Raw genomic sequence first — 51,897 nt, 5'->3', positions numbered from 1 at the left:
AGCGGTGCCCTGGCTGCCGGAAGCAATCGCGTCCAGCACAGGAGAGCGAGTCACGATGCCCGACTCGTATACAGCGGTCTTTTCCGGGCTGTTAACCGGCGCCAGGGAGGCGTAGTAGTCGCCGACGAAGATGTCGGTCAATTGGGTAGTTGGCATGGATTAGGTTCCTTTGGTGGCCTGGATTTTCTTGAAGAGATCGGGATTGTCACGGGCGATCGCAGCGCGTTCGGTTTCCGTGTACTCGCCCCACTTTTTCGTGGCCTTGCCACCGTTGTCGCCGGTCTGCCCGGCGCCCTGAGCCCTTGGCCACAGGTGTGTTGCTGTTTCACGCAGGGATTCCGCCCATTCGAGCGGTGACAGCGGGGTTTTCCCGTCCTTCCCGTAAACGACCTCGCCATCACGGTCGGTGGCAATTGCCTCACCGTCTTCACTGAGTTTGAAAGTGCCCCGGGCGCGCAAGATGATGTCCTCGGCGGCCTCTGGGAGCGCGCCGGCTTTGATGGCAGCGGCGCGGATTGAATCAGCCAGCACCTTGTCGCTGTACTTAGCTGCGAATTGCTCAGCCTTGTCGGCACGGGCTTTCTCGGCGGCCAGCTTGGTGTCGTAGTCGGTGCGCAAGCGCTCTGTGCGGCGGGTGATGACCTCGTCCAGCTTGCCCTCGGCGATCAGCTTGGTCTCTTCATCCTGACCAACCTTATTAAGCAGGCCTTTCACTGATGCAATGTCCAGGCCTTCGAACTGGGACTTGAAGCCGTCCAGCTCGGTCTTGGTGGTCCGGAGCGAGCCAAGCAGCTCGGTGTTTTTGTTCTTGAGTCCCATTGTGGCTGCATCCACTGCGGCGGCAATGGCGGTTTTTACTGCCGGGTCTTCAAGATCAATCTGGTTTTCGTCTGCCACTTGGTGCACCCCTTGGGTTTGGTCGGCCCGCTTTGCAGGCATAAAAAAACCCCGGCATGGCCGAGGTTGGTATGAATCTGTTTTTGGTTCAGTTGCTCAAGGTGAGCATATTCTTGTCTATGGAGGCCTTGAACTCATGCAACGTAGTGCTAACGACAAATTTCAATCCTGAAGCTTTTCCACGGCAGTATTGTTCAACGTATCTATTGATCTGCCGGTCAAACCCTGGCGTCAAATGCAGGGAAATACTATCGCCATAGGTCATCGCCGCTGGCAGCGGGTGACTCCCCAGCCAAAATTGGTGGATATGTAGGTAACTTCTCGCATGGGACGACTGTACCGAAACGCCTGTCACCTTCACCGGACGCTTTCCATCTGATGTGATCCCGAGAGCAATGAACCAACCCTCTTCTCCAGTATTGGTGATGGCCGACCGAACAGAAACCCGGAGATTTTCAACATCCTCTCTGCGTTGTTTATCAGCCAGCCAAAGAGTGGTGAGAACTGCTGCCAGTGCGCCAATGCCGGCAACCCATCCGCCAAGCATTGATAGGACAGGCACGGTCTCTGTAATGAACTTGTCGTGGTTGTTGCTGAGGCCAAAAGAGAGCCCGAGCAAAAAAACGAAGCCAATAACGGTGATGAATACTACGAGCAGAAATGCCCACCGCAGCAATTTGAACATCGGCTATTCCTTAGCGACTAAATGCAATCCTCGCATTATCAGGTAATCGGCGAACTGTGTCCTGCTCGGTGCGTACGGCGGCGGTCGCATGCGAAAGCCAGGCGTATCGCGATTGAGTCGAGTGCGACGACCATTGGACTCAATGCAATGCGTCGGCTCTTCGATCTGGAAGCCCTGTTCTGCTGCATACAGCTCGACCGCCAGCCGTACTTGGCCCCACTCAACCTCAAAGGGCACGAACGTCTCGGACAGCGTCTGATATTCGATTTTGCAATCACGCCGTGGCCAGGCCATAACCTGGTCGGGATTGGCCTTTCGCCCTTTCCACTGGCGACCATTGATGTCGGCCGCAGCGCGCAGCAGCAGTTCGACCTGTTTAGCCTCTGCTTCAGGTATCCGGAACCCGTAGTAGTCGCGGTAGAAGGTCAGCTTCTCCAGCGGCACGAAGCTATTGGCGTCTGGCCTGCCCTTCCCATCCTCAACGATGATCTGCATGTGCTATCTCAACCTGATGGAGCGCCGAGTGTAACGCCTGCTCGGGTAAACATGTCGGGCTCGACTTCTTTCAGTTGGGCGAGGGGCAGCGGTTTGAAGGACTTGTCGAGCTGCAGCTTGGCGAATTTCTCCGGCGTCAGCCCTCCATCGCGGAACAACTTGCCCCGGACCGGCCCGAGCGCATGATCCTGGAAGCTCGCCGGTTGCGTTGCTAGCCACTCGTAATAATTCAGACCTGCGTCGACCTGGGCCCCGCCGTTATCGCCCACCGAGGCGCGCGTGGCGTCCTTCGCGAACATCTCCGAAAGCCTGGTGGTCGGCACGGTAGTTGATCGGCAGTTGATGTGCGCCGGTGGCAGCGGACCTTTGCCCAGGTCGAAGCGCATCCCATCCAGGCCCTTGCACTGCTGCGAGGTCTTGCGATCGAGCGTCGACACCCAGCGATAGCCCAGCACCACGTCGCTGTTGGCCTTCAGCGTCTCCATTCGTGCCGTCGTGGCCACATGCTGGATTGCCGTCTGCACCACGGCGGCAGCATTGCGGTTGCTCACCGCCAAGACGCCGTCAGTGAAGTTCTGCGCTGCCGTACCGCGAATCGCCTGGATGATCTGGGCGTTGGTCTGGCCCTGGCCGAAGCCGAGCCGGATCGTGTTGGTGACGCGCATCGTCTCGGTCCGCGTCCAGCCGCTGACGAAGCTCTTCAGCAGCTTGCCGCCGTCGATGCCCTTCACCTGTAGCGGGTAGGAGAACACCGCAGCGCGGATCACCGTGTTGGTCGGCACCACAGCGTCGATAGAGAGCGCATTGCTCAGGCTTTTGGCCTCAAAGCTCGACTCATACAGCGCGATGTCGACCAGATCGGCCTGCACCAGGTCGCGGTAGGCCTTGTAGATCTCCAGCAGCTTGCCGTCCACACGGGCCAGGAACTGCTCAAGGCGGTCCCGGCTGTAAGTGGTCAGTTCCTTGCGGGTGAGTTGATCCCGCACCAGCTTATCGATCTGGCGTAGGTACTTCTCGAACTTCTTGACCTCGCCGGCCTTAAGCCGCTCCAGCATTACCGAGTGGCGCGTCGTCTGCTCCAGCAGTTGGCTGTCCGCCTGCACCAGGTTTGTCGTTGGCATCGTCTTTGTCCAAGTTGATGCCGGCCGACTCGCGCTCATCGCTGATCAGTTCGGCTTCGTCTTCGTATGGGCGCTCCGGCAGCTTGCCGGTGGTGAGGTACTGCCAGTAGGTGTCGGCGCTGATCGTGCCGGCCATCACGCCCTTGAGCAGTTCGGCGAGCACTTGGGCGTCGACCACCGGGGTCACGAACTCAGGATTTACCTTGAACTTGACCTGCTTGGGGTCGTAGCCCTTCCACTCGGCTGCGTACCGCAAGCCTTGCTCCACCGCCTCGGCCACCGTGATGACGATGCTGTGCAACGTGGCGTGCTGGTCGTTCTGACGCGTTTTGCGCGCCTCGCCCGACTCAGTGCCGGCCACGTCCATGACCTTGGCGCCTGCCTCAAGCGCGGCGTTCTTCTGGTCATCCATCGCTTTGCGGTTGGCTTCAATGCCGGTGCCCTTGAACTCCAGATATTCAGCCTTGCCGCTTGGGCCAAGGTCCCATGCTGCCGAAGGACCAGTCACACTCAGCTCTACAGCCTCATCCAGACCGGAAACCCACGGTTGCGGGTGACTGGTCTGATGCAGAGAGCTGAAGTAGTCAGCGCTGATCTGGTAGGACTTCAATGCGGACCGCGCCATGGTCAGCAGCGGCACCTCATCAACATCCGGGGAGTTGTCGGTCGAACCGCAGTAGATCACGGGCAGGTATGGCAGGCCTTTGACCAAGCGGTTGTCAGTTCCGGTGGTGCCCAGCGGCTTTTCGTCCTCGACCAGCTCGCCGCCTTCATTTCGCACCGAGGTGTAGCAAACATCGCCCAGCATGAAGAACTCCCGGAAAACCGTGTCGCAATCGTGGCTGTAGCGATCGCCGCCCTTCTTGCGAAACTCGCGGAACACCGAAAGGACCAGATCCTGCCGTCCGCCCTGATCAGCAGTGTCCCAATTTATGGCGTTGCGGGTGGCGTACGTCGAGAAGTATGGCTCGCCGCTCTCGTCGATGTTCACCACCAGCGGTACCCGGCCGTGGGAAATGGCCTGGCGCACCATCCGGAAGAACAACTGCTTCAGGCCGAAGCCGTCGGCTGTGGCGTTGTCCTCCAGCCCTTTCAGGCCAGACGGTAGTTCGATCTCAGGAATCAGCCGAGACACCAGCCCCATCATCGAACGCAACGAGTCGCGCACCCAATGCTCGTACTGAGCCCGGCTGGTGTAGTTCTCGTAGAGGTACTTGTTGCCCGCGGCGTCGATCTTCTCGGCCTCAACCATACCGCTCGGCTTGGGCAGGTTGCGCTCGTTGCGCTTCACGGCGCACTCACCCTCGAGCGCGTCGTCCATCATCTCCCACTCCGCGATGTGCGCGTCGTAGTCGGGGTTTGTCGATTGCACTGGCATCAGGCCAAGCCTCCAATTCGGCGTGTTCCGCCTGTGCGTGTTTTGATCGGGTAGCGCTTGGCAATGAAGTAGCCAGGGGCGTCCACGAGGTGGTCGTATCCGGCCTTCTTGTCGGGCTCACCCTTGTCCGTGTAGATCTGCCGCTCCAGGCACTGCGTATATTTCGGGCATTGGTCAACGTTGACCAGGTAGCGGTGCTCGCCATACGTGTTGGCGAACATTGCGCACATGGCGTTAACCCTGTCTTTTACCGCGGGGTTGGTCGAATCCACCACTACGGTGAAACCAGCCTTCCTGAGCAGTGATAGATCAGACTCGCTCGCGCTCTTGCTGCTTGTGTTCTGGCCGCTGGCGTCTGGGTAGATCGCAATGCTGTGATCAGGGAAGCGAAGCTTGATCTTCTCGATCATCTCCGGTGTGTCACGCACCTCGGAGAACTCGCTGAGGGCCAATGGCAAATCGTCACGGATGACATGCACCACGGCGGCCATCTTCATGACGTTGAAGTCCATGCCGATGTGCAGCGCCTCGCCGCGCTTGATCGTCTCGCTGGTTCGGTTCGCCTCACGATTGAACGTGTAGTAGACGACGCCCTGGTAGTTCTCGAAGCTGGCCTCGTATTCTTGCCGGAAGGTCCGAGGGTCCATCTTGCGGCGGGCAGCTTCCAGCTCTTCAGCCGGAACGTTGCCACCGTCGAGCGAGGTGTAGAGCCAACTCTTGTGATCGGGCTCATGGCCTGGCCGGCCATCAAGGAACGTGTCGTAGCAATGGTTGAAGCCCTTCGGCGTGCCGATGCGCAGCGCGTGACCACCTTTTCGCATACCGATGCCCGGTATCGAGTATTGGCAGGTCGAGAGCATCGGCCGAAGGACTTCTTCCCATGCTTCCCACGGGCAGTCCGCCCACTCATCCACCAAGACGAAGAACAGACCGGAGCCGCGCAAGTTGTCGTAATTGTCGAGCCCTACCACACGCATGACGTGGCCAGACTTGAGCGTGATCGAGCATTCAGTTTCGTTCGGACGGTGCGCGCGCCATGCTTCGGGGATGGCCTGCTTCAGCCGGCGCCAGAACACGCGCTTGGCCTGCTTGAACGTAGGCGCGCCGTACCAGATCTCGTCCTCGACGCTCACGCCCCACTCAGCAGCCAGGCGAGCTGCGCGGCGCATCTCAGCTTTGCCCAAGAATGTCTTGCCGAACCGTCGACCACATACAGCATCGCGGAAACGCGCCTGAGGCTGGAAGCCCCAGCAGTAAATGTTCGCCTGTTTCGGCGTCAGCTTTACCGGCGGGTCATAGGTACGGGGCAGCGGGGACATTCTCATCAGGCTCCAGGGTGTACTCAGCAACGGCGTGCTGCTGGTCAGCGTGGGAGCCCAAAGGCTTTTCAGGTTCAAGGCGGCGATTCACGTAGGCATCGCCCACTTCTTTGGCGGCCTGCTCATACAACTGAGCAGTCAGCGCCAGATTGCGCATGCTCTCAGCCTTCTCGGCCAGCCGCCCAAGACCGCGAAGTCGGTACGCGCGATTGGCAATGGGGATATCGGTTGTCTCTTCACGGAATCGCTTGCGAGCAGCGTGGAACAGGTCCACCCAGGTCTTGCCGAGCTTCTGCCCGGCAAACTTTGTCGGGTCGTGCGTTTCGCATTGCTGTCGGGTGATCTCAATCCCGAATTCTGTCTTGACCGCTGCTACCACCTGGGACGGCGTATCGAAGCAGGCCAGAGCCTGAACGATGAAGGCTTTGACCTCGCTTCGTAGTACTGCCATATGGTTGTCATCCGTCAATACCTGTCATGGAATCAGGCCGACTTGAGCAGACAGGTTCCGCAGGCCCTCGCAATGTTCAATTTCCCCACCTCAGCAGGACTGTTTGCAGCATCTACCAACGCTTGAACGTCAGGGCTCGCACCATAGCGGCGAACCACACCGACGAACTCTTCGACGTCGTGTGAGCGCATCTCCAGCTTGGGCAATCCTTCCTGCGTGAACTTGGGTGCACCGTACTGATCCTTCGCCTGGGTGATGTGATACAGCTCATGCTCTACCAGGGCACAGAAGTCGGTGTCGCTGCACTGGGCGCAGTAGTCGGCAGCCAGAGTGATGATGAAAGCCGGCACATCGCCGAACCAATCACGCATCTGTTGCTCCATCCGGGCTTTCTGCCAGCCACCCGCGCGGAACGCTACCTGTTCGGCCTGCCCCAGGACTGTGCGGCCCTGCTTGGTGAAGCTCGACGACGCCCACATGATCCGGATGTCTGCATCCAGTAGGTGAGCATGGTCTTCGTTGTGAATGCTGCCGGTGTCGGCAAGGATCTCGGCTTGGAGCCATTCCCATACTTCAGGAGCCGGTGTCAGGCGGATACCGAAGTTGGAGAGGTCGGACAGTTCAAGCGTTGACGCTGGCGGCATCGGCCGGTCCATAATTCACCTTAAAGTTAAATAATGGCCACATGCAGAGATTACGAATAAGTAGTTGGAGCACAGGAGCCCTTGGAGGGGAACGTTGAATAGCCTTACGAAACTCCGAATCTTTCTGACCATCAGCGCTATTGCGGGACTGTTGCCGGTAACTTTGATTTTTATTTGGGGCGCCTTCTTTTTCCTCGCCGGAGCGATAGGCTCCCTGCCAGAAGGTTGGACCATGTTGCCCCCAGTACTCGGCGCCATATCGATTTCAGTCTTCTGCCTTTGGACAAATTGGAAGATCTACAAGATCTCAATGTCCTCCGCTCCAAAAATACAGAACAAGAGCATTTTGGTCGTTGGAGTTGTAGCCACTGGGATATGGGGTGTGATCTGGGCGTGGATTGGTCAAAATATTCAGAACACAATGTACATTTTTCTGATGCCAGCACTCACGGCGACGGTCATGCTTGCAGTAGCTTTGAAAAGAGAAAGCTTAATCGCAAAACGGTCTAGACCCGAGAAATGATCATTTAGATATCAAGGCTGACTCGCCATACGCCTGCCCGTGAAACAGTCCAACGTTTAGGATCTACGGCAGCCCCGATTTCTTGGCAACGTCCATGTCATCAGCAATGGCCTTGTCGAGAGCGCTTACCGCAGCGTTGATGTCCGGACTCATTGGCAGCACGTGCCGCAGGCGAGTTAAGTTGCTCACGGCGCTAGCTCGTACTGGAACGCCCGATCAGCAGGCATGGCCGTAACAAACCGGCACCGGTGTGCGTCGAACGTCTCACTAAACGCAATGGTGCGTCGGTACTCGGTGGTGACCTTGCCGAAGAACCGCTCACGGTGAACGACCACACCCTCACGCAGGAACTCGAATTCAGCCGATCCCAGTAGCTTGGTTACGATTACTTTCATGTGATCTTTCCCGCGCCACGATTTGGCGCATTCGAAAACGTGGCGCGGATTACTTGCTCTGGCTTCGGAGGATCTGGGCGTCAACCTGATCTGCGCAGGTGTCCAGCAGCCGGACCGCCTTGTCTTTCAGCTCCCACAAGTCACCATTGAGACCAAGGTTTTCGTCGCTGTCGTCGATGCGCTCGCATGGGATCAGCTCAGGGGCTTCAATTCTTACGGCCTGGGTCTTTGTTACCACCACCGGCTTTGCCGCGCAGGCCGTCAGGAAGAGGCTGAGCAGCCCAGTCACGAACAGGCTTGCTGTTGCGCTTGAGGTTTTCAAAGTTCTTCTCCGCCTTCTTGGCTTTGTCCTGGCTGGCCTTGAGGCGCTTTGCCAGGTCTGCCTGGTATTCAGCATTTCGCTTTGCTTCAGCGCGCAGCGTAGTGATGGTCGCCTGGCTTTCGAGGTTGGCGTCGACCGCCTTCTTCTTCTCGCCGGCTTCGAAGGCCACCTCCCCGCGTAGGGCGACGACGCGTGACTGCTGGATGCCAACGAGCAGCAGGCCGACCAGGGCGATGATGATTGCAGCAGCGAAGGCCTTCATACTGAATCCGCCTTGCGGCCCAGGAAGCGGGTCACCAGTTCGCGGATGGCGGTCACGCCGAGGAACCCGATAGTCCCTCCAGCAGCAACCGAAAGGCTGGGCGGCCAGGTCATCCACTCGATCACGCTGGACGCGACAAGGCTCAGCGATCCGCAGATCAGCGATTCGAACAAGATCCGACGCTTACTGGTTTCCTTCGCGTCGTACATGACTCGAAGCAACGATACTGTGATGGCCATGATTGCGCCCTGCCAGAGCGGATTGCTCAACGCCAGCCAGATCTTGGCCCATGTGTCTGGCTTGTCAGGCATGGTAGGCATCCGGGTTGCTCCCCTCGGGGAGATTGATAAATCCGGCTCCAGCAGCACTCCCAGCTCAGAGCGAAGGGTGTGGTGGAGCCGAAAACGAAAAGGCCCCAGCAAGTGCCGAGGCCCTGAATAGGCCCCTCATCAGCGTGACAAGTCAGAGGCTCTGAGGGCTTGGGGAAATCTTGGGCACAAAAAAACCCGGCGCTTGGCCGGGCTCTTCGATTCTATGCTGGATGGCTATCTGAATTTTTTAAGCACGGAAAATCCGACTTTCGTCGCGAAAAAAGCAAGTAGTGCGCCAATCGACCCGGCAAATACTCCTACCTCCAATCTGACAGCCGGGGTAAAAATGCACAGATCGGTAGGCGTCTTAAATCGCATAACGCAAGGTTCTGGAAAGAGAATCTGCGACAAATGCGGAGCGCATGTAATTCCAAAGAAACATGCTGCGAGCATCGCCCAGATCAGTGCTCTGGAGACGTCTGGACGTCGCTTTCGAAGAACCATCAAAACGACTACAACAACAAAAGTCATCACGCCCGGCATATACATCGCCTCGACGTAAAAGCGTTGGAGCTGCTCAGCCGCCGTGTCCATAAACCCTCAATAAAAAAACCCGGCTCATAGCCGGGTCTTGCTTTTCGATCCTACACATGCAGGAATGACAGGATGGGTGAATAATGCGACATGACGACATGACATTGCAAGCCCTTTCGAGGGACTATTTCATGCAGCCTCATTTCCGAGCACACCGACTGCTTCAAGCATGTGCTGCGCCTCGACCAGAGCCTCGTTGACAAGCGACTCCAAGCCCACCTTGATCGCCTTGTTCCAGCGCTGGTAAGTGCGCTCTGTCAGCCCCTGTGCATCCCAATTCGTCATGTCGTAGTTCGACTCGGCCAGGACAATCATCTCCCCGGGCTTTTCCTCTGCTACGGCGCGGGCATGCTTGTTGGCGCGGGCAATGTCAGCGTCTGCAGCCGCGTTGCGCCAATCCCACTGGCCCTTTTCCTTGTTCTCGCGGTGCTTCGGCGCCCTGATCTGGGGTGCCGCTCGTTGAATGCCCTTCAACTGCTGCGGTACCGCCCAAACCAAGACAGCCTGCTGCGTGAAGCGCTGCGGTGCTGGGGTCTTTACCACGGCGACCAGCCTGCCGATGGAATCGATCTTTCGCCCACGGTGGGTGCTGTACTTGGCCACCAGGGCGTTCCAGTGCCTCGGAGAAAGCTGGGCATGCAGAAGCTTGTGCACGATGCAGTCAGCCAGCAGCGCAGCATCCTTCCCGGATATCTCGCCCTTGAGCTTGCTGGCCTGCACCCGAGGCTCAACGCTGCATCCGCCGGAACTGTTGATGGTCTCGGCGGCCAGAGCCCGGACTACTGCTGAAATCACGTTGTGGTAGTTCATGCTGCCTGCCCCTTCTTCAGTTCTCTGGTCATTGCCCGGTATTTGGCCTTAATGGCCTTGATCTCTTCCACGGTGTGTTTGCACGGCGGATGCAGCGCTTCCAGCCAAGCGACCTTCTCAGCGCCGATGCGCTGCACAAGGCGAATGCGGTACTCCACGGCGTTGCCGGATAGGTTGCGGTTGCACTTCACGCACTGCCGGTGGATGTTCAGCGGTTCGAAGCGCAGTTCCGGGCAGGCGCCCACCGATCGGTAGTGGCCCGCATCCCAGCGGCTGCCGGTCATCAGGTCATTGTCGTTGGGCGTTGAGTCGCAGCTGATGCACGGCAGGTGCGCGTCACGCAGGCGCACGTACTCGTTCACCGCGGCCTGGGCTTCGTGAAGGTGGTCCGCCCTGCTCTTGAGCTTTTCCTTACGGACCTTGATCTCGCGGCGCTCGACCAGGGCCAGCGACTTGCGTGCCTTCGCCTGGTTCACATCCTTGATGGCGAGGCCGCACTTCGGGCTGCATACGGCCTGCCCCATCCGCTGCGGCTGGAAGCTAATGCCGCATCCGGGGTTCTTGCACTTTTTCGGTTTGGGTTGCTTGGCGATCATGCAGCCTCCTTGCTGAGTAGATCAGTGAAAACCACACCTTGGCCGGTGAAATAGGCGGCGATGCGGTCGGTGTAATTGATGCCCTGGGCGCGATTGAACAGGCTGGTCACTGGGAAACCGTCGGGGCCGAACAGATGGCACTCGCCCATCATGGCCAGCTTCGTTTCGTAGGGCAGATGGCGCATGACCCGATACCACTCGGCCTGAAAGCCGGCGTCCTCGTTGAGCAGGATCTGGACGCCGAAGTGCAGCTTGCAGTAACGGCGGGCGTCGGCCGCATCGCCGATCGGTGTCATCTCGGCGATGCGCTTGTACATCCCGAACCACAGCCGGTTCTGGTCGAGTGTCCGGTCCTTGCCCGGGCGCAGGGAGACCACCACAAACTTCTTGTCCCGGTACATGGTGGTCAGGCATGTGATGGCCTCGGTGAGCTTGGCCTGGCAGTTGACGCTGATCTTGTCGGTCATTGCGCCGCCCTCTTCTCTTCCACTTCCTGCGCCTGCTTGATCAGCAACGCCCGGCGATCTGCCAACTCGTTGGCTGCCTGAATACGCATCTCGTCTTTTTTCTCAGCACTGGCTGCACGCATCTCCCGCATCGACGACTTCACCAGTTCGAGCTTTTCGCGGAGTGCCGGCGCTGGCCGTGTAACGGTGCCAGTGAGCAAACCAGCAATTGCGCGGCCGTCTTCGGTGACTGGCTCGGCACTCAGATCCGCCAGGTACTTCTGGGCGTGTTCGCGCGGGATTCGCTTCAATTCCATCGCCTTGGTCACAGCCTGGATACGGCGATTGGCGTCGAAACCTACGGATACGTGCCAGTTGACAGGCTTCGCATCCTCGCGGGCCTGGCCCACGAACCGCTGGTAGGCGTCGATGAACGCCATGCGCGCACCGATTTTGTCGCCGCCATCCAGAATGGGTTTCGCAGCAGCAAGTGCCAGCTGGATCTCGTCGGTCAGCACCACAGTTTCGAATTCATCGTTGGTGGTCATGGCGATTGCCCAGGCCTCGTCCTTCCCTGGGCGACCGTCGGAGGTCTGAACACGCTGCAGGATGTCAGCCATAGCCAGCTTGCCCTTCACCTCAAAGCGACATGCTTTCAACGCGGCTTTGACGACGGGCACCGGGTAGGCGCAGAGGTCTTCAGCCATCATCGCGGCGGTGCCTGGGTTCATTTCCTGCCCCATGGCCTCGGCGGTTGCGCACATGGCAGCGGCCAGCCCGGCAACCTGCTGATCATTCATTTCAGAGGTATTCATTGCGGTCACCTGCTTGGCGTCTGGCCAGAACCATCTGAGCGGCCTGCTCGGCTGCGGAGTGGTTCGCCTCGGTCCGTTCCATCTGGCGGGCGGTTATGCCGTTGATTCGCTGCCCGGTGACCCACTGGGTGTGGTAGCTCTCAGCGTTGGTCAGAAGCTCGTTGAGGCTGTGGCACTTGCGTAGAACGGCGGCATCGCTGGTTTTCAGGAAGTGGGCGGCGACGTGGTGGGCTACGTCGGCGCCGAGGCGGTCGACAAGCAAAGCCATCTGCTTGCCTGTCTTGGCGTTCCACACCGGCCAGGCGTTGTAGCGTTTGCGGTAGGCCATGGCGTAGTTCGCCCAGACTTTGAAAGTCTTACAGGTCTGGTCCTTCGGCCCCGGCATGTCGGCGGGGATCTCAACTCGTGGTTGCTGCGGAACGAATGGTACGACCTGCCCCGTCACGACCTTGGCGGTAGCCTGGGGCGTAATTGGTTCAATGACCGGTTCTATGACTGGTTCAAGAGAGTTACTGATTCTGGGTGCAGCTGCTGCACTACCCCCTGGTGCAGGAGATTCACTAGGGGGTGAACCTGCTGCACTACCCTGGTGAATCTGCTGCACTACCCCTGGTGCAGGAGGTGCACCACCTCCGTCGAGAGTGAGAAAGTAAACGTTCGACGAGTTTCCCTTCGGACCACCTTTACGGATCTCCTTGCGCAGCAATCCCGCGTCACACAGGGCTGTGATGTGGTTCATGACAGAGCGCTTGCTGATCTCGCACTGATCGGCGATGTGCTGATAGGACGGCCAGCACTCACCTACGTCGCTGGCGTTGTCGGCCAGCTTGATCAGCACCAGCTTGCGCAATGGATTGCCGACGCGAATCTTCATCGCGGCAACCATAAGGCTCATGCTCACGCAGCACCTCGCATAGCTTTATCGTGGGTAAACAAACCGTCCCAGGTCTTCTTCATAGGCAGCTCGCCAGCCAGGTACAAGTCGTACAGGCGTGCGGCTCCCTTCTTCAGCAGAACGGGTGTGTAGGAGATGAAGGGGTCCTTGCCGTGCGGGGTGACCTCGACTTGGTGTTCGGTCATGTACTTGTCGCGAGCGTACGAGCCAACACGGTGACGGGTGCCGGACTTGCTCTCGTTGTAGAGCCAGCTACGCCCTTCAAGGTAATTACCCACCTGCATGACGTTGACCCCATTGAGGCCCTTGCAGAACTGGGTGTGAGTCATGCCTTCCTTGAACAAGTTTTCCAAGGAGTGGATCTTCGTGGCCTGCTGCTCGACCTGGGCGGTGAGCATCAAGCGGGCCTTTTCAGACTCCATTGCGATCTGCAGGATGTCCATGGTGGAGAGCTGTTGTGGTTGCGCAACCTGCCCCTCCAGTTCCTGCCAGCGGTCGATAACTCGTGCGCGGTGCTCGTCGCTGTAGCCAGCCACAACAAGATGCGTGTCACGCTCGGTCAGGTCGTAGACATCGATCGGGCGGCCGCCTGTGGCTTCACGCCGAGTTTTACGATCTGATCGTAAAAGCCCTTTGGTAAAAAGACGTTCGATGGTGGTGATCACATCGTTGTGCCGGGCCTCGACCAGATCGGCGATTTCCCGAGATGACATTGTCCGCGCCACGTTTTGCGATTGCGAAAACCGTGGCGCGAGATTGTTGGGGGTATTGATCGATTCGGTGTGTTGGTGCATGATTCGCTCCAGTTGTTTACCGCTGTAGAAAAAGCCGACCTCGTACGTCGGCTTTTTTGTGTCTGGAATTTAGGCGATGGATTTCAGTGCTGGCTTGCCGTTAAGCAGCCCCTCAGCCTTACGGCGCAACTCCCCTGCCTTCGCTTCAACCTGGCGGCACTGTTTGGCGAACGCTGGCAAGTGCGGCAGGTCCTGCTCGCACATCACTTGGTCGTCAAACACTTCGCTACCGGTGTCGATGACATCACCCAGGGCGCGGATCAGTGCGCCGAAGCTCTTGTTTGCGCACTGGTCACTGGTCATCTGGCGGGCGCCGGTCAAGCCGTGGCGGCTCGCCAGTTCGTTCAGGCAGTGGTCGCGGAATTCAGGCTCAAGGGCGTTGACCCACGACTCTTCCAGCCAAGACGGCATTTCCTGATCGCCGTTCAGCCAGCGCTGTACACGCTTGAGCCAGCGGCTGGTCGCCTTCACGAACTCACTCACATCGCCGGTCAATTCCTCCGACTTGAAGTCGGGGACGTCTTTCTTCTTGGCGCGATCAGGAATCGACACGTGCAGTTCGCGGCTCAAAGCCTGAGCAAAATCGTCCTGGCTCAAGCTGGTGCGTGCGATCTGGTTTTGGGCATGGGCGACCAGCACCTGATCACGGGTTTGTACGGTGTGTCTGGAACTGGACGTTTGCATGGCGACTGCTCTCTTTTAATCTGGCTTCAATGGAGCGGCGGACAGGGATGTCGCTTAGGCGGCCATCTCGGCCCATGGAAACGACGGACAAAGAGATTCCTTTTTGAAAGCACCTCCGGTCACCGCCTCCGCTCGCTTGGCAACCACTGGAGACATGCCGTGCTTCTCCCGAACCCAACCGGAAACGGTGCTTTGATCAACCTTGAGCTTTTCAGCCGTGGCCTCCTGAGTGCCGAAAAAGGCAACGAGGTCCTTATAAATAGTGTTCATGCTGCCCCTCCATACGGGAATACCCATATAGTAGTTTATGGGAATACCGATTTGCAAGGATATGGGAGCACCCGTAATACTCGCCGGATGGAATTCAAAGATCGTTTAAAGGCAGCGCGCCGGCACGCCAAGCTCAACCAGGGCGAATTGGCCGCTAAAGCTGGTATCACGCAGACGTCAATTTCTGACCTTGAGCGTGGAAAATCGAAAGCTACCGCGCACGTCGTGAAGATCGCCGACGCATGCGGGGTGACTGCTAAATGGCTCTCAGACGAGATTGGGCCAATGTTGGCGCCTGGGTCGACGTCCAGCTCTGGTGAATCGAACGTCTCCCCCGCCGCGCAACCCACCAAATCATTCCGCTACCCGGTAGTGAGCTGGGTTGCCGCCGGCGCCTGGGCGGAAGCGGTGGAGCCATACCCAGCCGGAATCTCGGACACCTACGAGTTCTCAGAGTACGACTCCAAAGGCCCGGCGTTCTGGCTGACAGTTAAAGGTGATTCGATGACAGCGCCTGCCGGCCAGAGCATCACCGAAGGCACGCTGATCCTTGTTGATACTGAGGCTGAAGTTGCACCAGGTAAGCTGGTCGTTGCCAAGCTGCCGGACAGCAATGAAGCGACATTCAAGAAGCTGGTCAGCGACGGCGGTCGACTGTTCCTGAAGCCGCTGAACCCTAGCTACCCGATCGAGGCTGTGGACGAGAACTGCCGGATCGTGGGCGTAGTTGTGCAGGCGCTGCAGAAGTTTTACTGATCCGCAAGTGTGCCGGGGCGGGTATGCCCGGGCGGTAAGCTAAATCGAGATATCGCGAGCTGAGTAGCGCTCGTATGCACAAAGGAATGTGGTAATGAATGCCTTTCGGATAGCGACACTGATAGTTGCGCCGCTTTTTATCTCCGGCTGCTACAGCACGCCAAAAGAAAAAACTGAGTACGAAAAACAGATCGACGCAGTACCGATGCCCGTTACGGAAGCTGAGCGTCTGGAGCAATGTCGTACCTTCAAGCTAGCCGCAGATCGCCAGCAGGCTGAGGATTTTTTGCAATACGCACAGCGTTCCAAGCTGGGCGCCTCGGATCCTGAATATACCGAGACTCGGGCTCTTAGAAATCGCCTCAGAGCCTTGAAGTGTCCTGGGTATGGCTGGTTTTCCTGATGCTGCTGCCCAGGGTGAGCCAATGACTGCATGGCGAGAGCAGAGCTTCTGGAGCAAGGTCGGGGTCATTGCTTGCGTGGCTTTCCTTATGATGATCCCCGGCTATTCAGACGCAGCTGGTCTTAGCTGGGGCTCATCAGGCCGCAAGCGAGTCTTCAGCCCTGGCTTCCTTGTACTCTGCGTTTTCGTGGCGGTGATTGAGCTGATAGCGCTGAACCACTTCTATGGCGTTCGCGGTTGAGGTTTTGACGAGATGACATCGAATACGTGAGGAAAGACTGAATAGTTTATATGTCGCCGCCACCTGATCGTCGGGGCGGGCCCAGGCGATCGCGACTACATACTGATACCGACATTTAACTTATGCTCAGCGTCGTGATTCTTGCCTCCGGCGTAACCGCCAAACTCATCATTCGGGTTTCTGCCACCAATGCCTTCCATCGTCTATGCCAATGAGTTCGACATCTGCGTATCAATGTCCGATTTAGTTTCATGGGTAGGGGACGAGCACTCACCCAATGCGGAGTTAGAAGCCGCTTTGAGCGCCGCGCGAATCGAGCTAGACATTGCAAAACTATACGACCACTACTTCGAAGACATACCTATTGGTGCTGGTGACGTTCATGTCTATTCGTCTGCCGTGAGCGAGAGCCTACTGGTCATAGACCTGTACCGAGATATGACAGACCAGCTTGATTTAATTACCGCCTCGCTGAGAATTGACAAGACCCAGCTCAATTTGTCGATACCACTCCTCAGACAATTTTTTGATACCGCTGAGTGCCAGGTACTTTTTAGTCAATCTACCCACTCAAAGCAATTGCACTCACTGATAGATGAGAGCAGGTACCCGTTGCCGATCAACGAGAGCGGATACCGGCAACAGATAATTTTCCGGAAATGACGTGCACTACTTTAGAGGCCACTGCTTCGCGCCCCTTTCACAGTCGAGCTCCTATTATTACCTCAGCTCCTAGTGAAAACCTTTCAGCCTGCACTCCCCATCGCGGGCTTTTCTGCTTTTGCGACATCCTTTTCACCTGGCATTTACACGACAGAGGGTAAGGTCGCCCTACTCCTTTGAAGAATTCCCATTAGGCCCGCACATAAGCGGGCCATTTTTTTGTCCGCGGCTATGCTTTCCATTCCGTCTACTGGAGACCACGCAATGCCCTCCCGCGAATATTCCCTTACCGACACACTCGAACGCATCTCCGAGAACCAGCTTGCTCTGGAGGCAGCCATCATGGAGTTGTCGATGTGGATCGCGAACCATGGCGGTCCTCACGTAGACGAGAATGTCCGCGGCGCCCTGGAGACCATCGGCGAGAACGCCGGCCACATCAAGCAAGGCTTGGCCAGGCTGAAGGCCCAGGGGCCGGACTGACGCCCTACCCGATCTGATCCTCAGCCCGGTTGATCGGGCTTTTGCTGCCTATCGATCGCCAAAAAGCCGCTTCATCCTCGGATCACCTCGAGGCGATCCCGCCCTGCATCTGTGATCGCATTCTCCCCCTCATCGCTGATGCGATAACGACCGGACACCATCTTCGCAATTGAAAACCTGACCAACCCGCTTCTGGATAGGGCCTCGCCTACTTCAAAGCTCATTGCCTGCTCCAGGTCGAAGATTTTTATCTCTCCGATTTTGTAACGGGCAAACGCTACCAGGGCTGCATCCAATTCTTCTTTATTGATCTGTCGAGTAATGTCCATTTGACCTCCATGCCATGAGTGTCCCGCTCCGTGATCTACCAAGCGACGGACCGGGCAACTTGTTGAAAGCGGACCGTACTACGCTCCTACTTGGGTCGCTACTGGCTTTCTATCCAGGCCAGTCAGCGAGTGTCCGCGATCTACCTTGGACGGTCCTGCTCGCCAATGGAGGCTGTACGCCACGAATGGTAAAGTGCGGGCTCAATTACGGGAGGGATCCAATGAAACGAGAATTCAGGAATCCGGCAAACGGTAACACTGAAAGTGTTGGCGGGATGTCGTGGCTCGCGGTTATTGTTTTCGGGGCTTTCTACCTTGCCTATAAAGAGCTGTGGGGTCACTTTTTTATCTGGCTGTTGTTGGTTGGAGGCTTCTCTTTTCTAACTGGCGGCCCTGGGCTGCTCATCGTTTCCCCCGTGGTCAGTCTCGGGTATGCGATCGGCATCAACGGCATTCTGACGAATTCATATCTTCGTAAGGGCTGGATCGAGGTGTCAGGGGGTTCCGAGGGCGTGCAGACTAGCGACCTGCGCGACTGCCCGCTCTGCGCCGAGACAATCAGAAAAGCTGCCGTGAAGTGCGAGCATTGCGGGGCAGAGATTGAACCAGCGCGCGCCCTAAAACTGGAAAACGGATGGGTTGCATCAACCGCCTGCCGTGACGAAGAAGAACAGCGACGAACAGTCGAGGCCATCGCCAGCACCGGGCTCCCGGTTGTTCCTATGATTGACCTAGCTGTGGGTGCCGGCCCATTTGAAACAAAGGAAGAAGCCGAGCGAGCCCTGATCACGATGCGCGACGGCCCCAGGCTTTTCAGCGAGATCGTCTACAGGGATTCGGTGAGTGGCAAATATCCGCCCTTTACTGAGCAGGCTCTTAAGTCCGCTTTTCAAGGCTGGACGGTTCGCATAACAGCCCATACGGGGGACTTAGGCCGGATTGAAGGCGTGCTTGAAGACTTGGCAATACCCGTTCTGGCGGTAGATGGGACCACAATCATCACCGGCCCCTTTGAAAGCGAACAATCCGCTAAAACTGTTTCGGTTAAGCTTTACGACAATCATGAGATTCATTGCCGCATGTATTGGGTGCCCCGCCCGACCTAACCGAAAACAATGCCAGTCAAGCCCGCGAAGTGCGGGCTTTTTCATGCCTGCCAAAAAGAACCACCTGCCTAAATATGCATTTATGCATGAAAGCGCCTGCTCCCCTCTTGCCAATATTTGCCATCAAGAATACTGTTCATGCATACAGATATCGCAAGGAGCGAAGTATGATCCAGGAACCCTACCCCACGGCAAAGCAACGTAATTCCTACGAGGTTTTAGGTCGCCGTCTGCAGCGCATCATTGCCGCCCCAGGCGTGCAGAAGGTGCAAGCCGTCGTCGTCTCTAGGCGAGAGGACGAAAGCTCCGAGGCCTGGCACCAGGTCATTCAGGAGATCGGAGATACCGTCGGCATTCGCATCGAACGCTTGAACGGCGACACCGTAAGGATCGGCTGGCGAGAATACTGTGACGCGTGAATGAGCCCGCCGCTGAGCGGGCTTTTTATCGCCTCCCATAAAATATATGGGAATACCCATTGACGATGAATATGGGATTGCCTATATTTATATCCATCGAGACGCCACAGCGAATCGCCAGCAGCTAACCCTGCGCCGCTCTTTAGCGAAACCCCTTGCCGGATCACCACCGGCCCAGATTCAAAGGCAGCGATGAACCGGCCTAAACGGCTCAGAGGGTTGGCAACTGACCCGGGCGTGCAGCGTAAAGCGCCAAGAACAGTTATCCAGCGGGAGAACAAGCCGAAAGGCCCGCGGCTGGAGTAACATTTGATTCAAGCCGGTGACCGACGCCAGTAGCGGGTCACGGCAAGCTCCAAAGGATATGAATTAGCGGGCCCGATAGCTTCGGCTGGGCGCGCCGGACCTCATGCACCCTGCCCCATTCAGTCAGGGCATTCAGAGCTGTAGCGTGCATGTTGTAAGGACCTGTTATCCACGGCGAACAGATGCTGTTTGACGCTGTGAGTAGGAAGCTCGAAGCCCACACCGAAGACGACCGGCCAGCCCTGCAATCAGCAGCGGGTAATTGGACAACACCGCTGACGCAACAACCCCAGGCCGTCGCCAGTAGCGGGCCTGGGCCCCACAGATTTCCTCAATGACCTTGGCGACAGGGTCATCCGGAAAATCAAACGAGGAAAAGAAAATGCAAATCATGATCAAAAGCCGTTTCGCTGGCACCATTTACGTTCAAGACTGGACGGTGTCTACCCGGCAGGCCCAGGCATTTGTATGCGAAGAAGGCTACGACGGACCTTGCTGCATCGTTTTCTTTTGAGTGCGGACCTTTTCACTGATGCCCATCCAGAGCGGTGGGCATTGGGAAAACAACCCGGAGCATGACCATGAACAAAGTCATCCACATCACCCTGCGCGGCGAACTTCGGGTATTTTCCGACAAGAGCCTGGCCGCCTGTATCAGCGAGACAAACAGGCTCAACGCTGAACGTGGCTACACCAGCAGCGTTTCCGTCGTTGAATGCGAAGACGGTCATCGAGTGACGGCAGCGGATTGCAAGTCCTGCTCAGATATTCCCGTCTAGGGAGTAGATAAAAGGGGCAATGATCGTAATTGGGCCGTCTTTCATTAAATCGGCTGGTGGTTTCGGCAGTGGTTGGGCGCGACGGATTAATTCTAGAGTGGCCGCGTCCAAGTCCACATTGCCTGAACTTTGTACCAGCTCATAAGAAACGACATTTCCGTCGCCATCTATCGTAAAGCGCAGTTGGGTTGTCCCTTCAACCCCGGCCAGTTGCGAGGCGATCGGGTACGTCTTGAATTTATTCAAATGCGCAACGAGCCCGGCGCTCAGTGTTTTTTCTTGTTCGGCAGTGGAAGAGCAACCAGAAATTACGCCGAGAAAAACAAATGAAAAAATAGTGGCTAGAAAAAATCTGAACATTCAAAAATCTCGCTATTTGGCGGTGCGATCTCGCACATCGCTGTTTTGAGCCTATCAGTACACTCAACTGCCCCGCAAATAAAAGCGCAGCTTCAACGAAGTTGGATGACCTGTCCTCCCTTTCCCACCTCTATTACGTCAGCACTCCTCCCCCGCGCCCATCGGCAACCAGCGGGAGGCATGAGTGTTGACGAATACAGGTGAACAACAGCCACCTTGGAGGCGACCATGAACGCAGCATTGAAGATTTGCCAGGAGCGTTACGACGCTCAGTTGCCTCCAGAGGTCAGCGAGAGCGACGAGGTGACGGACTGGCTTGAGCATTCGGCAGAGCGCCTGGTGTGCGGCGTCGACATCAAGTGGAAGCGCCGCTTCGGCCAGCCGCAGGTGGTGACGTTCGACCGGTTCTGCACGGCCCTGCAGGGCTACCTGAACCAGCGCCAGATCGACGGCCTGGACGAGCGTGATTCGTTTGCCCGCCTACTGCTGTCGGCGATGCTCGGCAGCCAGAGCGATGCCCGGGCTCACGCAGCCGACCTGCTGGGCCATCAACGCCCGATTGAAGCGGTCGAGAAGATCGCTGTAGCGCTGCTGAGACCGTATGCCGAAGACGCTGTAGCAGCAGGACGGGAAGAGCGCGAAGACGATGTGGATGCCGACCTATGAGTCCGCACATCCTGATCGATGAGGCACTTGAAGCACTTGAGCATCCCAGCAGCGAGCCCGGCGCCCAAGCCGTCGTGGTGCGGATGATCACCAACATGCTCACCGGCGATGCGATCACCGTCGAAGAATTCAACCACTACTGCCAGCGCCTGCTGAAAATCACCAGGCAGCGCAAGGAGGCTGCATGACCACCGCACCGGTTAAATCGTTGATCGACGAGCAGCTCGACGACATCGAGCGCCGCATTGCCATCCTGGGCTTCGGCCTTCCCTTCAACGAGCTCATCGGCCGCAAGCGTGAAGACCTGGTGCGGGATCTGCCGCAGCGCCTGGCGCCAACCATGAAGGGTGGTCGCATCGCGGTGAGGGTTCGGCCTTGACTCCCCACCAGCACACCAGGCGCATGCTGATCTGGCGCGGTTCCTTCTCTGCCCTCTCCGTCTGCACCTTTCTGATGTTGCTCAGCGCCCTCGCTGATCGAATCACTCAATAACCAACACATCACAGCGCCCCGCAAGGATGGCGCGGGGGTATTGCCATGCTCGCAGCTATTGCAGATCGCATCCGGTCCAAGTCCTACGAACTTCCCCTGTCCCGCGACTACGTCCGCCATTGGGGCCTGAAAGAGGCCATCCGGGAGCTGGTGCAGAACGCGCTGGATAGCGAGTCGCCTTTCGAATACGCCTTCGCCAACGGCCAGCTGTTCATCACCAGCCGCTTTGCAAGGCTGGAGGCCAGCACCCTGGTTCTGGGCAGCACGTCTAAGTCCGACCGCGCCGATGCCATCGGCAGCTTCGGCGAGGGCTACAAAATTGCCCTGTTGGTACTGACCCGGAACGGGTACGACGTGAAGGTCTGGAATGGCAATAAGCAGTGGGTGCCTGAGTTCCGGCATAGCGACCAGTTCGACGCGGAGGTGTTGTGCATCAACGAGACGCCGGCACATAGGCAGAATCAGGGCGTTGAATTCGTTGTCTCCGGCATCACCGACGAAGACGAAACGGAAATCCGCAACATGTGCCTGCGTATGCAGCCGCCGATGAGCGACGTCATCGGTACCAAATACGGCCATATCCTGCCCTCCCGGCCCGGCAAGCTGTACGTCGGCACCCTCTTCGTATGCAACACCGATCTGACCTACGGCTATGACATTCTCCCCGAGCATCTGCAGCTTGAGCGAGACCGCCAAACGGTTAGCGGATGGGATTTGAAACAGGTGTCGAAAAACGCCTGGATTGACACCGGGCGCTTGGATGAGGTGGCGGAGAAGATCGAGGCTGGTATTCCTGACGTTGAATATGTCGAGTACGGCAGTACCGAGCTTGTACGGGAGGCCTGCTACCGGTTGTTCCAGCAGAAGCACCCCGGTGCCATTGCCGTTCAATCCCAGGAAGAACTGAACAACCTGGTCAAGCAGGGAATGACCAACACCGTAGTGGTGAGCCGGACCTTCCACTCTCAGGTTTCAAACTCGACTTCGTACAAGCAACAGGTCTCTCACGTCGTTGCCATCCAGACGCCCAAAGCCGCCCTGGAAGAATGGTATCGCGACAACAAAAAATACATGAGCAGACTGCCGTCGACTGCCTTCAAGGAACTGGTCAAGCGCGCTGACGGTTGGAGGAATAAGTAATGTCCGAGAACACGAGAATTTGGGACCAGGTCAACACAACCGACCCTGACGCTACTAAAAAATACACTGGCGCGGGTGGCTTTAAGGGCACTGCGATCAGGCCAACCTACCTCATGCGCAAGGCAACAGAAATTTTCGGACCATGCGGTGAGGGTTGGGGTTGGAATGTCCTTGAGGATCGATTTGACGAAGGTGCACCACTTCAGGCGCCCACTAAAGAGTGGCCAGAGGCTCCAATGATCTGCGCGAAGCTGCACACCGTAAAAATCGAGCTTTGGTACCTGGGCAACGCCGGGCAAAAATGCACGGTTCAGCACTACGGCCATACGCCATTTATCTACCTGCAGCAGGGAAAGATTCTTACTGACTGGGACGCAGCGAAAAAATCGCTGACAGACGCCATCGGTAAATGCCTGCAGCCGTTGGGGTTCGCCGCCGACATCTACATGGGCATGTTCGACGATCCGACCTACGTCGACACCATCACCGAAGAGTTCAAGCTTGAAAAAGCCGAGGACAAGGACGCCGAGATACTTCGCCAAAAACAAGAGCGTGTCGACTGGCTTGCCTCAGCGGTCGAAACCATTGGCAAGGCCGTCACGACTCACGAACTCAAGCTTCTGAACGTGAAATACATCCGCGAGGCAACTCGTCGCAACGAACCCACCTTCATCGCGCGAATCACTCGAGCATTCGAGGAGCGCAAAGCTGTGCTTGAAAAAGGCACGGAGGCCGCAGCATGACCCAACTCTACGCACTCACCGGCAAACTCGCCGAACTTCAGGCCATGGCCGATACCGATGATGAGGGCCTGAAAGAGGCCCTGCAGCATGCCATGGACGAAGTGCAAGGCGACTTCAACGACAAGGCTGACAACATCGTCATGTTGCGCCGGAACATTGAAAGCGACGTGACGGCTATCGACAACGAAATCGAGCGCCTGGCTGATCTCAAGCGGATCAAGTCCAACAGCGTCGCCCAGATCAGCGACTACCTGCGTCGCAACATGGAAGCCGCCAACATCAAGTCAATCAAGCGTCCGCTCTTCACCATCACACTGGCCATGGGCATTGAACGGGTGATCGTGGACAACGAAGATGCAGTGCCGGACGAACTGACCACTGTGAAGTCGAGCATTGCTCCGGACAAAAAGGCCATTGCCGCCAAGCTCAAGGAGATCCGCGAGCATAACGAAGCGGTGCGCAAGCGTATGGCAGCCGGTGAAGACGCTGAACACGAACTTTTACCCGAACCTACCTGGGCTCACTTGGAGCGCGGCGACAGTTCGATCCGAATCAAATGAGGTCGCCATGTACGTCAGCAACCATCTAAGCCTGGTCGAGGAACAGCGACAGCACGTTGATTCTATCGCGGAACGTACAGCGCAGTTCCTGGCCGCTGGCGGAACCGTAGCGCAGTTACCAAGCCCGCCACGCAAACCGCTTCCACCGCCCCGCTCCACCAAGATCGATCCCGAAACCATCCTCAAGCGCCGCAAGCCGCCTATCACAGCGGCAGAACGTAAGGCGCTGCGCAAACTTGCGGAGGCATTATGAGCAAGCGCAAACCATGCAATCGGCGCGTTCAGATCGAACGCAGCATGCGGGCCCTGATCAACACCAACTATGCTGCCGTCATCAACATCGATCCAAGCGGCCTGCAGGTGATGATCAACTGGAAGAATGGAAAGCAGATTCTTTCGAGAACGGTTTCCGACGCGCTCTGCGATGTTGCACACCGCTGGACGATATACATCGCCAGCATCTGTGTTCGCCAAGATGGCGCCCAGTACATGAAATCGATCGACATCAGACCTGACGGCGTGCACCTAGTGGAAAGGCTTTCGGACGTCCTTGAGCACTTCTATGAAAAGGTGAAGGCAGACTGCAATCCGAATCACCGAGTAGGTATGGGGTGGCTGGCAGTGCCTGGCGAAAAGACGGTAACCGAGGCGCAACTGTCATCCTTGCTGACTTCGGTCGGCGCCTGGCAACAGGTGAAGGTCGACTGATGCGCCGCATAGCCCGCCCCCAGCAACGCAAACGACAAACTTGGCTCGCACTGCCGGCCAGCGGAATAGAAGAGGTAGGCCATGGCCAAGACTGTGCAGGAACGCTCGGCCAAGGCTGCGCAGAAGCGTCTGGCGGTCGCCGAGAAGGAATTGCGGCACAAGGTACGTCCAGGAATCGAGCAGGCCATGGAGCGTGTCCGGCTTCGCGGCAAGGTGCCGATCATAAGCGAGGTCTTGCAGATCGCCATCATGAAGATGGACTTGATGGACGACAACGAGCTGGTCGAGTTCTTGCGTTATCCGCGCCACGAAATCGTTGTTGACGAAAACGTGGCGCACCAACTCTACAGCCACGGACAGCGTCAAGCATCCCGGCTCGACACTGAAGAAGCGTAGGCGGAGGTTATGGCACTTGAAACTCGAAATAATCAGTCTCAGGAAGGGCTTAGTAAAAGTTCTTCCAGAATTTTTCGGTTGCTGCCGTACGCTTGAAACTCGAACAGATTAATATCCTCATTTCTCAACAGAAGGTCAATCTCGAGATTATCAAACAGCGCAAACTCATAAATAAACCTTTTGAATTTCTCTCCGCGAGGACTTAACGAGTTATAAAAAAGAACTATCAGTTCATAATCTGACAATAGAGAGCGGACAACCAATCCGAATTGCGCTCTATCTTTATGTTCGCAACTATGGACAAACCTAAAAACGGAGTAGAGACTTCTAAAATACAACCCTAAATCGGCTTTATGCTTTTCAATGAGTGACGCGACAGATTTCGCCATCTTCTCTTCATGAGACCCCTCCTCCCGGTCATAGTGATGAGGGATCCAGCGAGCCCAATGTTTAAAGCAGTCCCGACCCTTGGACACTATCTCACTAGCACCTCTTTGCTGTAAATCGAAGTTCCTTACGACCTCCTGCTGCAAGTCCAGCATGCTATAAAATTGGGATTCAATTTGTTGATGTGCAATTTGCGCACGGGTTTCGGACAAATCTTTTCGCTGAAACAAAAGGGTTATAAGCACACCAGCAAATGCCATACCTGAAAACAATGTATTTAAAGTACCAAAGCTGTCACCGAAAGTCCCATCCCTCATTTTTTGAGCAATGAATCCAAAAGGAACATCCCATAAAAGCAATACGAAAAAAGCTGAATAGGTGCAAAAAACCAAAGACAAAACGATCGCAAACTTCCAATAGCTACCAAGATTTACTTCTACCTTCTTCATACTCGAAAATATAAAGTACCCGATTAATAAAACCCCTAATATAGAAATAGCGTAAATCCACCATCCCAAACTTGAAAAAGTTGAAACAGCAATACCGTCATATATCACTTCAGAATCACCACCAGAACTGACAACGTAGCGCAGGTTGTCAGCACTTATATCGAACCAGCTCATTATGACATCTCACCATATCTATTTATCTGAATTCATACATTAAATTGGGGCAAATTGCCACCACCGATCACGGAGGGCGGCAGCGCCTGACTGGAGACAATCCATGGACGACGAGTTCTACCTGCAAGACAGCCGCAGCCACGCCTACGTCGGCGACGGGTTGTCGTTCTGGGGCTTTGGTGGCTCCGGATATGTCACCGACCTGGCCAAGGCCCAGGTGTTCACCCGTGAAGGCGCTTGTGATCACCGCGACACTGACATCCCTTTGCCCAAGACCTATGTCGACGCCCGGGCGCGAGCCGGTGTCGATTGCCAGAATGTCACGTTGAGCGAGGCGCTGGACCAACACTCTGACGCAGCCAAGTTTTACATCCAGAAGCCGCAGTGCTGGAACGGCAACAACCTGATTTGGCTTTGTGAGGACGGAGTATTCACAAGCGATCTGTCGAAGGCAGTCGTAGTACCGAAGGCTCACACCATCACCTGGATAGGCAAGCTTGGCTCAACAGGCGCCATAGTGTGGCCCAAGCCATACATCGATAAGTTCGCCCGAAGGCTGGTTGAGCGAGACGACGTGAACATCAAGGAGGCCGTGCGTGGCACCGGCATAAACCTGGCCAAGCCGCAAAAGCCGCGAATGATGATCTTCAACTGCGATGGTTGCGGTCGGTTCATAAGCGACGCGCAGCGCTACCGGGAAGACTGCCGGAACTGCGGAACAAGCAACACGCCTTGATGAACATCAACGTGAACGCTTGGCGCTGCCCTGCTGCGCGAATTGTTCAAACTCGGCGAGCATGATAACCGCCGTGAACTGCAACTCCCCGTACTGAGCGGCTATCTCGTCAGTCTGGAACGGCCAGTATTTCTCGTAGAAATCTTCCGCCGCTGCCTCAGCTTCCTCCTTTGCGATTTGAAGCTCGAGAAGGCCTGCTTCGTAGTTGTCATCACGCATACATACCTCCTTGATCCGGCTCCATGCCGGTCACCCGTAATACCCCAACCCAAACCAAATTGCCACCACCGGACACGGAGGGCGGCGCCTGACTGGAGATAATCCATGAAAGAGCAAGAAAGCGCAGCGCTCACCGCACGCGTTGCAGACGACTTGGCCCAGCACCAATACACCCAGTTGGTGAACGAGAACGGCGTCGAGGTGTGGCGCTGTGCACGGCCAGGCAGCAGCTGCTACGGTTTCGACATCTGCGTTACCCGCTTCGGCATGAGCATGATGGGCGACATCGGTCCGCTTGTTTTCCACGTCGGTGCCAGCTACGGCATCAACTTCTTGCGCCATCAGAGCGACGGCTATCTGCATGAGAAACTGGACGGCGACATCAAGCGGGTGGTGATCGACTTCGACGCTATCCGTGACACGGTGTGCGAATGCGTCGCCGGGCGGATCGATTACGAATTGCCTAGGGATGAGGTGCCGGAGTGGATCGCGGACATCCCGAACAAGGGCGCCACCCTGGAGCAGGCTGAGCAGCTCGTTGAATGGCTGCGCGAGCGCGATGAAACCGAAGACGAGCGCCTGCCTTTCGCCGAACTCGCTGACGTAATTGAGGAGGTCGAGACCTTCGCCGATGGACGCGACAGTGAGGTGGTGCTGGCCTATGACTTCCTGCGCGAACACGAAGAATTGATTGGTGGCAGCGACCTCTGGGAGTCGACGATCAGCAAGCCATGCCCAAGCCTGATGGCTCGCCTGTACTACGTGCGCCACGCTGCAAACGCCATCATGGCGATCAAAGAAACCGCCAGCGCCGCATGATTAACCTTTACCAATATTGAGCGGGAAAGTCTTTAAGCATGAGAAAGGCCGTTACCCATCATTGTGTTTCCGACATGGAAGAAGCCGCTTCCATCATCGATTGAAAACATGATGGTGGTTTCGGCGAGCAGATCACGAAGCAGTTGTAGCTCCGATGGATCAGTCGGCATTTTGATCAGGATTGACGTGACCATGTCATCGGCTGGAGGTTTTGACATTTGCAAATACTCATAACCCGAAAGAGATTCGCGAAGAGTTCTATGCCCGCCAATCTCTATTCCTGAACGAGCCAGCCTCGCGCGAACGGTAAAAGCAAATGCATAACCTGAAATAACCGGATCAGGGAACGGAGTGTCTTTCCATTCGTGACCCTCCTTGCTTTCAATCATGTAAGGGCCTTGACCTAAGTACTGACCATAGTTCTCGACGAGATACGCCATCTCATAAGTTGATTTAACCGTCGAGGCTATCTCCATTACCGGCGAACTCATGCTCACAACGAGCATAGAGGCAGCAGCTAGGCCTTTCAGGTAACCCGGTAGCTCATGTTTCTGAACAAGCCGTTTCAAAGCGTTCTCCTTGATCCGACTCCATGCCGGTCACCCGTAATACCCCAACCCAAACCAAATTAACATCACCGATGGCCCACGGTGGTAATCAATCGAGGAGCTGCGACGCAACGGCATCTGAAGAAAGCAGGCTGTACTGGTGAAGGCTTAGGAACTTGCCATCCTTCAGCTCAACGTCACGAAGCGTTCCTTCGAGGTGAAATCCAAACTTTGTCAGAAGCGCACAGCTCGGCTTGTTCTCAGGCTCCACGTCTGCGTGGATCCGATGTAGCCCCATATCCCGAAAGCCGTACCGGATAACTGCTGGTAGAGCTTCAGTTAAGAGACCTTTGCGCCAGTGCTCGGGCATCAGCCAATAGCCGATTTCAGCCTTGCGGTGTTTATGGCACCAATCATTCAGCCCGCATGCTCCGATCATTGAGTCATCTGCGTTGAGCGCTATAGCCCACCATCTTCCTGTCTCTTGGCTGATTATCTGTTCAAACCATCTCATTTGCTCATCAGTAGCAGCTAAGCTTGTATAGGAAACACCGTACTGAGCCACGACTCGCGGATCCGACAGCCCCGTGTAAACAGAGCCAACATCCTCAGGACAAACTTTTCTCAGCTTAATTCTCTTTAGAGAAAACTCTGGAAATACTTCAGGCAATTTTAGACTCACTTTCTTGCGCGGATCCGTGCCGGTCCCGTAATACCCCATATCAATGATCAAAAGCCATTTATCGGGACTTCAAAGATATACAGGGGCTCGGCTGACGCTCACGACCAGATGGCCGTTTCTGTATTGATCTCTGCGACAGAGGTGGCATTGAATTGCCGCTGACGGTGCAAATCATCCCGCATCTTCGAGAACTCAAATTTCTTTGTCTCCAGCTCCTTAAGGACGAGACTTGAGATTCGGTACGTACCGCAGTCAGAGCAGTCCACGAGCTGTTCGCCTTGACCTTCTCCTGACTGCTTCGCCTCCATCCCGCAAACATAGCAATTCATATCTGACCTCCTATTCGTTGATCCATAGGAGAGCACCGCACGACGACAGAAGTTTCAATTACCTACCGCTATCCACCTTTCCATAACACGCCAGCCGGCGAGGATACCCCTATGCCTACTCACAACATCGTCAGCATGAGCGGCGGTAAGGACAGCACGGCTACGCTGCTGGTCGCCCGCGAGCTGGAGGTGCCGAACCTGAGTGCCGTTGTTGCGGACACCGGGCATGAGCATCCAGAGACGTACGACTACATCCACTACCTGGCTGAAGCCACGGGTGTTCCCATTCGCTGGGTGAAGGCAGACTTCTCCAGGCAGATCGCCGGAAAGCGCAAATTCATCGAGACCAAGTGGCGCGAAAAGGGTGTGGCGGAATCGGTGGTGCTGGGTGCTCTGGAAGTTCTGCACCCAACTGGAAACCCGTTTCTGGACCTGTGCCTATGGAAAGGTCGATTCCCCAGCACCAAAGCCCGCTTCTGCACCGACGAGCTCAAGCGCAATCCGATCATCGAGCAGGTATATCTGCCGCTCATGGACGGCGAGAACATGCTGTTGTCCTGGCAAGGCGTTCGGGCCGATGAATCGCCGGCCCGCAGGTACCTTGCAGAGTGCGATGAGGTTGGAGGCGGCCTGTTCAACTACCGGCCAATCTTGAAGTGGACAGTTGATTCGGTATTTGAGGCTCACCGGGCAGCCGGTATCAAGCCGAACCCGCTGTACTTGCAAGGCTGCAATCGCGTTGGCTGTATGCCATGCATCATGTGCGCGAAAGACGAGCTCCGGCAGATCGCGGCCAGGTGGCCAGAGGAGGTTGACAGGGTTCGTGAGTGGGAGCGACTGGTGAGCATAGCCAGCAAGCGCGGTGCCGCCACGTTCTTCGCCACCGTCACCGACCCCACCGTCCGGTCAGATAACAAGGTGAGCGCAGTCACGCACGGAATTGACAGGATCGTCGATTGGAGCAACACCGCGCGCGGCGGCCGCCAGTTCGACATGGTAGACCTGATCGCTCGAAACGACAGCCAGAACAGTTGCTCTTCCGCTTACGGTCTTTGTGAATGATTGAATTTATTCGCGGAACTAGTTTTCAATTTCCCCTTCGCCTCCACTTCTAATTGAACTCTGACTGCCAACTTCTGAAATGAGGCCGATTTTTTAAGGTCTGAAGAAACAAACATGATCTGCGTTTTATGAATTTCAAATGGAGCTCGGGTCGCAGAGCTTATTGATCGACCAACATACATGGTGAATTTGAAGCCAAGCAGACTGAAGGTGTGAAGTCGATCCGCGCCGCTTCTCCCTGAAAGAGGAAACGTCATAACGGCCGTAGTATCTGAGTCGGAATTCACATTGACGAACAACAACACGTTATCCAGCGTTTCTCTACCTAACAAAAACTTCCTGAACTTCGATTCATAATGTTCTCCGAGCGCACGTTTGTAAGGATCCTCCTCATAGCCCCAGTCCCAGACCTGCGCCCTCCAAAAGATACTCATTGCAAAGTAGAAAATCGAGCTCACAACGCCTGCATCCAGCAAGCGACCGTCGTACATGTCGAATCTCTCACCCTTGGAGATTGTGGCCTTTGAATTTAACAAGTCCAGTAATGGGAATCCTGACGCAGTAGCCCAAAGCTGCCCCATCATCCTTTCCCCTTTTTTCGAGAAAAGATCCTCACAATCGCTGCAGAGCAGTGGGCGCTTAATTTGTTTATCTGTTTGGATTGCACTTTTCCTTCGAAGGGAAATCAGCACGGGCGGTCCATTACCCGTTTCTTCTGTTCCTCGAACATGCTGATAAGCCGCTGCTGGCATAAAGTGGCTGTCGATAAGCGTTCCTTTCTCTTCTTTGCAAAGTGCGCACACCATAAACGACCATCTCCAAATCAACTCGACCGAATACACCGACTAGATGCCACCATGCTTACAGAAGGCCTATAGGTCTGCGCCAGCAATCAACCGGGCCCCGACCTAACGCCCGGCAACCTGCGCCAGGCCACGGTCAACATAGGTTCGGTCACCGGCAACAACCGGAACCACCACCTCACCACTACGCTTTACCTCGACGTTGATACGCCAGGTCTCCCGGCCCTCATCGGCCTTGTCGCACTCCGTGTAGTTCCAAACCTGAAAGCCGTCGATTTCATCGTAAATATCGTGCTTGGTCATGGGCCTTCCCACTTCAGAGAAGGCCCATCGTATCACCTCGGTTCATCGGTCCCCGTCTTTGTCACCTCCGTCTTGGTCGAGTTCATCGATGAGCCGCAGGATGGTTAAGACCAGCCCCAGAAGGCGCTTCAATCGTCGCATATGCAAAAACCTCAATGGATGAAAGAGGTAATGCGCACCAGCAACTTATAAATGCCCCCACTCCACCGCCCGGGCATCGCCCGGCAAGGAAATTACTGTGTCCGAAGTACAAAGATTCTGGTGCCACGAGGCATCCAACATCTTGTGCGTGCGCGCCTCAGACTTCGACCGTGTCACCTCCGAGCGTGACGCCCTACAAACGTCGCTTGATGCTGTGACCTTCAACCTCGACAAGACCGACAAGGTGGTGCTGGCCCTGCACCAGCGCCTGACCGCAGCGGATGAGCGGAATGACGAGGCAATCGACCTGCTTCGACGAGCCCGCGCAGTGATCGCGGGTGGCGGCTGGGCGGACCTTGAAAGGGATATCGCCAGCTTCATGAACAATAAGTCCGCTCTCATGCCAGCAGAAACCGTAGCAGGCCACCACTCAGCCTGTCGTGCTGTTGACGACTACAAGCCCGACGATTGCAGTCACGGTTGCAAGCCAGCCACCCAGCCCCAAGGCGAGCCGGTGGAGTACCAGTCACGCACACGACCGCTCTGGCGTGCAGAAGATGGTGAGCGCGCTTGGTTCCCGTGGGAGAAGTGTTCGGCAGAATCGTTCGCAAACTACCAGAAAAATCCATTCATAAACGAATGGCAGTATGAGGTTCGCGCGCTCTACGCCGAGCAGCCCGCGCGGGTGACGGTGGCGCTGCCTGATCGAAAGGTAGTTTCCGCGTCCGGGACGAAGGCCGCGCGACAAGCAGACCTCATTAATGGCGCGAACTACTACACCGCTGCCGAGCTTGCAGCTGAAGCAGTGATCGACGAAGTAACCCCCCTCAACACCAAGTAACCCTCCCCTTTTAAAGTCAGCCGCTATAGCGGCAAGGACGAAGTCATGCCCGTGGAAAATGGAAAAGAAGTATTCGAATTGAACGGTAGCCAGCCCGCACCACTTCCATTGCTCGCCTTCATGGTCGGCGACTGCGATTGGGTTGCGGCTGTCGATGAGGCAGGCGCACGTCGGGTGCTCGAAGAAATGAACGGCGAAGAGCCGGGCGCCTATGACGACTGGGATGTTGAGCTGGTCAGTGATGAATGGCTCGACAAGCCGTGGTGCGATGAAGATGACCGCACGAAGATCGTCGGCACGTTGCGCGAATGGCTAGCCGCCGCCACGGAGCCGGCATACCTCGCTGGGACGGAGTAAGCCATGACCGCAATCAAAGAACGCCCCATCCTGTTCTCGGCGCCGATGGTGCGCGCAGTCCTGGAAGGCCGGAAGACAGTCACGCGCCGGCCAGTCAAGGCGCTCGGCCTGCAATGGCTGGAAGACTTCACGCCCGAGTACGTCGCCGAGGCGGCAAACAACCTGTGCCCCTACGGCAAGCCCGGCGATCGCCTGTGGGTGCGCGAGACCTGGTACTGCAATCACTCCGAGGTCCAGAAAGGGCCGTACCTGCAACCTGCTGACATGCAAGACCTTGATCAGGCCCGAGAGGACGGAGACCTGGTGTACGCCGCCGACGGCCTCAACTCGTACGAGCAGGACCAGCCGACATGGAGGCCCAGCATCCACATGCCCCGCTGGGCCAGCCGCATCCTGCTGGAGATCACCGACGTACGCGTCGAGCGGTTGCAGGACATCAGCGACGAGCAGGCGCTGGCCGAAGGAATAATCCCGGTACCGAAAACCACGGAAGGCTCACATCAGTTCTGGCGTAACTACCACCTCAGCGGCGACGGCACTTTCTGCGTGCGCACTCCCAAGGAGTCGTTCAAATCGCTCTGGTGTCACGTCGCGGGCGGCTCATTCCCAAAAGGCGAGGCTGCGTACAAGGCATCGCCGCATAGCTGGGACGCCAACCCGTGGGTCTGGGTGGTCGAGTTCAAGCCGGTGGAGCGCAAATGAGGAAGATCAGCGCTTTGCTCGTTGGGAGAGCCCGACGGCCATCAAGGCGATGCCGGGTATCCAAAAGCCAGCGTTAGAAGTCCCCAAGCCGACTGCAAGCAGTGACACACCGACAGCAAACATATGCGCTCCTCCCTGAAAAATGATCCATACCCGCTCATTTAAGCATAAACCGGCCTTCAAAACGGCCAAGGACGAAGTCATGCCTGAACAAAAGAGAAGTCCCGACGAAACTTGGTCAGCCAATGAAGAGCTGTTCAATTTCGACAGCCTTGGTGACCTACTGGACGAGAACGACGACCTGTAAATCGGAGCAACCGTTTGGAAGGGAGAGAAATTCCCGATAAACACCACCGGTTATGTCGATGCGGGCGACGTCATTGAGATGCTCGGCGAGCGCGCCTATGACGATGTGGGTGAATTCGCAGAGGACTGGCCGGATGTTCCTGACGAGGCCCGCCAGGAGCTGAACGCACTTCTGTCCGAATGGATCAGTAAGCACTGCATCGCAACGTTCTATCGAGTGCGCAACGTCGTCGAGTACAAGCTCACCGCAGAGGATTTTGCAGGTCGGGTGGCGCCATGATCGCCACCCTCTGGTTCGCCTACGTCTTCATCTACCGAGGTCCTAGACCATGACAGACCACGAACTGCTGAAACTGTCAGCCAAGGCCATGGGCTTTGATCTGGAGTATCGGCTAGGAAGCGATGCCTTCTACTACGACGATCCGGACTCCGGCCGGGAGCAATGGCAGCCCCTCAGTGATGACACCCAAGCCATGCGTTTAGCGGTAGAACTGCAGCTCAGCATCCTCTGGTTCACCAACCTGCAATACGTGATGGTCGAGCGTCGCGGCTACGGCGAGAATATCGGATGGATCGACGACGCAGATCGGGCTGGCGCTCTCCGCCAGGCACTCACCGTCGTAGCAGCACAAATCGGCAGCACGCTTCCCTAACCCCAATCCCCCTACATGCCTGCCGGTGAGCAGAGTCACGGCAACTGACTATCGATCCATCGTTCGGCCGCCGCCATCGCGTCATCAAGCGCTGCTGGATAGTCTGGCCAAGGGCCGTCCAACTTCGCTGCAACCTCACCCAACCCATTGATGGCTGCTGGTTCAATGATATTTGCGGCAACAGGGCTCTCATCGTTCGGGCGGCGCCAGTCGAACTTGAGAAACATCACGTGGCCCCGGTAAGCGTGCGCTATCGGAGCATCGAAGTTGTGTGACACGTCCATGCCTCATCACGAACTTAATTGAACCTTCTTGTACACGGCTTTCGGCCTATTTGACATCTAGGCAGAAAGCTATCACTCCAATCCCCTATATGCCGCCCAGCGCGGCAAGGACACCCAATGTTCGCAATAAAACTCACCCTGATCCTGTTGGGCGCTTTGCTGTACCTGGTAGGCAGCGGTTGCTGGTTCTTTTGGATCGCCCCGCGCCTTCTGGTCGACGGCGAGACAACCGACATCCTCTACGCCTTCGTCGGCACCTGCGGCTGGCTGCTGACCACCTTCGGTTTCATCATTCACATCATCAAGACAGCGCGGCCCACTGCGGGCGCACGGAGCGATCCATGAGCGGAGTTCAATTCCTATCGCATGAAGAGGTTTGCGAGCTGACCGGCGCTCGGACAAAGGCTGGCCAGATCCTGAACCTCAAAAGAAACGGCATCCGGCACACCATCAAAATGAACGGTTGGCCGAGCGTGACAGCCATGGCAGTTACTGCCGTCGGCATATCCGAGCCAGAGAAACTCGTATGGAAACCACGCAAGGCAAGCTGAAATGGGAAGAAGACCAAGTAAGCCGGGCTCCGTCGCCCGGCTAAGAGAGCGCAAGAAAGCCAGCGGCCGGGTTTTTTACTATTACGACACCGGCGGAAAGGACCGCAAGGAAATACCCCTGGGCAGTGACTACGGCTTGGCCATCATGGCGTACGCAAAACTCGAGCGTGATCGCACTTCAACCGAACTGGTCACCAGGGTTATCACCTTTCGGTACGTGGCAGAAAAGTACCTGGTTGAAGTTGTGCCCACCAAGGGCGCAGCGACTCAGCTCGACAACCAGCGCGAACTGAAAAACTTAATGGCGTTCTTCGATGATCCGCCCGCACCACTTGAGACGATCGAGCCCCTTCATGTTCGCCAGTATCTGACCTGGCGAAAGTCAGCGCCGGTAAGAGCCAATCGAGAAAAAGCCCTGCTCAGCGCGATATGGAACTACGCCAGGGACAAGGGCTATACATCACTTGCGAACCCTTGCGCCGGAATCAAAGGCAACAAGGAGACTGGGCGGGACACCTACGTTGAGGACGAACTGTTCAAGCGAGTTCACGACAAAGCTGACGCTGGGTTGCGTGATGCAATGGACCTCGCCTACTTGACTGGTCAACGAGTCACGGACACACGGTTGATGGACGAAAGAGACGTAAGGGATGGGCAGATCTGGGTCCTTCAGGGGAAAACAAAGGCAAAACGTCGAATCGAGGTCACCGGCGAACTGAAGGTTTTGATTGATCGAATAATGTCCCGAAAGTCAGGGCATAAAGTCCGCTCGACGCGGCTGATCGTTGCAGAGGATGGCACACCGATGACGGTGGCAATGTTGCGTAGGAGATTTGATATAGCGAGGGAAGCTGCTGGGGTGGCTAAGCCTGAGTTTCAAATGCGGGATCTGCGCGCCAAAGCCGGCACGGACAAGGCCGAATCCAGTGGCGATATCATGCAGGCCAAGGATCAACTTGGGCATACCACCGTAGTCATGACTGAGCAGTACATCCGCAACCGGAAAGGCAAGAAAGTCTCACCAACGAAATGAATTGCGGACCAGTTATATTATTGCGGACCGGAAACAAACAAGGGCTTGCATCAGCTTTCACCCGCAAACCCTTGATTCTAGATGGTGCCCGAAGCCGGAATCGAACCGGCACGCCCTTACGAGCGGGGGATTTTAAGTCCCATGCGTCTACCAGTTTCGCCATTCGGGCGGTAGCGCGGTGCAACAGGGTTCGGAATATATAGACCCAAGCGCGTCGACGCAAGGTCAGGCGCCCGCTTTGAAGCATAAAAGCAGGATAAAAAAGCTTGGCAGATCAGTGATCTACACTTCGCCACAGGCCTTTGTGCGTGGCGTTTCCGGACGTCCAGCGTTACGAGGTGCTATTGGCCGGCGCAACGCCAGCTGGTCGCCGTCGCCGGTGGATGTGTCACAGGCCACAAACGGCGCCGATATCCACCGCGACCAGAGTGACTTCGCGCCGAGGTGCCTGCATGATGGCGCGCGTGGCGGCCCCGCGCGCCTATCGCTTGCCTCTCCATCGCGTACTACAGGGATATTCCGCACATGGCCGTTTCGAATAAATGGTTGATGTCTTCGCTTGCGTATTACCTCGATTTTTTCACCGTCCCGGCTTTCGTGATCCTCGCGCTCTGCCTGGCGCCGTTCGTGCCTGGGCTGGCTCTCGTGGGCCTGCTGGCCTGGACGCTGGTGGAATACTCGGCGCACCGCTTCCTGTTCCACTCGTTGTACCGCCGTGAGCACTGGACCCACCACGTGGATGTGCTGGCCTATATCGGTGTGTCGAGCTGGAAAACCAGCTCGACCTTCGCCGCGCTGTTGCTGTTGGCCTGGTACACCGGCCTGGTCTCGGTGTTTATCGGTGCGGTGACCGGCTACTTCTTCTACATCTCGGTGCATTACGTGATGCATCGCCCGCAGCATTGGGCCTACGGTTTAGTGCCAGGGCTGGTGGCCAATCACGACCTGCACCACCGCCAGGGCATCGAGAAAAACTTCGGGGTGTCCTCGCCGTTGTGGGATCACGTGTTCCGCACTTATATCCGCGTCGATCCCGCCCAGCGCTAGAGCACGCCCAACTGCTTCATCAGGGTCAGGTTATCTTCGATATGCCAGTTGGCGGCGATCCTGCCGTTGTCGATCCGGTAGATATCGGTGGCAATAAAATCCACGACCTGGCCACTGCCCTTGCGCTGACCAAAGGTGCCGGTGAAGTGCCCGCGAAAATGCAGGTGCGCCACCGCGCGGTCGCCGGCGATGATCAACTGTTCGATCTCGCAACTCAAATCCGGCACCGCCGCACGGAAGGCGCGCGAGGCCAGCAACGGGCCTTGCGGGCCCTGTTTGCGGCCTTCGGGAGGTGTCTTGTCGACAAAATCATCCGCCAGCGCTTCGCGAGCCAAGCGCTCTTCGCCGGTGTGCCAGAAGGTGTCATAACGGCGCGCGACGGTTTCCATCAGCGCTTGTTGATTCGCCGTAAGGCTCTTATCCATCACCACCACAGTGGGTTTGATCAACTCGGTCGTGGCAGCCGAAGCCGCTCCCGACAGTAGCAAGGCGGCAACCGCAATGGCGCAGTGCGAACGGGCAAAAGGTTTCATTGGTAATGTCCTTGAATGCAGGGGGGCAGCGCCTCAAATCGTCTCGGTTTCCCGAAGACTCAGCGGGCTGTCGAGGGTGTATTGAGCAATCGCGTCCTTGCGCATGAAAGCGACGCCGGGATGGCTGTTGGCGTAGCGCAGGAATTCATCCCACACCTTGACCATTTGCGGCGTGCCGCTGATGCGGTCATGGGCGCTGATCGACATCATGCGGCGCCGGGTGCCGGCCTCTTCGTAGAGTTGATCGAACTCCAGCTTCACCTGCTCCAGGAACTGGGACGGTGAATAGTTGCGGCCCTCGATCAACACGATGTCGTTGTTGCGCAAGGTGTAGGGCACCACCACGAAATCCTTGCCGTTGACCTGCTCGATAAAGGGCTCATCGCGGCTCACGTCATCGATGTGATAGACGTAGCCCAGCTCTTGCAGCAGCGACAGGGTGTTCGGCCCGCGCCTTAGCCAGTTGCAGTTGTAACCGACGACCGGCTGCCCGGTGACCGCCTGCACCATGCTCGCGGCCTGGCGCAGAAAGGTGCGCTCCTCATCGCGGTTCATGGCGAACTGCGAACTCCAGCGCGGGCCGTGCCCCGCCGCCTCGTGGCCACGGGCGACGATCTCGCGGGCCAACTCGGGGTGCCGCTGCACCGCGTCGCCGATCATGTGGCTGGTGACTTTCACGCCGTGCCGGTCCCACAGGTCGAGCATGCGCGGGATGCCCTCGCGATAGCCGTAGGCGAACCAGGTATTGGTGGCCACGTCGGCCGGCACGCTGTCGGGAAAATCCACCTTGGGGAACGGGCTGTCAGTGCCTTTGGGGGGCTGCCCGCCTGCTTCGAACTGCATGGAAATCGACACCACCAGCCGCGTGTCGCCGGGCCAGAACCGTCCGTTGCGCTGGCTGGACATCGCCGCCGCGCTATTGGCCTGGCCCTTCGGCACCGTGGCAGCGCCCGCCGGATTGAGTAGCGACCCCGCCGCCAGCACCGCTGCGCCTGCGCCGGCCTGGGCGAGAAAGGTACGCCGTTGCGTGTTGATCAATGTCATCGCGTTGACTCCGTTGGATAAGCACGGATGCAACCGTAAGATGTTTGGATTATTTTGATAATTGAGCCGCTTTCAAAAACCTTTTTCGGAAACTCCGAACAATGCCGTTGAAAAATCTTGAGCTGTTTTTGCTGATTATCGAGAAAGGTGGGCTGTCGGCGGCCGGGCGCGAACTGGGGTTGTCACCGGCCTCGGTGTCCGAGCGGCTGGTGCAATTGGAGCGTTTCTACGGCGCCAGCCTGCTCAACCGCACTACCCGCGCCATTCACCTGACCGACGAAGGCCGCGTGCTGGCCGAAGGCGCACGGCGCCTGCTGGATCAGGCCGAGGCGTTGCACAGCAGTATTCGCCTGGGCACTCGGACCGTTTCCGGGTTGATCCGCCTCAGTGCGCCGCAGGACCTGGGGCGCCAGCACCTTGAACCGGTCCTCACAGACTTCATGCAGGCGCATCCGCAGGTCAGCATCGACCTGCACCTCAGTGACGGCTACGTCGACCCCGTCGGCCAGGGCATCGACTTTGCCGTGCGCTACGGCGCCCTGGCCGACAGCAGCCTGCATGCCAAACCCCTGGGCGAGAACCGCCGCGTTGTGTGCGCCGCACCCGCTTACCTGGAGCGCCATGGCACGCCGTTGGAGCCGGCAGATCTGGCTGGGCACGAATGCCTGGTGATGCGCTTTGGCATCAACCTGGCGCACGAGTGGACCTTTACCCGGCACGGGCACACCCAGCGCATCCTGGTGCGCGGCCGGCGCGTCGCGAATGACGGTGCGCTGGTGCGCCAGTGGTGCCTGGACGGCCACGGCCTGTGCCTTAAATCCGTGTGGGACGTGCGTGCCGACCTGGACGCCGGACGGCTGGTGGAAGTGTTCCCGGACTACGACCTCGGGCGCACGGCCCTGAACATCGTCTACCCCACCAATCGTGCCCTGCCGCGCCGGGTCAGCCTCTTGATGGAATGCATCGCGGCGCGGCTATCCGCCGACCGCGCCAGGTGAGGGACTGTTCCTTGCACGCCACGCAAAACACTCTTGCCATCAAGGCCATTGATAGCTCCCTAACGAAAGCCCCATGCTAGAGGGCTGAATCCGCGCTTATATCATTCCGAATGATAGTTACCTTCGCTTCATTCGATTCGTGACATACCGCGTCCCCGCGCATGATCCGCCCATCTCAAATACATTGGCGGATGCACCCTATGGAACAGTCACTCAACCCTTTGCGCTTGCCCCTGGCGATTCTGGCCATGGTGGTGATGAGCGCGTGCGGTAAAACCCCGGAACAAGCGGCCGCCATGCCGGCGGCGAAAGTCAGCGTAGCCAAGGTGCTGGAGCAACCGGTCAACGAGTGGGACGAGTTCACCGGACGCCTCGAAGCGCCGGAAACCGTACAGATTCGTCCACGGGTTTCCGGCCAGATTGACCAAGTCGCTTTCACCGAAGGCGCTTTGGTCAAGAAAGGCGACCTGCTGTTCCAGATCGACCCACGCCCATTCCAGGCCGAAGTACGCCGCCTTGAAGCGCAACTGCAACAAACCAAGGCCGCCGCCACCCGCAGCGAAAACGAAGCCCAGCGCGGCGAGCGTCTGCGCCAGAGCAATGCGATCTCCGCCGAACTGGCCGACTCGCGTACCACCGCCGCCCAGGAAGCCCGCGCCGCCGTCGCCGGGATCCAGGCGCAGTTGGACCTGGCCAAACTGAACCTGAGTTTTACCCGTGTGACCTCGCCGATCAGCGGCCGCGTCAGCCGTGCCGAAATCACCGCCGGCAACCTGGTCACCGCCGACGTCACCGCGCTGACCAGCGTGGTTTCCACCGACAAGGTCTACGCCTACTTCGACGCCGACGAACGCGTGTACCTCAAGTACACCGAACTGGCACGCCAGGGCCGTCGCGGTGCCACGACCCCGGTGTACCTGGGCCTGTCGAATGAAACCGGCAACCCGCACCTGGGCCAGATGAATTTCATCGACAACCAGGTCAACCCCGCCACCGGCACCATCCGTGGGCGCGCCGTGTTCGACAACAGCAAGGGCGAATACACCCCCGGCCTGTATGCACGCCTGAAGCTGGTGGGCAGCGGTACCTACTCCGCCGTGCTGATCAACGACGAAGCGGTCGGCACCGACCTGGGCAAAAAATTCGTGCTGGTGATGGAAGGCGACAAGCCGGCTTATCGCGCGGTTGAGCTGGGGCCGAAGATCGAAGGTTTGCGCATCGTGCGCAACGGCCTGAGTAAGGACGACACCATTATCGTCAAAGGCCTGCAACGCGTGCGCCCAGGTGCACCGGTCACCCCGGAAACCATTCCGATGGCCAGCAAGGAAACCCTCGCCGCCTTGGCCCAACAACGACAAGCGCTGGAAGCCAGCAACCTTGAGCAAGTGGCGCGGGAAAAAACCGCGCCCAAGCTCGCCAGTGTTGCGACTCCACGCGGTTAAGGGATACGACTCAAGATGAATTTTTCCAAGTTCTTCATTTCGCGGCCGATCTTCGCAGCGGTGCTGTCGCTGCTGATCCTGATCGCCGGTGCGATCTCGCTGTTCCAATTGCCGATCAGCGAATACCCGGAAGTGGTGCCGCCTACCGTGGTGGTACGCGCCAACTTCCCCGGCGCCAACCCCAAGGTCATCGGTGAAACCGTGGCCGCACCGCTGGAGCAGGCGATCACCGGAGTCGAGAACATGCTGTACATGTCCTCGCAGTCGACCGCCGACGGCAAGCTGACCCTGACCATCACCTTCGCCCTGGGCACCGACCTGGACAACGCGCAGGTGCAGGTGCAGAACCGAGTGACGCGGACCCAGCCCAAGCTGCCGGAAGAAGTGACACGCATCGGTATCACCGTGGACAAGGCCTCCCCTGACCTGACCATGGTGGTGCACTTGACCTCCCCGGATCAGCGCTACGACATGCTGTACCTGTCCAACTACGCGATCCTCAATATCAAGGACGAGTTGGCGCGCCTGGGGGGTGTCGGCGACGTGCAGTTGTTCGGCATGGGCGACTACTCCCTGCGCGTGTGGCTCGATCCGAACAAGACCGCCTCACGCAACCTGACCGCTACCGATGTGGTCACCGCGATACGCGAGCAGAACCGCCAGGTAGCCGCCGGTGCCCTGGGCGCCCAGCCCGCGCCGTCTGACACCAGCTTCCAGTTGTCGGTCAATACCCAAGGGCGTCTGGTCAGCGAAGAGGAGTTCGAGAACATCGTGATTCGCGCCGGCGCCAACGGTGAGATCACACGTCTCAAGGACATCGCCCGGGTCGAACTGGGGTCCAGCCAATACGCGCTGCGCTCGCTGATCGATAACCAGCCGGCGGTGGCGATTCCGATCTTCCAGCGTCCCGGCTCCAACGCCATCGACATCTCCAACGATGTGCGCAGCAAGATGGCCGAGCTGAAAAAGAGCTTCCCGGCGGGCATGGATTACCGCATCGCGTATGACCCGACGATCTTCGTTCGCGGCTCCATCGAAGCGGTGGTGCACACGCTGTTCGAAGCCCTGATTCTCGTGGTGCTGGTGGTGATTCTGTTCCTGCAGACCTGGCGCGCCTCGATCATTCCGTTGGTAGCGGTACCGGTATCGTTGATCGGTACGTTTGCGGTGATGCACCTGTTCGGCTTCTCGCTCAATGCGCTGTCGCTGTTCGGGCTGGTCTTGGCCATCGGCATCGTGGTGGACGACGCCATCGTGGTGGTGGAGAACGTCGAACGTAATATCGAGCTGGGCCTGGAGCCGTTCCCGGCCACTGCGAAAGCCATGAGCGAGGTGACCGGGCCGATCATCGCCACGGCGCTGGTGCTGTGTGCGGTGTTCATTCCGGCCGCCTTTATCAGCGGCTTGACCGGGCAGTTCTACAAGCAGTTCGCCTTGACCATTGCGATCTCGACGGTGATCTCGGCCTTCAACTCGCTGACCCTGTCCCCTGCCCTGGCCGCCGTGTTGCTGCGCGCTCACGATGCACCCAAGGACCGCTTCTCGAAGTTCCTCGACAAGCTGTTCGGCGGTTGGTTGTTCCGCCCGTTCAACCGCTTTTTTGAAAGAGCCAGCCATGGCTACGTCGGCACTGTGCGCCGAGTGATTCGCGGCAGTGGCATTGCCCTGTTCGTGTACGCCGGCCTGATGGTGCTGACCTTCTTCGGCTTCGCCCACACCCCGACCGGTTTCGTCCCGGCCCAGGACAAGCAATACCTGGTAGCCTTCGCGCAACTGCCGGACGCCGCGAGCCTGGACCGTACCGAAAGCGTGATGAAGCGCATGTCGGAGATCGCCCTGAAACAGCCCGGCGTGGAAGCCGCGATCGCCTTCCCGGGCCTGTCTATCAACGGCTTCACCAACAGCCCGAACAGCGGCATCGTGTTCGTGACCTTGAAGCCCTTCGATGAGCGCAAAGACCCGAGCATGTCCGCCGGCGCGATTGCCGGGGCACTGAATGGCCAGTACAGCAACATTGAAGAAGCCTACATGGCCATCTTCCCGCCGCCGCCGGTACAGGGGCTGGGCACTATCGGCGGGTTCCGCCTGCAGATCGAAGACCGTGGCAACCTGGGCTATGACGAGCTGTACAAAGAAGTGCAGAACGTTATCGCCAAGAGCCGCGGCGTGCCGGAGTTGTTCGGCCTGTTCACCAGCTACACGGTCAATGTGCCCCAGGTCGATGCGGCCATCGACCGCGAAAAGGCCAAGACCCACGGCGTGGCGATCAGCGACATCTTCGACACTCTGCAGGTCTACCTGGGTTCGTTGTACGCCAACGACTTCAACCGCTTCGGGCGCACCTACCAGGTCAACGTGCAGGCCGAACAACAGTTCCGCCAGGACGCCGACCAGATCGGCCAGCTGAAAGTGCGCAACAACAAAGGCGAGATGATCCCGCTGGCGACCTTTATCAAGGTCAGCGACACCTCGGGCCCGGACCGCGTGATGCACTACAACGGCTTTATCACCGCAGAAATCAACGGCAACGCCGCACCGGGCTACAGCTCGGGCCAGGCCCAGGCCGCGATTGAAAAACTGTTGAAGGATGAACTGCCCAACGGCATGACCTACGAGTGGACCGACCTGACCTACCAGCAGATCCTCTCTGGCAATACCGCGCTGTTCGTGTTCCCGCTCTGCGTGCTGCTGGCGTTCCTGGTACTGGCCGCCCAATACGAGAGCTGGAGCCTGCCGCTGGCGGTGATCCTGATCGTACCGATGACGCTGCTGTCGGCTATCACCGGGGTGATCATCTCGGGCAGCGACAACAACATCTTTACCCAGATCGGCCTGATCGTACTGGTGGGCCTGGCGTGCAAGAACGCGATTCTGATCGTGGAGTTCGCCAAGGACAAACAGCAGGAAGGCCTCGACCCATTGGCCGCGGTATTGGAAGCCTGCCGCCTGCGTCTGCGGCCGATCCTGATGACCTCGTTCGCGTTCATCATGGGTGTGGTGCCTTTGGTACTGTCCAGCGGTGCCGGTGCCGAGATGCGTCATGCCATGGGCGTGGCGGTGTTCTCGGGGATGATCGGTGTGACCTTCTTCGGGCTGTTGCTGACCCCGGTGTTCTACGTCCTGATCCGTCGCTATGTGGAGCGCAGCGAAGCGCGCAAAGCAGCCAAGGCCTTGAAGCTGGAGACACAGCAATGAGTGTGAAAGTATTCCTGCCGAGCCTGCTGGTACTGGCGCTCGCCGCCTGCGCCGTAGGCCCGGACTATAAAACCCAGACCCCGGAGGCGGCGAACATCGCCGCCGCCGCGGACGCCAAGCAATATGACCACGCCAGGTTCGAAGGCATCTGGTGGCAACAGTTCGACGACCCGACCCTCAACCAGTTGGTGACTCAATCGTTGCAGGGCAACCGTGACCTGCGTGTCGCCTTCGCCCGTCTGCGGGCAGCCCGGGCGATTCGCGACGATGCCAGCAATGACGCGATGCCGACCATTACCAGCCGCGCCAGCAGTGACTTGGGCAAGGGGCAGATTCCCGGCCAGACCACCCGGCGCGTCAACAGCGAACGTTACGATCTGGGCCTGGACATGGCCTGGGAACTGGACCTGTTCGGGCGTATCCAGCGCAACCTGGAAGCCAGCGAGGCCGACCAACAGGCGGCCGAGGCGGACCTGTACCAACTGCAAGTCAGCATGATTGCCGAGCTGGTGGACGCCTACGGCCAACTGCGTGGCGCGCAACTGCGTGAGCGCATCGCCCTGGACAACCTGAAGAACCAGCAGGAATCGCGCACCATCACCGTCAGCCTGCGGGATGCCGGTGTGGGGGATCAGCTCGACGTGGAACGAGCCGACGCACGCCTGGCTTCGGTGGAAGCCAGCGTGCCGCAACTGCAGGCCGAACAGGTGCGCGAGCGTAATCGCATCGCCACCCTCCTCGGCCAGCGCCCGGACAAGCTGACCGTGGATCTGAGCCCGAAAGACCTGCCGGCGATTGCCAAAGCCTTGCCGATCGGAGATCCCGGCCAACTGCTGCAGCGCCGCCCGGACATCCTCAGCGCCGAACGCAAACTGGCCGCCGCCACCGCGCGCATCGGCGTGGCCAAGGCAGACCTGTTCCCACGGGTCAGCTTAAGTGGCTTCCTTGGCTTTACCGCCGGGCGCGGCTCGCAGATCGGTTCGTCCGCCGCCAACGCCTGGGCCCTGGGCCCGAGCATTACCTGGGCCGCGTTCGACCTGGGCAGCGTGCGCGCGCGCCTGCGCGGTGCCGACGCCGAAGCCGACGGCGCCCTGGCCACTTATGAACAGCAAGTATTGCTGGCATTGGAAGAGTCCGAAAACGCCTTCAGCGACTACGGCAAGCGTCAGCAACGCCTGGTCTCGCTGATCCGCCAAAGCGAATCCAGCCGAGCCGCCGCCGACCTCGCCGCCATCCGCTACCGCGAAGGCACGGTGGACTTCCTGGTGCTGCTCGATGCCCAGCGTGAGCGTTTGGCCGCCGAAGACGCCCAGGCCCAGGCCGAAGTGGATCTGTATCGCGGGATAGTGGCGATCTACAAAGCGCTGGGGGGTGGCTGGCAGCCGGATACGGTGGTCGCTACCGCCAAGTGATGTAAAGAGCTCCTTTGGTTGGTCGCATCCAGCCAGTTTTTAGCCCCATGGTCCATTCGGTCATGGGGCTTTTTTTGCGCTGATAGTCATGAATAACACTTTTTTATTGGTAATCGCATCTGTCAGACACTTCCCAAATTTTCCAACAGCCTAAATATCGTTTATGCGAAGTCGATAACGGGACGTAACCTTTATCCAATAAGGAGACGGATATGGACATGAGAGTGACGATACCTAATGTACGTTCCATGCAGACGAATGCGATCGTAATCAAGAACCCGGACAAGGTGACGAACGCGTTCACTATCACTGATGAATCGAAAGCCGTTGATGAACTGAGAATGTGGCGGCAAGACGAGTTAGCGGATTTAAAGGACTTTTTGAAGAAGTATGATATGACGTCTATCAGTACGGATGAGCTTAAGAAGGTTGGCAGACGATTGTTCGAGAGCAACATAATCGATGAGCAGGCTTTCTTTATCTTCATATCAGGAGATGGTGCGTCAGATGCCAACGGCAGACAAACGAATACACATGTAAAGTTCAATGCAATTGCCCTGTTTGACGAAAAATTGGAGGATTACCTCGCTTTTGTGAAAAGCAACCCAGACGTAGGGCGCTCGCAGGGAATCCCGGAGTATATACAAGGTATGATCGACGCGAATCGCGCGATTAATGCTCTCGCGTATTTCGCAAACTCGCCGAAAAATGATTTATCCGTGGAAGAACACGCCTGACTAAGGCCAAGCAGCAATATTGCGGTGTGCCAGGGCCCTGACACACCGCAATAATTGTTGCCTAACGCCCGTACCTTACAGTTCCTGAAAAGACCTTCGTGACGGCATCAGAATTGTGCACCCTGATCCTATAAGTACCGAGAGGGCCCAGCCAAGATACACGGGATGAAAGAGGGTTCGCCGCAACTTTCGTCCAAGTTGAACCCACTTCCCGCTCAATAGAAATCTGAGGGGGTCTACCCACACCGCCAGCTGAAATCATGGCTTCAATATTCGCAGCGGAGCACCCATTACTGCCCGTTATAGTGAACGGCCCGTGTACGGTCGCCTCAACATCCGGCCCTACTATGCCGCTAAAACTCTCGGAAATATTCAGGCACAGTGCAGACGCCTGAACCGACACCAGCATCAACGCCGCAAAAGGTAACGCAATGAAATTTTTCATAAGTTCACTGTCAGAGTATTGATTGGAGACTTAACGTATGAAGGCAATCACGCCACGCTTTCAATCCTCCGCAGCAAACCTTCGCAGTTAAGTGAGCGATCCTTTACAGATCCAGCGTGTGGCTTGCTTAACCCGACGCCCAAGTAGGATCACGGTTAAAACCATGCACGATTTTTCACTGCGCGTATGCCAGCCGCGTCCTAAAAACATTAAGGAAGGTTCTGTAATACTCAGGAGAAAGATGTTGTGAGTTAATTCCTAGTCCCTGGCCATTACTACATTCCATACACTATTTCATAAAAAATCGCGACTCGCTTTCCTCAAGATTTTGATGCTGACTACTTACTAAACTGCTGCTGGGAAGAGATCGCATCGGTAAACTCCTGCCGCAGGAAGACCTCGTCAACGCTCATCATTCGATCCGGACAGCCAAAGCCGCCTGTTTTTTTAAATTACGAAACATCAGCATTAAAATAAAAAAGAGCATGGAACGCCTTGAAAAACAACAACCCATATTACACCCTGTCAATATTTATGAATCTGGATGTCCAGAGAAGCTTATTTGTACTCTATCTTTTGCAACTCGGTATAACCCAAGGAGAAATAGGCATTCTTCAGTCTTTTTTATTCTTTTCTTGTGTAGCCTTGGAAATACCATCCGGTCTACTTGCAGATCGCTACGGACGTAAACACTCTCTAATACTAAGTTTTTTGGGGTTATTTATAAGCGGTATTGGATTTTTATTGTTCTCCGACTTTATTCCTTTCGCGTTTATCTTTTGCCTCTTCGGCGCCAGTATTGCTATGGGCTCCGGTGCGGACAGAGCGTTGTTATATGACAATCTACTGGCCGAAAATAGAACAGAGGAATACCCAAGGATAATATCCCGCGCCCGTGCTATCGGTGCGGTTTCATTAGGCTTATCCATGCTTCTTGGCGGCGCCTTGCAAGAGGCTATGTCGTGGAACAGCGTTTATATATTTTTTGCGATATCCAAATTTATTGGAGCCATCGTGGTTTCATTCATGACCGAAAGAAAATCTCTTTCCACCTCACTCAATTCCAGTGCCAAAAGTAGCGTGCACAATAGAGAAGCAGAAGGCGTTTTCAATTCACTGGTATGCTTTTTCCGCTCAAAAAACGGCGCTTTCCTTATACCCTTGTTCATTGGATTCGCTTTATTTGAGCTTTCAACCGTACCTTTATTTATCTACGGCCAACCTTTTTTCAAGCTGCAAGGCTTAGATGTCACTTTGATTGCTGGAATATATGCTGCAGTAGAAGCCATATCGGCTGTAGTGTTTATGGTTGCGGGTTATGTTTGCTCAAGATTTTCTCTCGGCATTGTTGCATTCACCACGACATTTATTATCACCCTACTCCTTTTAATCTTATCAATGGACATCGGCATCAATGCCTCAGCAGCAAGTTTCCTCCTGATAATGTCGCTCCCCGCCATCTATGAGACGTCATATGAAACATATATTCACGATAATGTCGATTCCCGCATCCGAGCCTCATGCCTGTCCGCTGCAAATCTAGTCAATTCGGTTATTATCGGCGCCTCCTACACTGCCTTCGGAGGATTAGTTGATAGATATGGCTTTTCGTCGACTTTGGTTGTTGTTGCAGTCTTCTGCCTTATTGGCTTATTGGGTGTTATCACGACGCTACTGTTAGCGCGCACAAAGAAGCCGTCAACAAAGCAAGAAGCTTGAGCTTTATATTCCAGAAACTTACCAGACAATATTTAACAGTGATGCAGGCAAGCGGGGACATGTAGTTTTAAACGTTTCTCTACCCCCGCCCCCATCTTTGCTACTTGAATGCCCTGATCTGTTGGTCTACGTGCGCACGCATCGGAATATTAACCTTCGACGCGGCTCTGTCGGCGATCTCCACGACTGTCCACCCATAGGGTTGCGACACGTAATAGGTCAACTCGCCATCACTGTTGAAGAGTTCATGACGTCCTTGGGTGTCGGGCGCCAGCCGTGCCTCGTGCATAAGCGGTATCAACGGCTTGATTCGTTCGGGGTCGGTGATATCGAAATTGATGCTCAGTTGCTTGAGCCGGTCAGCCTCGTCGAAATAGGCCGCTACGGTATGGATAGGTACATCCTTTAAAAGATACGGACGGGACGGTTCGCGCGCGCGGTAGTAAGGCATAGGCACGGGATAGGAGAGGTTGTGTTCCAACTCCACCGAAGGGAAGTGGCGATGCAGGATGTCCATGACCTGCTGGCGCGGCATGCCCAGCGTGAAATCACCGATCCCCAACTGCGCCCAACTGCTCAGCGGGAAAAGCGCGCAGCAAATCAACCATAACCATGACGTGCGCATTACCTATCTCCTTGTACGGCTGAACTTCAGCCAATATCGTTAAGTATCAAACTCCGATAATGCCCCGGATTCGACCCCGACCATTTACGGAACGCCTTATAGAATGAACTTACATCCGCAAAGCCCAGCCGCACGGCAATTTCAGCAAAGCTGATCTGCGGTTCGGCCAGCCAGACAATCGCTAACTCCTTGCGCACGCTGTCTTTGAGCCCCTGGTACGTCTGCCCCTCCTCGGCCAGGCGACGACGCAAAGTGGACGCGGAGATGCACAGACTCGCGGCCAGGCCTTCGGTTTCCGGCCAGGTGTCGGGGGGCAGTTGGCGCAGGTCGTGTTTGATGCGGGTGGCCAGGCTGTCGGGGTCGCGGTATTTGACCAGGATGTTCGCGGGAGCGTGGGCGAGGAAGCGCTGAAGCTCCTGAGGGCTGCGTTTGATCGGCAGGTCCAGGCAGTCGGCGGAGAAGATCATGCGCGTGCGTGGCCGGTTGAAGCGCAGGTTGTCGGAGAACATCACGCGGTAGTCGTCGCAGAAATCCGGCGATGGGCAACGCAGTTCGATGGCCAGGATCGGAATGCGGCGCCCGGCGAGCCAACAGGCCACACCGTGCACGATCATCCAATAGGTGAAATAGGTGAACGCCCGGCGAGGCGCCGTCTCCGGTTCCAGCAGGACGATTTCCGCCAGGCTTTGCTGGCGCACCAGTTGGGCGGGCAAGTGGTCCAGCATCAGCGACAGAAACCCCAACCCGGTCTGCAGGCCATCAGCCAGAGTCGGTTGCGCCATGCAGGCGTGGCACAGGAACGCCAGGCTGCCCGACTTGAGCTTGCGCGGGTCCATGCCGAAAAACTCGTCGTCCGTACGCCTGGCCAGCAGCCGCCATAGCCGTGCGTAGCTCGTGGCCGACACGCGGGCGTCGGGCTGCGCGAGCAGCGCCGGATCGATACCGGCCTTGGCCAGCACCTGCGCGCTGGCCGCGCCGGGCGCGCAGCTCTGCAACAAAGCCTCGCGCACGAGGTGCAGGGAGATGGTGTCTTTTTCCGACATGAACTTCAGGCGATCCGACAGCTATTCAGGTGGCCTGCATCATAAGGGCCATGGCGATTCGTCACCACCGTTCAGCGAGTGTTCAGCAAACGTCAATGTTTGCTGTTTAGCAATGAGTATCATTATGTTACAACTTAGCTTCCTATCTAGTGACGTTGTGGTGCCCGATGCTCGTTCCCTTTCTCATCATGCTGCGCGAAGGCATCGAAGCGGCCTTGATCGTCGGCATCATCGCCAGTTACCTGCAGCAGACAGGTCGCGGCCAATGGATGCCGGCGGTGTGGATCGGGGTGTTCCTCGCGGCCGCCCTGGCACTGCTGGTGGGCGGTGGCCTGGAGCTGATGAGCGCTGAGTTTCCGCAGAAGCAACAGGAGCTGTTTGAAGGGATTGTCGGCCTGGTTGCCGTGGGCATCCTCAGTTCCATGGTGTTCTGGATGCGCAAGGTCGCGCGCTCGATCAAGCATTCACTGCACGCCTCCCTCGACCAGGCATTGACCGGTTCGAAGCACCAGGTCACCGCGTTGATCCTCATGGTGTTTTTCGCGGTGGCCCGCGAAGGCCTGGAGACGGTGTTCTTCCTGCTGGCGGTGTTCCAGCAGAGCGAAGGCCCGGGCGCACCGATCGGTGCGCTGCTCGGGCTGGTGCTGGCAATTATCCTCGGCTTCCTGATTTACACCGGCAGTATGCGCCTGAACCTGGCGGCGTTTTTCCGTTGGACCGGGCTGTTTATCCTGGTGGTCGCCGCCGGCATCCTCGCCAACTCGGTGCAGGCCCTGCACGAGGCCGGAGTGTGGAATCACCTGCAAACCGTATTGTTCGATTTCAGCACTGCCTTGCCGATGGACAGCCCGCTGGGTTCGGTACTCGCCGGCATGTTCGGCTACCAGGAAGCGCCGACGGTCAGCACCTTGGGAGCCTATGTGATTTATCTGGTGGTCGCGCTGGTGATGTTCTTCCTGCCCTCACCTTCCACTCAGCCCGTCACTACACCCTCTTCCGTTTCCAGCCAGTAAGGACTGCC

Annotated in this window: 71 protein-coding genes, 1 tRNA gene and 1 pseudogene (1 of these 73 cut by a window edge); 38 read left to right on the top strand and 35 right to left on the bottom strand. The window is 57.2% G+C overall.

The window, feature by feature from the left end:
• From G7025_RS13920 to G7025_RS13880, 9 genes are all read right to left on the bottom strand, one after another.
• Positions 1-156 carry the 5' end (the start) of a major capsid protein gene (locus G7025_RS13920; RefSeq protein WP_181079764.1) on the bottom strand. Its footprint begins 822 nt before the window's first position, so the window shows 156 of its 978 coding nt (coding positions 1-156); the start codon lies at positions 154-156; its stop codon lies beyond the left edge, outside the window.
• Between the two features lie 3 nt (positions 157-159).
• Complete coding sequence (locus G7025_RS13915; protein ID WP_181079763.1) at positions 160-897, bottom strand: hypothetical protein; 738 nt, start codon at positions 895-897, stop codon at positions 160-162.
• 88 nt (positions 898-985) lie between these two features.
• Complete coding sequence (locus tag G7025_RS13910) at positions 986-1,582, bottom strand: hypothetical protein (RefSeq protein ID WP_181079762.1); 597 nt, start codon at positions 1,580-1,582, stop codon at positions 986-988.
• Between the two features lie 3 nt (positions 1,583-1,585).
• Positions 1,586-2,077: a DnaT-like ssDNA-binding protein gene (locus G7025_RS13905; RefSeq protein WP_181079761.1), complete on the bottom strand. Its 492-nt coding sequence runs from the start codon at positions 2,075-2,077 to the stop codon at positions 1,586-1,588.
• A gap of 8 nt (positions 2,078-2,085) precedes the next feature.
• Entirely contained in the window at positions 2,086-3,198 is a 1,113-nt protein-coding gene (locus G7025_RS13900; RefSeq protein ID WP_219855315.1) for a minor capsid protein, read from the bottom strand.
• Positions 3,116-4,576 carry a DUF4055 domain-containing protein gene (locus G7025_RS13895; protein ID WP_181079760.1) on the bottom strand — a complete coding sequence of 487 codons (1,461 nt, stop codon included), beginning with the start codon at positions 4,574-4,576 and terminating at the stop codon, positions 3,116-3,118. Before G7025_RS13895 ends, G7025_RS13900 begins: the two co-directional genes overlap by 83 nt.
• Positions 4,576-5,895: a phage terminase large subunit family protein gene (locus G7025_RS13890; RefSeq protein ID WP_167418419.1), complete on the bottom strand. Its 1,320-nt coding sequence runs from the start codon at positions 5,893-5,895 to the stop codon at positions 4,576-4,578. The genes G7025_RS13895 and G7025_RS13890 overlap by 1 nt, the downstream gene beginning before the upstream one ends.
• Positions 5,870-6,346: a DUF2280 domain-containing protein gene (locus G7025_RS13885; protein ID WP_181079759.1), complete on the bottom strand. Its 477-nt coding sequence runs from the start codon at positions 6,344-6,346 to the stop codon at positions 5,870-5,872. Before G7025_RS13885 ends, G7025_RS13890 begins: the two co-directional genes overlap by 26 nt.
• A gap of 32 nt (positions 6,347-6,378) precedes the next feature.
• Positions 6,379-7,002 (bottom strand): putative metallopeptidase, encoded by a 624-nt coding sequence (locus tag G7025_RS13880; protein ID WP_181079758.1) that lies wholly within the window; start codon positions 7,000-7,002, stop codon positions 6,379-6,381.
• An 82-nt stretch (positions 7,003-7,084) separates the two neighbouring features.
• Between G7025_RS13880 and G7025_RS13875 the strand changes: the two genes are divergently transcribed.
• A complete protein-coding gene (locus G7025_RS13875) occupies positions 7,085-7,513 on the top strand; it encodes a hypothetical protein (protein ID WP_181079757.1) in 429 nt (142 codons plus the stop codon).
• Positions 7,514-7,576: 63 nt separating this feature from the next.
• Here G7025_RS13875 and G7025_RS26800 read toward each other — a convergent pair whose 3' ends face one another.
• The 12 genes from G7025_RS26800 to G7025_RS13815 all read right to left on the bottom strand — a co-directional run bounded on the left by G7025_RS26800 (position 7,577) and on the right by G7025_RS13815 (position 14,707).
• Positions 7,577-7,702, bottom strand: coding sequence for a hypothetical protein (locus G7025_RS26800; RefSeq protein WP_258197688.1), 126 nt, complete (start codon positions 7,700-7,702; stop codon positions 7,577-7,579).
• On the bottom strand, positions 7,699-7,908 hold the full coding sequence (locus G7025_RS13865) for a hypothetical protein (RefSeq protein WP_181079756.1): 210 nt from the start codon (positions 7,906-7,908) through the stop codon (positions 7,699-7,701). The genes G7025_RS26800 and G7025_RS13865 overlap by 4 nt, the downstream gene beginning before the upstream one ends.
• Before the next feature lie 206 nt (positions 7,909-8,114).
• On the bottom strand, positions 8,115-8,492 hold the full coding sequence (locus G7025_RS13860) for a hypothetical protein (RefSeq protein ID WP_181079755.1): 378 nt from the start codon (positions 8,490-8,492) through the stop codon (positions 8,115-8,117).
• A complete protein-coding gene (locus G7025_RS13855; RefSeq protein ID WP_044287499.1) occupies positions 8,489-8,812 on the bottom strand; it encodes a phage holin, lambda family in 324 nt (107 codons plus the stop codon). The genes G7025_RS13860 and G7025_RS13855 overlap by 4 nt, the downstream gene beginning before the upstream one ends.
• Before the next feature lie 714 nt (positions 8,813-9,526).
• Positions 9,527-10,207, bottom strand: a complete 681-nt coding sequence (locus G7025_RS13850; RefSeq protein ID WP_181079754.1) for a hypothetical protein — start codon at positions 10,205-10,207, stop codon at positions 9,527-9,529.
• A complete protein-coding gene (locus G7025_RS13845; RefSeq protein ID WP_181079753.1) occupies positions 10,204-10,803 on the bottom strand; it encodes a recombination protein NinG in 600 nt (199 codons plus the stop codon). Before G7025_RS13845 ends, G7025_RS13850 begins: the two co-directional genes overlap by 4 nt.
• A complete protein-coding gene (locus G7025_RS13840) occupies positions 10,800-11,270 on the bottom strand; it encodes a hypothetical protein (protein ID WP_181079752.1) in 471 nt (156 codons plus the stop codon). The genes G7025_RS13845 and G7025_RS13840 overlap by 4 nt, the downstream gene beginning before the upstream one ends.
• Positions 11,267-12,064: a hypothetical protein gene (locus tag G7025_RS13835; RefSeq protein WP_181079751.1), complete on the bottom strand. Its 798-nt coding sequence runs from the start codon at positions 12,062-12,064 to the stop codon at positions 11,267-11,269. Before G7025_RS13835 ends, G7025_RS13840 begins: the two co-directional genes overlap by 4 nt.
• On the bottom strand, positions 12,051-12,965 hold the full coding sequence (locus G7025_RS13830; RefSeq protein WP_181079750.1) for a helix-turn-helix domain-containing protein: 915 nt from the start codon (positions 12,963-12,965) through the stop codon (positions 12,051-12,053). Before G7025_RS13830 ends, G7025_RS13835 begins: the two co-directional genes overlap by 14 nt.
• Positions 12,962-13,753, bottom strand: a complete 792-nt coding sequence (locus G7025_RS13825; protein ID WP_258197685.1) for a Rha family transcriptional regulator — start codon at positions 13,751-13,753, stop codon at positions 12,962-12,964. Before G7025_RS13825 ends, G7025_RS13830 begins: the two co-directional genes overlap by 4 nt.
• Before the next feature lie 69 nt (positions 13,754-13,822).
• Positions 13,823-14,437, bottom strand: coding sequence for a hypothetical protein (locus G7025_RS13820; RefSeq protein WP_181079749.1), 615 nt, complete (start codon positions 14,435-14,437; stop codon positions 13,823-13,825).
• A gap of 54 nt (positions 14,438-14,491) precedes the next feature.
• On the bottom strand, positions 14,492-14,707 hold the full coding sequence (locus G7025_RS13815; protein WP_181079748.1) for a YdaS family helix-turn-helix protein: 216 nt from the start codon (positions 14,705-14,707) through the stop codon (positions 14,492-14,494).
• Positions 14,708-14,794: 87 nt separating this feature from the next.
• On the opposite strand from G7025_RS13815, the gene G7025_RS13810 reads away from it, so the two are divergent.
• From G7025_RS13810 to G7025_RS13795, 5 genes are all read left to right on the top strand, one after another.
• The gene (locus tag G7025_RS13810) at positions 14,795-15,463 is read left to right on the top strand and encodes a LexA family protein (protein WP_181079747.1); all 669 of its coding nucleotides are present in this window, start codon (positions 14,795-14,797) and stop codon (positions 15,461-15,463) included.
• Between the two features lie 94 nt (positions 15,464-15,557).
• Positions 15,558-15,866 (top strand): hypothetical protein, encoded by a 309-nt coding sequence (locus tag G7025_RS13805; RefSeq protein WP_181079746.1) that lies wholly within the window; start codon positions 15,558-15,560, stop codon positions 15,864-15,866.
• Positions 15,867-15,888: 22 nt separating this feature from the next.
• Positions 15,889-16,107: a hypothetical protein gene (locus G7025_RS26795; protein WP_258197687.1), complete on the top strand. Its 219-nt coding sequence runs from the start codon at positions 15,889-15,891 to the stop codon at positions 16,105-16,107.
• A 189-nt stretch (positions 16,108-16,296) separates the two neighbouring features.
• Entirely contained in the window at positions 16,297-16,770 is a 474-nt protein-coding gene (locus G7025_RS13800) for a hypothetical protein (RefSeq protein ID WP_181079745.1), read from the top strand.
• Positions 16,771-17,034: 264 nt separating this feature from the next.
• Positions 17,035-17,253, top strand: a complete 219-nt coding sequence (locus G7025_RS13795; protein WP_181079744.1) for a hypothetical protein — start codon at positions 17,035-17,037, stop codon at positions 17,251-17,253.
• 71 nt (positions 17,254-17,324) lie between these two features.
• Here the strand turns inward: G7025_RS13795 and G7025_RS13790 are convergent, their stop codons facing one another.
• A complete protein-coding gene (locus G7025_RS13790; protein ID WP_181079743.1) occupies positions 17,325-17,582 on the bottom strand; it encodes a hypothetical protein in 258 nt (85 codons plus the stop codon).
• Positions 17,583-17,803: 221 nt separating this feature from the next.
• Between G7025_RS13790 and G7025_RS13785 the strand changes: the two genes are divergently transcribed.
• The 4 genes from G7025_RS13785 (at position 17,804) to G7025_RS13775 (ending at position 20,192) form a co-directional block, all read left to right on the top strand.
• A complete protein-coding gene (locus tag G7025_RS13785) occupies positions 17,804-18,688 on the top strand; it encodes a zinc ribbon domain-containing protein (protein WP_258197684.1) in 885 nt (294 codons plus the stop codon).
• Between the two features lie 167 nt (positions 18,689-18,855).
• Positions 18,856-19,107: a DUF1654 domain-containing protein gene (locus G7025_RS13780; protein ID WP_181079742.1), complete on the top strand. Its 252-nt coding sequence runs from the start codon at positions 18,856-18,858 to the stop codon at positions 19,105-19,107.
• A 688-nt stretch (positions 19,108-19,795) separates the two neighbouring features.
• On the top strand, positions 19,796-19,927 hold the full coding sequence (locus G7025_RS26790) for a hypothetical protein (protein ID WP_258197683.1): 132 nt from the start codon (positions 19,796-19,798) through the stop codon (positions 19,925-19,927).
• 67 nt (positions 19,928-19,994) lie between these two features.
• Entirely contained in the window at positions 19,995-20,192 is a 198-nt protein-coding gene (locus G7025_RS13775; protein ID WP_181079741.1) for a hypothetical protein, read from the top strand.
• On the opposite strand, the pseudogene G7025_RS13770 reads toward G7025_RS13775, so the two are convergent.
• Positions 20,175-20,450 (bottom strand): annotated as a pseudogene (locus G7025_RS13770) (energy transducer TonB family protein); the annotation flags it as partial. The gene G7025_RS13775 and the pseudogene G7025_RS13770 overlap by 18 nt on opposite strands.
• A gap of 330 nt (positions 20,451-20,780) precedes the next feature.
• Here G7025_RS13770 and G7025_RS13765 point away from each other — a divergent pair.
• From G7025_RS13765 to G7025_RS13725, 9 genes are all read left to right on the top strand, one after another.
• Positions 20,781-21,218, top strand: coding sequence for a hypothetical protein (locus G7025_RS13765; protein WP_181079739.1), 438 nt, complete (start codon positions 20,781-20,783; stop codon positions 21,216-21,218).
• Positions 21,215-21,406: a hypothetical protein gene (locus tag G7025_RS13760; protein WP_181079738.1), complete on the top strand. Its 192-nt coding sequence runs from the start codon at positions 21,215-21,217 to the stop codon at positions 21,404-21,406. The genes G7025_RS13765 and G7025_RS13760 overlap by 4 nt, the downstream gene beginning before the upstream one ends.
• Entirely contained in the window at positions 21,403-21,597 is a 195-nt protein-coding gene (locus G7025_RS13755; RefSeq protein ID WP_012724020.1) for a hypothetical protein, read from the top strand. The genes G7025_RS13760 and G7025_RS13755 overlap by 4 nt, the downstream gene beginning before the upstream one ends.
• A gap of 158 nt (positions 21,598-21,755) precedes the next feature.
• Positions 21,756-22,850, top strand: coding sequence for a hypothetical protein (locus G7025_RS13750; protein ID WP_181079737.1), 1,095 nt, complete (start codon positions 21,756-21,758; stop codon positions 22,848-22,850).
• Positions 22,850-23,593 carry a hypothetical protein gene (locus G7025_RS13745; RefSeq protein ID WP_169388695.1) on the top strand — a complete coding sequence of 248 codons (744 nt, stop codon included), beginning with the start codon at positions 22,850-22,852 and terminating at the stop codon, positions 23,591-23,593. The genes G7025_RS13750 and G7025_RS13745 overlap by 1 nt, the downstream gene beginning before the upstream one ends.
• Positions 23,590-24,153 (top strand): siphovirus Gp157 family protein, encoded by a 564-nt coding sequence (locus tag G7025_RS13740; RefSeq protein ID WP_181079736.1) that lies wholly within the window; start codon positions 23,590-23,592, stop codon positions 24,151-24,153. Before G7025_RS13745 ends, G7025_RS13740 begins: the two co-directional genes overlap by 4 nt.
• A 7-nt stretch (positions 24,154-24,160) precedes the next feature.
• On the top strand, positions 24,161-24,406 hold the full coding sequence (locus G7025_RS13735; RefSeq protein WP_181079735.1) for a hypothetical protein: 246 nt from the start codon (positions 24,161-24,163) through the stop codon (positions 24,404-24,406).
• Positions 24,403-24,861, top strand: a complete 459-nt coding sequence (locus G7025_RS13730; RefSeq protein WP_181079734.1) for a hypothetical protein — start codon at positions 24,403-24,405, stop codon at positions 24,859-24,861. The genes G7025_RS13735 and G7025_RS13730 overlap by 4 nt, the downstream gene beginning before the upstream one ends.
• An 81-nt stretch (positions 24,862-24,942) precedes the next feature.
• The gene (locus G7025_RS13725; protein WP_181079733.1) at positions 24,943-25,257 is read left to right on the top strand and encodes a hypothetical protein; all 315 of its coding nucleotides are present in this window, start codon (positions 24,943-24,945) and stop codon (positions 25,255-25,257) included.
• A 38-nt stretch (positions 25,258-25,295) separates the two neighbouring features.
• Here G7025_RS13725 and G7025_RS13720 read toward each other — a convergent pair whose 3' ends face one another.
• The gene (locus tag G7025_RS13720; RefSeq protein WP_181079732.1) at positions 25,296-26,267 is read right to left on the bottom strand and encodes a putative phage abortive infection protein; all 972 of its coding nucleotides are present in this window, start codon (positions 26,265-26,267) and stop codon (positions 25,296-25,298) included.
• A gap of 103 nt (positions 26,268-26,370) precedes the next feature.
• Here G7025_RS13720 and G7025_RS13715 point away from each other — a divergent pair, with 103 nt between their 5' ends.
• Complete coding sequence (locus G7025_RS13715; RefSeq protein ID WP_181079731.1) at positions 26,371-27,003, top strand: hypothetical protein; 633 nt, start codon at positions 26,371-26,373, stop codon at positions 27,001-27,003.
• A gap of 6 nt (positions 27,004-27,009) precedes the next feature.
• Here G7025_RS13715 and G7025_RS13710 read toward each other — a convergent pair whose 3' ends face one another.
• Positions 27,010-27,222 (bottom strand): hypothetical protein, encoded by a 213-nt coding sequence (locus G7025_RS13710; protein ID WP_181079730.1) that lies wholly within the window; start codon positions 27,220-27,222, stop codon positions 27,010-27,012.
• Positions 27,223-27,327: 105 nt separating this feature from the next.
• On the opposite strand from G7025_RS13710, the gene G7025_RS13705 reads away from it, so the two are divergent.
• The gene (locus G7025_RS13705; RefSeq protein WP_181079729.1) at positions 27,328-28,041 is read left to right on the top strand and encodes a hypothetical protein; all 714 of its coding nucleotides are present in this window, start codon (positions 27,328-27,330) and stop codon (positions 28,039-28,041) included.
• 32 nt (positions 28,042-28,073) lie between these two features.
• On the opposite strand, the gene G7025_RS13700 is transcribed toward G7025_RS13705, so the two are convergent.
• A complete protein-coding gene (locus tag G7025_RS13700; protein WP_181079728.1) occupies positions 28,074-28,610 on the bottom strand; it encodes a hypothetical protein in 537 nt (178 codons plus the stop codon).
• An 88-nt stretch (positions 28,611-28,698) separates the two neighbouring features.
• On the bottom strand, positions 28,699-29,322 hold the full coding sequence (locus G7025_RS13695; protein WP_258197682.1) for a GNAT family N-acetyltransferase: 624 nt from the start codon (positions 29,320-29,322) through the stop codon (positions 28,699-28,701).
• 389 nt (positions 29,323-29,711) lie between these two features.
• On the opposite strand from G7025_RS13695, the gene G7025_RS13690 reads away from it, so the two are divergent.
• Positions 29,712-30,662, top strand: a complete 951-nt coding sequence (locus G7025_RS13690; protein ID WP_181079727.1) for a phosphoadenosine phosphosulfate reductase domain-containing protein — start codon at positions 29,712-29,714, stop codon at positions 30,660-30,662.
• Here G7025_RS13690 and G7025_RS13685 read toward each other — a convergent pair.
• Complete coding sequence (locus tag G7025_RS13685; protein ID WP_181079726.1) at positions 30,644-31,504, bottom strand: hypothetical protein; 861 nt, start codon at positions 31,502-31,504, stop codon at positions 30,644-30,646. The two genes, G7025_RS13690 and G7025_RS13685, sit on opposite strands and share 19 nt — an antisense overlap.
• A 66-nt stretch (positions 31,505-31,570) precedes the next feature.
• Positions 31,571-31,768 carry a hypothetical protein gene (locus G7025_RS13680; protein ID WP_181079725.1) on the bottom strand — a complete coding sequence of 66 codons (198 nt, stop codon included), beginning with the start codon at positions 31,766-31,768 and terminating at the stop codon, positions 31,571-31,573.
• A 238-nt stretch (positions 31,769-32,006) separates the two neighbouring features.
• Between G7025_RS13680 and G7025_RS13675 the strand changes: the two genes are divergently transcribed.
• From G7025_RS13675 to G7025_RS13655, 5 genes are all read left to right on the top strand, one after another.
• Positions 32,007-32,750, top strand: a complete 744-nt coding sequence (locus G7025_RS13675; RefSeq protein WP_181079724.1) for a hypothetical protein — start codon at positions 32,007-32,009, stop codon at positions 32,748-32,750.
• Positions 32,751-32,795: 45 nt separating this feature from the next.
• Entirely contained in the window at positions 32,796-33,107 is a 312-nt protein-coding gene (locus tag G7025_RS13670) for a hypothetical protein (RefSeq protein ID WP_181079723.1), read from the top strand.
• Positions 33,108-33,110: 3 nt separating this feature from the next.
• Complete coding sequence (locus tag G7025_RS13665; protein ID WP_181079722.1) at positions 33,111-33,809, top strand: hypothetical protein; 699 nt, start codon at positions 33,111-33,113, stop codon at positions 33,807-33,809.
• Between the two features lie 385 nt (positions 33,810-34,194).
• The gene (locus G7025_RS26640) at positions 34,195-34,395 is read left to right on the top strand and encodes a hypothetical protein (RefSeq protein WP_219855314.1); all 201 of its coding nucleotides are present in this window, start codon (positions 34,195-34,197) and stop codon (positions 34,393-34,395) included.
• 49 nt (positions 34,396-34,444) lie between these two features.
• Complete coding sequence (locus G7025_RS13655; protein WP_181079721.1) at positions 34,445-34,768, top strand: hypothetical protein; 324 nt, start codon at positions 34,445-34,447, stop codon at positions 34,766-34,768.
• A 35-nt stretch (positions 34,769-34,803) separates the two neighbouring features.
• Here G7025_RS13655 and G7025_RS13650 read toward each other — a convergent pair whose 3' ends face one another.
• A complete protein-coding gene (locus G7025_RS13650; RefSeq protein ID WP_258197681.1) occupies positions 34,804-34,995 on the bottom strand; it encodes a hypothetical protein in 192 nt (63 codons plus the stop codon).
• A 174-nt stretch (positions 34,996-35,169) separates the two neighbouring features.
• Between G7025_RS13650 and G7025_RS13645 the strand changes: the two genes are divergently transcribed.
• From G7025_RS13645 to G7025_RS13635, 3 genes are read left to right on the top strand one after another with little or no spacing between them, the layout of a single operon-like run.
• Entirely contained in the window at positions 35,170-35,397 is a 228-nt protein-coding gene (locus G7025_RS13645) for a hypothetical protein (protein WP_181079719.1), read from the top strand.
• Entirely contained in the window at positions 35,394-35,603 is a 210-nt protein-coding gene (locus G7025_RS13640; RefSeq protein ID WP_181079718.1) for a DUF4224 domain-containing protein, read from the top strand. Before G7025_RS13645 ends, G7025_RS13640 begins: the two co-directional genes overlap by 4 nt.
• A 1-nt stretch (position 35,604) precedes the next feature.
• Positions 35,605-36,636 (top strand): site-specific integrase, encoded by a 1,032-nt coding sequence (locus tag G7025_RS13635; protein ID WP_181079717.1) that lies wholly within the window; start codon positions 35,605-35,607, stop codon positions 36,634-36,636.
• 82 nt (positions 36,637-36,718) lie between these two features.
• On the opposite strand, the gene G7025_RS13630 is transcribed toward G7025_RS13635, so the two are convergent.
• Positions 36,719-36,805: transfer RNA gene (locus tag G7025_RS13630), tRNA-Leu, on the bottom strand.
• A gap of 356 nt (positions 36,806-37,161) precedes the next feature.
• Here G7025_RS13630 and G7025_RS13625 point away from each other — a divergent pair.
• Complete coding sequence (locus G7025_RS13625) at positions 37,162-37,683, top strand: sterol desaturase family protein (RefSeq protein WP_181079716.1); 522 nt, start codon at positions 37,162-37,164, stop codon at positions 37,681-37,683.
• On the opposite strand, the gene G7025_RS13620 is transcribed toward G7025_RS13625, so the two are convergent.
• Both G7025_RS13620 and G7025_RS13615 read right to left on the bottom strand, forming a co-directional pair.
• Positions 37,680-38,216 carry an ester cyclase gene (locus tag G7025_RS13620; RefSeq protein ID WP_181079715.1) on the bottom strand — a complete coding sequence of 179 codons (537 nt, stop codon included), beginning with the start codon at positions 38,214-38,216 and terminating at the stop codon, positions 37,680-37,682. The two genes, G7025_RS13625 and G7025_RS13620, sit on opposite strands and share 4 nt — an antisense overlap.
• 33 nt (positions 38,217-38,249) lie before the next feature.
• Positions 38,250-39,260 (bottom strand): polysaccharide deacetylase family protein, encoded by a 1,011-nt coding sequence (locus G7025_RS13615; protein ID WP_181079714.1) that lies wholly within the window; start codon positions 39,258-39,260, stop codon positions 38,250-38,252.
• Positions 39,261-39,361: 101 nt separating this feature from the next.
• Between G7025_RS13615 and G7025_RS13610 the strand changes: the two genes are divergently transcribed.
• The 6 genes from G7025_RS13610 (at position 39,362) to G7025_RS13585 (ending at position 49,208) form a co-directional block, all read left to right on the top strand.
• Positions 39,362-40,258, top strand: coding sequence for a LysR family transcriptional regulator (locus tag G7025_RS13610; RefSeq protein ID WP_181079713.1), 897 nt, complete (start codon positions 39,362-39,364; stop codon positions 40,256-40,258).
• Positions 40,259-40,458: 200 nt separating this feature from the next.
• Entirely contained in the window at positions 40,459-41,700 is a 1,242-nt protein-coding gene (mexE, locus tag G7025_RS13605; protein WP_181079712.1) for a multidrug efflux RND transporter periplasmic adaptor subunit MexE, read from the top strand.
• A 15-nt stretch (positions 41,701-41,715) separates the two neighbouring features.
• A complete protein-coding gene (locus G7025_RS13600) occupies positions 41,716-44,895 on the top strand; it encodes an efflux RND transporter permease subunit (protein WP_181079711.1) in 3,180 nt (1,059 codons plus the stop codon).
• The gene (locus tag G7025_RS13595; RefSeq protein WP_181079710.1) at positions 44,892-46,307 is read left to right on the top strand and encodes an efflux transporter outer membrane subunit; all 1,416 of its coding nucleotides are present in this window, start codon (positions 44,892-44,894) and stop codon (positions 46,305-46,307) included. Before G7025_RS13600 ends, G7025_RS13595 begins: the two co-directional genes overlap by 4 nt.
• 212 nt (positions 46,308-46,519) lie before the next feature.
• A complete protein-coding gene (locus tag G7025_RS13590; protein WP_181079709.1) occupies positions 46,520-47,044 on the top strand; it encodes a hypothetical protein in 525 nt (174 codons plus the stop codon).
• A gap of 940 nt (positions 47,045-47,984) precedes the next feature.
• Positions 47,985-49,208 carry an MFS transporter gene (locus G7025_RS13585; RefSeq protein WP_258197680.1) on the top strand — a complete coding sequence of 408 codons (1,224 nt, stop codon included), beginning with the start codon at positions 47,985-47,987 and terminating at the stop codon, positions 49,206-49,208.
• A 100-nt stretch (positions 49,209-49,308) separates the two neighbouring features.
• Here the strand turns inward: G7025_RS13585 and G7025_RS13580 are convergent, their stop codons facing one another.
• Together G7025_RS13580 and G7025_RS13575 are read right to left on the bottom strand one after the other, a co-directional pair.
• Positions 49,309-49,833 (bottom strand): hypothetical protein, encoded by a 525-nt coding sequence (locus G7025_RS13580; protein ID WP_034138185.1) that lies wholly within the window; start codon positions 49,831-49,833, stop codon positions 49,309-49,311.
• A gap of 26 nt (positions 49,834-49,859) precedes the next feature.
• Positions 49,860-50,876 carry an AraC family transcriptional regulator gene (locus G7025_RS13575; protein ID WP_181079708.1) on the bottom strand — a complete coding sequence of 339 codons (1,017 nt, stop codon included), beginning with the start codon at positions 50,874-50,876 and terminating at the stop codon, positions 49,860-49,862.
• A gap of 167 nt (positions 50,877-51,043) precedes the next feature.
• On the opposite strand from G7025_RS13575, the gene efeU reads away from it, so the two are divergent.
• A complete protein-coding gene (gene efeU / locus G7025_RS13570) occupies positions 51,044-51,889 on the top strand; it encodes an iron uptake transporter permease EfeU (RefSeq protein ID WP_181079707.1) in 846 nt (281 codons plus the stop codon).
• Positions 51,890-51,897 lie beyond the last annotated feature (8 nt).

The organism is Pseudomonas lurida (genome assembly GCF_013522705.1).
Taxonomy (GTDB): Bacteria; Pseudomonadota; Gammaproteobacteria; order Pseudomonadales; family Pseudomonadaceae; genus Aquipseudomonas; species Aquipseudomonas quebecensis.
This window is presented reverse-complemented; position numbering and strand designations above follow the sequence as displayed.

Coding starts and splice junctions, on each gene's coding strand:
- G7025_RS13910 (WP_181079762.1), bottom strand. CDS start 1,582: ATGTTCAAATTGCTGCGGTGGGCATTTCTGCTCGTAGTATTCATCACC.
- G7025_RS13905 (WP_181079761.1), bottom strand. CDS start 2,077: ATGCAGATCATCGTTGAGGATGGGAAGGGCAGGCCAGACGCCAATAGC.
- G7025_RS13900 (WP_219855315.1), bottom strand. CDS start 3,198: ATGCCAACGACAAACCTGGTGCAGGCGGACAGCCAACTGCTGGAGCAG.
- G7025_RS13895 (WP_181079760.1), bottom strand. CDS start 4,576: ATGCCAGTGCAATCGACAAACCCCGACTACGACGCGCACATCGCGGAG.
- G7025_RS13890 (WP_167418419.1), bottom strand. CDS start 5,895: ATGTCCCCGCTGCCCCGTACCTATGACCCGCCGGTAAAGCTGACGCCG.
- G7025_RS13885 (WP_181079759.1), bottom strand. CDS start 6,346: ATGGCAGTACTACGAAGCGAGGTCAAAGCCTTCATCGTTCAGGCTCTG.
- G7025_RS13880 (WP_181079758.1), bottom strand. CDS start 7,002: ATGGACCGGCCGATGCCGCCAGCGTCAACGCTTGAACTGTCCGACCTC.
- G7025_RS13865 (WP_181079756.1), bottom strand. CDS start 7,908: ATGAAAGTAATCGTAACCAAGCTACTGGGATCGGCTGAATTCGAGTTC.
- G7025_RS13860 (WP_181079755.1), bottom strand. CDS start 8,492: ATGAAGGCCTTCGCTGCTGCAATCATCATCGCCCTGGTCGGCCTGCTG.
- G7025_RS13855 (WP_044287499.1), bottom strand. CDS start 8,812: ATGCCTACCATGCCTGACAAGCCAGACACATGGGCCAAGATCTGGCTG.
- G7025_RS13850 (WP_181079754.1), bottom strand. CDS start 10,207: ATGAACTACCACAACGTGATTTCAGCAGTAGTCCGGGCTCTGGCCGCC.
- G7025_RS13845 (WP_181079753.1), bottom strand. CDS start 10,803: ATGATCGCCAAGCAACCCAAACCGAAAAAGTGCAAGAACCCCGGATGC.
- G7025_RS13840 (WP_181079752.1), bottom strand. CDS start 11,270: ATGACCGACAAGATCAGCGTCAACTGCCAGGCCAAGCTCACCGAGGCC.
- G7025_RS13835 (WP_181079751.1), bottom strand. CDS start 12,064: ATGAATACCTCTGAAATGAATGATCAGCAGGTTGCCGGGCTGGCCGCT.
- G7025_RS13825 (WP_258197685.1), bottom strand. CDS start 13,753: ATGCACCAACACACCGAATCGATCAATACCCCCAACAATCTCGCGCCA.
- G7025_RS13820 (WP_181079749.1), bottom strand. CDS start 14,437: ATGCAAACGTCCAGTTCCAGACACACCGTACAAACCCGTGATCAGGTG.
- G7025_RS13815 (WP_181079748.1), bottom strand. CDS start 14,707: ATGAACACTATTTATAAGGACCTCGTTGCCTTTTTCGGCACTCAGGAG.
- G7025_RS13810 (WP_181079747.1), top strand. CDS start 14,795: ATGGAATTCAAAGATCGTTTAAAGGCAGCGCGCCGGCACGCCAAGCTC.
- G7025_RS13805 (WP_181079746.1), top strand. CDS start 15,558: ATGAATGCCTTTCGGATAGCGACACTGATAGTTGCGCCGCTTTTTATC.
- G7025_RS26795 (WP_258197687.1), top strand. CDS start 15,889: ATGACTGCATGGCGAGAGCAGAGCTTCTGGAGCAAGGTCGGGGTCATT.
- G7025_RS13800 (WP_181079745.1), top strand. CDS start 16,297: ATGCCTTCCATCGTCTATGCCAATGAGTTCGACATCTGCGTATCAATG.
- G7025_RS13795 (WP_181079744.1), top strand. CDS start 17,035: ATGCCCTCCCGCGAATATTCCCTTACCGACACACTCGAACGCATCTCC.
- G7025_RS13790 (WP_181079743.1), bottom strand. CDS start 17,582: ATGGACATTACTCGACAGATCAATAAAGAAGAATTGGATGCAGCCCTG.
- G7025_RS13785 (WP_258197684.1), top strand. CDS start 17,804: ATGAAACGAGAATTCAGGAATCCGGCAAACGGTAACACTGAAAGTGTT.
- G7025_RS13780 (WP_181079742.1), top strand. CDS start 18,856: ATGATCCAGGAACCCTACCCCACGGCAAAGCAACGTAATTCCTACGAG.
- G7025_RS26790 (WP_258197683.1), top strand. CDS start 19,796: ATGCAAATCATGATCAAAAGCCGTTTCGCTGGCACCATTTACGTTCAA.
- G7025_RS13775 (WP_181079741.1), top strand. CDS start 19,995: ATGAACAAAGTCATCCACATCACCCTGCGCGGCGAACTTCGGGTATTT.
- G7025_RS13765 (WP_181079739.1), top strand. CDS start 20,781: ATGAACGCAGCATTGAAGATTTGCCAGGAGCGTTACGACGCTCAGTTG.
- G7025_RS13760 (WP_181079738.1), top strand. CDS start 21,215: ATGAGTCCGCACATCCTGATCGATGAGGCACTTGAAGCACTTGAGCAT.
- G7025_RS13755 (WP_012724020.1), top strand. CDS start 21,403: ATGACCACCGCACCGGTTAAATCGTTGATCGACGAGCAGCTCGACGAC.
- G7025_RS13750 (WP_181079737.1), top strand. CDS start 21,756: ATGCTCGCAGCTATTGCAGATCGCATCCGGTCCAAGTCCTACGAACTT.
- G7025_RS13745 (WP_169388695.1), top strand. CDS start 22,850: ATGTCCGAGAACACGAGAATTTGGGACCAGGTCAACACAACCGACCCT.
- G7025_RS13740 (WP_181079736.1), top strand. CDS start 23,590: ATGACCCAACTCTACGCACTCACCGGCAAACTCGCCGAACTTCAGGCC.
- G7025_RS13735 (WP_181079735.1), top strand. CDS start 24,161: ATGTACGTCAGCAACCATCTAAGCCTGGTCGAGGAACAGCGACAGCAC.
- G7025_RS13730 (WP_181079734.1), top strand. CDS start 24,403: ATGAGCAAGCGCAAACCATGCAATCGGCGCGTTCAGATCGAACGCAGC.
- G7025_RS13725 (WP_181079733.1), top strand. CDS start 24,943: ATGGCCAAGACTGTGCAGGAACGCTCGGCCAAGGCTGCGCAGAAGCGT.
- G7025_RS13720 (WP_181079732.1), bottom strand. CDS start 26,267: ATGAGCTGGTTCGATATAAGTGCTGACAACCTGCGCTACGTTGTCAGT.
- G7025_RS13715 (WP_181079731.1), top strand. CDS start 26,371: ATGGACGACGAGTTCTACCTGCAAGACAGCCGCAGCCACGCCTACGTC.
- G7025_RS13710 (WP_181079730.1), bottom strand. CDS start 27,222: ATGCGTGATGACAACTACGAAGCAGGCCTTCTCGAGCTTCAAATCGCA.
- G7025_RS13705 (WP_181079729.1), top strand. CDS start 27,328: ATGAAAGAGCAAGAAAGCGCAGCGCTCACCGCACGCGTTGCAGACGAC.
- G7025_RS13690 (WP_181079727.1), top strand. CDS start 29,712: ATGCCTACTCACAACATCGTCAGCATGAGCGGCGGTAAGGACAGCACG.
- G7025_RS13680 (WP_181079725.1), bottom strand. CDS start 31,768: ATGACCAAGCACGATATTTACGATGAAATCGACGGCTTTCAGGTTTGG.
- G7025_RS13670 (WP_181079723.1), top strand. CDS start 32,796: ATGCCCGTGGAAAATGGAAAAGAAGTATTCGAATTGAACGGTAGCCAG.
- G7025_RS13665 (WP_181079722.1), top strand. CDS start 33,111: ATGACCGCAATCAAAGAACGCCCCATCCTGTTCTCGGCGCCGATGGTG.
- G7025_RS26640 (WP_219855314.1), top strand. CDS start 34,195: ATGCTCGGCGAGCGCGCCTATGACGATGTGGGTGAATTCGCAGAGGAC.
- G7025_RS13655 (WP_181079721.1), top strand. CDS start 34,445: ATGACAGACCACGAACTGCTGAAACTGTCAGCCAAGGCCATGGGCTTT.
- G7025_RS13650 (WP_258197681.1), bottom strand. CDS start 34,995: ATGTTTCTCAAGTTCGACTGGCGCCGCCCGAACGATGAGAGCCCTGTT.
- G7025_RS13645 (WP_181079719.1), top strand. CDS start 35,170: ATGTTCGCAATAAAACTCACCCTGATCCTGTTGGGCGCTTTGCTGTAC.
- G7025_RS13640 (WP_181079718.1), top strand. CDS start 35,394: ATGAGCGGAGTTCAATTCCTATCGCATGAAGAGGTTTGCGAGCTGACC.
- G7025_RS13635 (WP_181079717.1), top strand. CDS start 35,605: ATGGGAAGAAGACCAAGTAAGCCGGGCTCCGTCGCCCGGCTAAGAGAG.
- G7025_RS13625 (WP_181079716.1), top strand. CDS start 37,162: ATGGCCGTTTCGAATAAATGGTTGATGTCTTCGCTTGCGTATTACCTC.
- G7025_RS13620 (WP_181079715.1), bottom strand. CDS start 38,216: ATGAAACCTTTTGCCCGTTCGCACTGCGCCATTGCGGTTGCCGCCTTG.
- G7025_RS13615 (WP_181079714.1), bottom strand. CDS start 39,260: ATGACATTGATCAACACGCAACGGCGTACCTTTCTCGCCCAGGCCGGC.
- G7025_RS13610 (WP_181079713.1), top strand. CDS start 39,362: ATGCCGTTGAAAAATCTTGAGCTGTTTTTGCTGATTATCGAGAAAGGT.
- mexE (WP_181079712.1), top strand. CDS start 40,459: ATGGAACAGTCACTCAACCCTTTGCGCTTGCCCCTGGCGATTCTGGCC.
- G7025_RS13600 (WP_181079711.1), top strand. CDS start 41,716: ATGAATTTTTCCAAGTTCTTCATTTCGCGGCCGATCTTCGCAGCGGTG.
- G7025_RS13595 (WP_181079710.1), top strand. CDS start 44,892: ATGAGTGTGAAAGTATTCCTGCCGAGCCTGCTGGTACTGGCGCTCGCC.
- G7025_RS13590 (WP_181079709.1), top strand. CDS start 46,520: ATGGACATGAGAGTGACGATACCTAATGTACGTTCCATGCAGACGAAT.
- G7025_RS13580 (WP_034138185.1), bottom strand. CDS start 49,833: ATGCGCACGTCATGGTTATGGTTGATTTGCTGCGCGCTTTTCCCGCTG.
- G7025_RS13575 (WP_181079708.1), bottom strand. CDS start 50,876: ATGTCGGAAAAAGACACCATCTCCCTGCACCTCGTGCGCGAGGCTTTG.
- efeU (WP_181079707.1), top strand. CDS start 51,044: ATGCTCGTTCCCTTTCTCATCATGCTGCGCGAAGGCATCGAAGCGGCC.